The organism is Dictyobacter formicarum (assembly GCF_016587435.1).
Genome location: NZ_BNJJ01000001.1, coordinates 519,043 through 576,713 on the forward strand (window position 1 = coordinate 519,043; position 57,671 = coordinate 576,713).

Sequence of the window (57,671 nt, forward strand, 5' to 3'; positions counted from 1 at the left end):
AGGTACACATTCTCCTGCAGCCCTCCAATGGCCCGGCGCGCAGCGTGACCGTGCGCACCCTGGCCTCGGAGTTCGGCGCGCGCTATCGTGATTGGGTAGAGGTGAACCGCCGTCTGGTACATGAGCGGACGCATGGCCGCGTGGGCTATGTGCATATCCCCGATATGTGGGCGGATGGCTACGCGGAGTTCCACCGCTATTACCTGGCCGAGTATGACTACGAGGCGCTGATCATTGATGTACGCTGGAACGGCGGCGGCGCCGTTTCCGGTTTGGTGCTGGAGAAGCTGGCGCGACCCCGGCTGGGGTACGCGTTCCAGCGCTGGTCGCCACCCGATCCGTATCTCTATCATTCCCCGCGAGGCAAGCTAATAGCAATCACCGACGAGAACGCGGGCTCCGACGGAGACATCTTCTCCCATGCCTTCAAAATGATGGGACTAGGACCGCTGATCGGCAAGCGTACCTGGGGCGGCGTCATTGGCATCTCCCCCTATATGCCGCTGGCCGATGGGACCATCACGACCCAGCCAGAGTTTAGTTTTTGGTTCAAGGATGTGGGCTGGGGCGTGGAGAATTATGGCACCGATCCAACGATTGACGTCGACTACACGCCACAGGATTACGCGCGTGGCTTTGATCCACAGCTTGAGCGCGGCATCGCTGAGGCGCTGCGTCTGATAGAGGAGTATCCTGCCGCGACGCCGACGCCAGAACAGCACCCCTATCGAGGCTACCCCAAGTAGTCAGGAACCTCACGCCTGAAGGCGGAGGCTTACCAAAACAAGCCTGATCCTGACCAGTCTTAGTCTTGAAAAACAGGCTCCGTTCGGAAGGAAATAGGTACGGCGGGGTGCATGCCAACTCCGCCCTCTACGGTTCACCGTTAAACAGGCGTACGAGGTGAAGCCAGTGCGGTGAACGTCAAACCCCAGGGCTTTTTGAAAGTCGAGGGAGGTGAAAAAAAGATCGATCCTTGCTATACTGATTGAGCTTAAACATGACAGCCAGAAAGCGGGAACGATCATATGGACTATACCACATTGATGGCTCAGGTGGAATGTATGCCGGAGTTGAAAGACATCGATGCCCACAGTCTGTACGCGACCTTTGAACAGATCCAGGATGGACGAGGCAAACGAGGGATTCGCTATCCCCTCGCCCTCCTCTTGAGCTTGATTGTGCTGGCAAAACTGGCAGGCATGGATACTATGAATGGCGTGGTGGAATGGGTTCGTCATCGCGGGGCTTGGCTTGATACGCTCTTTGGTACCAGCTATCGGCGGTGGCCGTGCTTTTCCACCAATGTCTATGCGCTTGGCAAACTGGATCCCCAGGAGGCAAGCTTCTTGCTTTCCTCGGCCCTGCTGCGTCTGCAAGCCGAGTCGCATGCACAACAGGGCACCTACCAGCGGGGAAGGCAACGCGATGAACGGTTGCATGAACATGTTGCCTTTGATGGCAAAGCCTTGCGGGGAACCTATGGGCACCAGGATCCAGAGCAAGCAAGCGTTCACCTCTGTGCGTTCTATGAGGTGAAGACGGGGGTCGTGTTGGCCCAACGAAATGAGAGAGAGAAAGAAAACGAGATCAGTGCGCTCAAAGAGATGCTCACCCCGGACCTGATCAAAGGGCGGATTCTCAGTGCCGATGCGATGCATACCCAACGGTTTTTTTGTCAGCAGGTCACGCTGGGAGGAGGCCATTACGTGCTCATAGCCAAAGACAATCAGCCGACCTTGTGGGAAGATCTCAAGCTCTTCTTTGGGGATCATGCCCCCGATGTGCGATGGCAAAGCCACCGGGATGTGAGCAATGGGCATGGTCGTTTGGATATTCGTGTCACCACCTGCAGCCCTGATCTGCGTGACTATCTGGCCCAGGATTGGTGCGGTATTGAGCAGGTCTTTTGTCTTGAACGGACCAGTATCCAAAAAGGGAAACCGACAAGCAGAGAAGTGCACTATGGGATCACGAGTCTCTCCCCCATACGCATTAAGTTAAGCATAGTTCCCAATCGAGTCCCTCCAACAGAAGTTGGGCGGTGCTGGGATGGCTTCGGCGTCTTTGAATGCGACAGCCCGATTTCATCCCACGCACAATTGAATGCAAGGCCTGTTCTACCTTCCCTTCATATAAGGCAACCATGATACGGTTCGCTTCTCTACGAACGACCGCGGCTGCTTGAACCAAACTGCGCCAGGGATCATGCCAACAGCCTTCATGGATGAGCCATTGCTGGATCACCATAGCAGCCAGTTTCGCGTAGAGCTCGCAGAGAATGCGCCAGCGTTTCTTCGTGCGCCATTTGTCAATCTGACCATGTTTTTCCACAAACGGAAGAGCCGCTCGATTTGCCACCGCAGCCGAAGGAGCACCAAGGCTTCCGGCAAGCTGAGTCGAGCATGCGGCACATTGCTGACCACGATGGTCCAGCCTGCCAAATACAGCAGTTCCTCGGATGGCCTGGTGCTATGATCCTGGGCTCGCTCTCGAATGTGCTTGCGGCGCTGCTCAGCAACCTTCTCAGAAACCCGGATCATGATCAGTCGCACTGGGAGCCTTACCTGTTTGCCCAGGAGCACGCCCATCCCTTTGGCTTCTCCATCCCGCTGCGGTAACACTCCTCGCAGTTCGATCTGATGCCCAGATCTGGTAAAGAGGCCTGTCCCATATTGCCACCGCATCACAAAAAAGCGTTTGCTGCCCTCTGTGCGGTGAGCTAAGCCAGTTAAACGTCCCAAACTGAAAAAACCGAGGTCGGCTAGGTAGAGTCCACCATCAGGCAGCGTATCTGTGTTGAACGGACTCTTGGTATCAGTCTGTCGTCCATCCGTCAGCCGTGGCCCTTCCAACTTGCCACCCAGCACATCCCAACGCACGAACAACTTGACTGCAGCGGCATTGACCTGCTCCCCGTTTCCCCATCCTTGCCAGATTGAGGCTAACTCTGCGGGCAAGAGGATCGAAGAACTATCCTCGACGATGACGGCACGAAACCGGCGTAAGAGAGCCACATCGACTGCCTCTGCTTGTATCTGCACCTGCGTGAGCCGCTCGAGCACCTGTTGCAGAAAGGTGGCTGCCGCTTGAGTAAAGCGCTGGCTGAATCCCGAGGCCGTGACGTTGACCTCGCGGCGCGAGAGCAGTTGGACAAAACCTTCCACACGCTCATCAGGTCGCTGTAACCATCCTAGAATCAGTGCTTGCGCAAAATCGGCTCCGCTGATCACTCGCTCGCGTTCAATACATCCGGTCTCTCTCGCTAAACGCCCGGCTTCCTCTTCCAAGATCTGCTTTAACGCCTCAGCCTGCTGTGATACACTCATCGCTGTGAACTCCTTCTTCATCAGGAAAATCGGTTTGATGTTTGTTTTCATGATGTCAGATGGAGTCTTTTTTGGCCATCTTTCTTAACTTAATGCGTATGGGGATCACGAGTCTCTCCCCCACCCAAGCGGATGCTGCGCGCATTGGAGCCTTGCACAGAGCCCACTGGGCCATTGAGGCTCCATCGACGCCGAGATGTCACCTTGAAAGAAGATGCATCACAGATCCGAACCAAGCATGCTCCTGCAATGCTCGCGGTGCTTCACAACACCATGCTGGCGTGTATAGATTTTCTGGGAGTCAAAAATGTGGCTTCGCAACGGCGCTTTTACGACGCCCATCCATGGGAGGCTGCACGCTTGCTTTTTCAAGGGTTCTGACTTTCAAAAAGCCCTGACCTACATAGACTTAAAGGTGGACAGTCGCGCCTTTTGAAGCGTACAATAGGTGTAACGGTCTGTCCACTCGCTTTTGAGTGAGTGGCTCGGGTGTGTTATCTCTCCTGAAAGCAGCGGACAACAATGGACTCGTGAAGGGAAGGTTTGTTGCTCTGGATGGGAACGTCACATCCAACGTGTGATTGTGAAAATCAGGAAACACTTGAAATCCACTCTGATAAAATAGATATCTCTTCACCAGGGATGGTAGTAGAAAGCGAAACTGAATGCCAGATGGACGCACCCGCCAAGATATACGTTCGGGAATCGAAGTGTCAATCGTCCTCAAGCAAGACCAGCGAACGGGAAAACTGACCCGAGGAATCGTCAAGGATATTTTGACCAACTCCGCTTCTCACCCACATGGGATCAAGGTACGGCTTGTCGATGGACAGGTAGGGCGCGTCCAGAAAATCGAGGAGAATTAAACAGTAGAATGGCACACGAGGAAGAGAGACACATGAATGGAACGGGTCGCATCGCTCTCGTGACTGGTGCTGGAACTGGTATTGGCAAACGAACGGCATTACTGCTCTTAGAAGCTGGGTATTCCGTCGTGCTAGCAGGCCGCCGAGTCGAACCCTTGGAGCAGACGGTTCAGGAAGCTGGTGTGCCGAAGTCGCGCACGCTGGTGATGTCTATAAACGTGAGCGACCCTGAAGCTGTGTCGGCGTTATTCGCAGCAACGCAGGACACATTCGGACGGCTGGATGTTTTATTCAATAATGCAGGCGTGGGTGCGCCCTCCGTCCCGCTCGAAGATCTGAGGTATGAGCAGTGGCGTCGTGTGCTGGATACTTGCGTGACGGGAACATTTCTTTGCACGCAGCATGCCTTCAGGATGATGAAGCAGCAAAATCCGCACGGCGGACGTATCATCAATAATGGGTCGATTTCCGCGCATACCCCCCGACCCAATTCCGCCCCGTATACGGCGGCAAAACATGCGATCACCGGCCTCACCAAATCAACGGCGTTGGATGGTCGCCCATTTGACATCACCTGTGGGCAGATTGACATCGGGAACGCGGCAACTGAGATGACAGCCGGCATGGAAGATGGGGTGCTCCAAGCCAATGGCACAGTTGCTGTCGAACCAACGATGAATGCCGATCATGTTGCGCGGGCGGTGCTCTATATGGCGAGCCTGCCACTCGATGTCAATGTCCCGTTTGTCACCGTGATGGCAACCAGAATGCCTTTCATAGGTCGCGGGTAAGGCTATGTGGTTTTGTTGCAAGGAGGAGGGCGATCTGGTAGAGTGAGCGATGTGAAAACTTCATGAGCGAGGAAGGCACTGTAACTTAACCCATGGTGTTGCAGAGGGAAGCATAATATGAACTGAAAGTCACTAGTGCGCTTTTACACAGAGAGAGGCGAGAAAGCCCCGTCCATGAATGGCGGGGCTTTCTCGCCTCTTCTGTGATATGGGGGAAATGGCAGCAGGAACCATCGTTCTGGAACTTGCGTTCTTGCTCTCTTTCTGGTAGAATAGCGGTTAGTCCGTCGAGCGCAGGTGTGCAACCAGAGAAGGAGTGAGGATGCCGAAGAAACGCCAGGGATCACAAAAGCAGCACAAGGAGCAACGACGACGGCCGGCGACACCCACCTTCCTGCTCGAATTGCCACTGGTCGTCGATGCCGGGCAAGCCGCCCGCTTGCGTGCTCACCTGGAAGCGGCCCGGCAACTCTACAATGCCATCCTCTCCGAGGGACAGAAGCGTCTGCGACGCCTGAGGACAGACCCGGCGTGGCAGCAAGCTCGTGCCCTGCCTCGTTCCCACAAGAGCGAGCGAGCCGCCGCCTTCTTCGCCTTGCGCAAGGCGCATGGTTTCAGCGAGGCCGCCTTGCATGAAGCCGTCAAAGGGCTGCGCGTGGGCTGGATTGCCAAGCATATCGAGGCAGTGCTGGCCCAAACCCTGGCCACCCGCGCCTACCGCGCCCTCAATCGTGTCTGCCTGGGTCAGGCCAGGCGGGTGCGCTTCAAGAGCCGAGGTCGTGGTTTCTCCAGTATCGAGAACAAACGCAACGATACCGGTCTGCGCTTTGTCCTGCAGCCGCCCGATGAGGGCAACGCCGGCTCTCTGCTCTGGAACGGAGACCAACTTCCTGCCCGCATCGATTGGCAGGATGAGGTGGTGGTGGTAAATGACATCCGAAGTGAGCAGGTTTTGCCCTCCGACATTAGCACTTGCCCTCCCATATGAGCACTGGCACAAAACTACTTGGGCAAACCGCTCCCCATCAGGTATACTGTTTCTCAAACGGTGCGACACGAAAGCTGCTTGTGATGAGTGAAGTGTGAACTTTCAACTCAGTATCCAGAGTTGTCCCCAATTCCTCTCTGCGTTGTCAGTAATGATGAGGTGGAAAGCGAGGAATAATGTCTAAGGAAGCGTCTAGCCGAAAGAGGCAACCGGGCTAGGGGAAAACTGGAAGGATGAACGCAAGTGAACCTTTGATGAGGCTGCGTGATGAACAGGTCATTGGAACGGCTCTAACGATGATGAGTGGAAGGTATGTGATCAAAGTCCCGTTTAACCTTTGATGAGGATACCACCTTCCCGCAGTAAAGAAGGCATCCTCCCCAGTTGGATCTCATCCATGCAGAACGTGGAAACCCCAATGAGGTCTGATGGCCGATACCACCAGTAAGCCAACCGCAAGGAACGCCGAACTCCTTAGTGGGAACAAGAAGGATCAAAAAGCGAAGGCTATCAGCCGAAAGGCAACAGGAAGACATAACTGGATAGATAGGGCAATACCCACACCGAAAGGTGGCTGACGTGATCCTGGTGCATCACCCAAAGATCGATGTGAAAATTACTTGTCAAGGGAAAAGTTAGATGCAAGTACAACGCTTTGCAAACGGAACCGAGAAACAGACTGACTGGAACACCATTGATTGGAAGAAAGCCAACCGGACTGTTCGTAATCTGAGGCATCGCATCTTTCGGGCCGCACAAGAGGGCAACTTGAAAAAGGTACGCTCGCTCCAAAAACTCATGCTCAAAAGCTACTCAAACCGGGTCACAAGTGTTCGACGAGTAGCACAGATCAACGCTGGGAAGTACACGCCGGGAGTGGACAAATTGGTGATAAAAACACCGGATGCCAGAGGGAAAATGGTCGATGCACTCGCCCATTACTCGCTCTGGAAAGCCAAACCGGCACGCAGAGTCTACATTCCAAAGGCGAACAACAAACGCAGGCCGCTCGGAATCCCGATAGACGCTGTACACTACCCTTCTTTCCAAGCGATGTTCGGGATTCCATTTCTTCTCCTCCTGGTGGATCGGGAACTCTGATCCACCGCTACAGTCTTACGTTACCATACATTAGCAAGCAGGCCGAGTATGTCGGTGCTTCCACTGTCGCTTGACTGGCTTGCGCAGAGCCTCGATGATCTCGTGGGTAAGCGTAATCCAGCGTGGTCCCAGTGGAGTCGAGCGCACGCTCTCCAGCCGTCCCATTTTGCACCAGTCGGCGATCGTGGAGACATCGACGTTGAGCAGTTCGGCGGCAGCTTTCGTCGAATAGCGCCCATCTCCCCGCTGCCCAGTTGGCGCGGCTTTCGGACGCTCTGGGCATCCAGCAGGAATGTGGTAGGCGTAGCGAATCCATTCAATTTTACTGACCGTAAACGAGCCTCCCATGCCAGCTCGCTCTCCTTCTTCATTCAGGAGAGCAGCAATCTGCGCATTGGTCTGTGCCGGAGACAACTCCCGCACGCGCTCGACCACTTGCGGGCTCGTTTGGCGTTCTTCCCACGACATTTTGTGACGTGGGATGGCAAGACGCGTGAGGGCCTCAGTCTGCCAGCGAATGGCGACATCAATGACGTTGCCACGCTTCGAGAGCGTCACATCCTTCATCAACCAGCGCAACAATTGTTTGCGTTGAGCAAAGGTCGTCGTGGGAGCGTGCCAGATAGCTGGCAAATCGTGGGCCAGGCTGCGAATCTGCTCGCGTTGCGAAGGAGTGAGCAAGAGAGCCGCTGGCTTGGGCCCCAGCGCATATTCGCGCTCCAGCTTTTCGACCTCGGCCAGTTTCTCATTCCATTCGCGCTCCAGGCTCCGAGCCACCAAACGATTGTCTGGATCAACCGCCTTGTAGCGCCGCCGGGCCAGGTCTGCTTCATATTGCGCGCGCTCAATTTGCCGCTGCCATTGGCTCTCTACCTGTTTAGCGCGTGCTTCCAGCGAATCGAGGGCAGAGAGAGCGACCTCCAGATGTGCAGGCTGGATTGCCTCCAGAAAGCACTGCACCACGGCGCGATCGATCCGATCACCGCGCATGGTTTGGCAGGTTTTCGTCCCAAGCTGCCGATGGGCCTGGTTACACTCGTACATCAACAACGAGCCATCGCGTTGATAGCGAATGCTCATCCGACGGCCACAGGAGCCACACAGGACAATCCCCTGCAGCAGTGATGGACCCGAACGAATGGCCCCACGATGCTCTTCGGCGCGCCAGGTCCGGTTATCATCGAGTTGCCGTTGATTGGCCAGGAACTGGTTCCAAGAGATGTAGCCAGGATGCTGATCCAGGCGCACAATCGCCCAATCCTCTTGTGGAAGACGGCGCGTGCGCCCCTTGACACGGGGTTCTTCTCCAGGCAGCGTGCGGCTGCGGAACTGGGTGCGCCCGTAGGCATAGGCACCTGCATACAGTGGGCTATGCAGGATATTGAGAACCCGCCCGTGCGTGAGCCGTCCCCAAATCAATTCATCCGCCTGTTTGCCACCCCACCAGCGTGTTGGGAAGCGCAGATGCTGTTCGGCAAAGGAGGTCACGACCGCCAGGGCCGAGCCGAACTGCTCAAAGAGCGCAAAGACCAAGCGCACGGCTTCCTGCACGGCTTCATCAGGATCCAGCACGATCCGACCAGCTGGATCGTACACCAGGCCAATGGGCAAACGAAAGTGCAAGACCCCTTGCTCTGCTTTGGCCACCTTTCCTCCAAGCAACCGACTTTTCAGCCAGTGGAGCTCGGCTTCCGACATACTGCCCTTGAAACCCAGCAACAATCGATCGTTATGCAAGCCAGGATCGTAGACCCCTTCTTCGTCAATGACCAGCGTGTCAGTCAACGCGCAGATTTCCAACAGGCGATACCAGTCGCTACAGGAGCGAGCCAAACGCGAGACTTCCAGGCTGAGCACTGCTCCAACGTGCCCAAGGCCTACTTCTGCCACCAGCCACTGAAAGCCGTCTCGGCCAATGGCGGAAGATCCCGAATGCCCTTGATCCTGATCCACGACCTGGATACTGGGCGTTATCCATCCCAGATCTAGAGCTCGCTTCACCAGGTCATATTGTCGCATCGAGCTTCCGGTATTTTCTCGCACTTGGAACAGTGTCGATTGCCTGACGTAGATGACGGCAAGACGGTCAAGATGGTCAGGACGGATTTTGGTCGCGGGATATCGAGCAAGCACGGGACTTCTCCTCTTCGCTTTCCTCGTCAGACAGACGAGCGATTACGATACACAAGGCTAACTGAGCTAAGAGGGCAATTACACGAGTTCGGAGGTCACCCGAGAGGGCAGACCAGACTTGGGCAGGAGTCACCTGCGCTTGGGGTGAAGAGGGGCGTGCCAACATCCATACACCTCCTTGGAGAGCAGCCGCTACATGACAGGAAACTAGCTGTATCATATCTCAGGTTCTCCATTGAGGCGCTGCTGCTGTGCAATCCACTGGGCCATTTGCCACAAGCCTTCGAGCAAAAGCAAGGGCGGTTCCACTGCGTCGGGATCAACGAGGGGAGGGCCTGCGTAGTCTGTCAAGCTGGCAGCGATTGCCGCGTGATAGCCATCAGGCAGACGAATGATGAGGTCAGGATTTGGGCCTCGCCTGAGGCGGACAAACTGCACGCGCTGGCCATGCAATGGATGGTGGGGATGAGTCACCGTGACCCATTTCCCAGATGGGTTGTCAAAGGAGGTAGTGTGCTGTGAAGATGCCCGTCATTGCTGACCGCTGCCTTCAAGCGATGGTAAAAAATGCCCTTGAACCCTTCTGGGAAGCCAAGTTTGAAGGGACAAGTTATGGATTTCGTCCAGGTCGAAGCTGTCATGATGCCATCGCCAAAATCTATGTCTTGGCCCGTCCAAACAAAACCAAGAAATGGGTGCTGGATGCTGACATTAAATCAGCTTTTGATCAAATCTCACATGAAGCGCTCCTCCAGGTCATTGGGCCAGTTCCTGGAAGGGAACTGATTAAGCAATGGCTCAAAGCTGGATATGTCGAAGAAGAAGTCTTTCATGCAACAGAACAGGGAACGCCACAGGGTGGTGTAATCACGCCTCCTACAATGTTGCCAAAAAGGTTCTGAGTTTCGTGTATCAGAGAGCGATCCCACGAACTCAACTGTGTGCCGCCTACGGACAAGGCTTCCATGGTGCACCCCTTGATTGCAATGTGCATCAAGTGGAAGATACAGGGACGCGAGGTCAAGGAGATCATCATGACCAGACGCGCTCGCAAACATCCGATGACGTTGGAGGTGCACATCATGTTTGAACCCAACCGTGAAGAACATCAGGTGCTGCATCACGCCTACAGTTTCCTCCTTCCCCTGCCAAGGCGACGATTGTTGACACCCGTGGACACCACGCCGATCTCAGCTCAAATGCAGGACCCGCTGGGAGAAAGGAAACACTCATGAATGATCTGCAAGTGGCCATCTATGCTCGTGTTTCCTGCGAGCAGCAAAGCGAGGCCAGAACCATTGAGAGCCAGGTGAGCGAACTGCGTGCCTATGTCCATACCCAGGGTTTGTCGCTTCCCAAGGAGCATGAGTTTATCGATAACGGCTACAGTGGCGCTACCCTCATCCGTCCGGCTTTGGAGCGACTGCGCGATGTGGCGGCTGCGGGAGGTATTGATCGGCTCTATGTGCTCTGTCCCGATCGCTTCGCGCGCAACTATGCCCATCAGGTGCTCCTGCTGGAAGAGTTTCTCCGAGCGGGGGTTGAGGTCAATTTCCTCAATCGAGAAGTTGGACAGACCCCGGAAGATCACCTCTTGTTACAAGTGCAGGGCATGATCTCCGAATATGAGCGGGCCAAGATCATGGAGCGCAGTCGGCGTGGCAAGCGGCACGCTGCCCAGGTGGGCATGGTGAGCGTCTTAAGTGCCGCACCCTATGGCTATCGGTATATTGGCAAACATGAGGGAGCAGGTGAAGCACGCTTCGATATCCTCCTGGAGGAGGCGCGCGTCGTTCGTCAGATCTTCAGCTGGGTCGGGCACGATCGCTGTTCCATTGGTGAGGTGTGTCGTCGGTTAACGGTGGCCAAAGAACAAACGAGGACCGGCAAAACGGTCTGGGATCGTAAGACGGTCTGCGATATGCTCAAAAACCCGGCCTACAAGGGAATGGCCGCTTTCGGAAAAACGAGCGTGGAACCACTGCGACCACGTTTACGAGCACAGCGAGGGCGTCTCATGCAACCCAAACGAGCAGTGAGTACGCAAGAGGTTTCTCCTGAACAGTGGATGTCAATTCCCGTTCCAGCGCTGATCAGCGAGGATCTCTTTGAAAGCGTCCAAGAGCAACTGCAAGAGAATCGGCAACGTGCTCGCATTGGAAAGCGTGGAGCACGCTACTTGTTACAGGGCTTGCTGGTCTGTGGGTGTTGCGGATACGCTTATTACGGGAAAGCGATTAGCCCAGCTGCACGAAAAGGACATGAGCGGGCCTACGCCTATTATCGTTGCATTGGCTCGGATGCCTACCGCTTCGGAGGCGAACGCTTGTGCTGGAACAAGCAACTGCGCACCGATCTCGTTGATGAAGCCGTGTGGCTGGAAGTGTGCCGATTGCTGGTGGATCCGACACGATTAGCCCATGAATATCGGCAGCAAGTGCAAACAGCGCAGGTGGCACCAGAATTGAAAGGGCTCCAGACGAACCTGGGACGATTGCGACAGGGCATTGCGCGTCTGATCGATAGTTATGCCGAAGGAGTCATTGACAAAACAGAATTTGATCCCAGGATCACACGCATGCGTGAACGTGTCAGACAACTCGAAGAACAGGTACAACAAATTCAGGATCAGGAGAGTTTAGAGCAGGAGTTGCAGGTAATTATTGGACGTTTAGAAACATTTTCGACGAAGGTGAACCAGGGGCTTCACAACGCCGATTGGCTCACGCGTCGCGAGATGATCCGCACGCTGGTGAAACGCGTCGAAATTGATCAGGAGAAGGTGAACGTGGTCTTTCGTATTAGCCCCAACACGCCATCAAACCCATCAGATTCTCGTCCTCAAAATTTGCAACATTGTAGGAGGCGTGATCAGCCCACTATTGGCAAACATTGCGCTGCATGGGATGGAGGAAGCTATTGGGGTAAAATACAATAGCAAAGGAGAAATTGCCGGAAAGCGGGCTATCGTGAGATATGCGGACGACTTTGTTTGTTTTTGTGAAAGCAAAGAAGACGCCGAAAACGTACAAGAACTCCTCTCGGAATGGCTGACAAAACGAGGATTGTGGTAGAACAACACTAACTGGTGACTGAGCACAAAACCCCCTTTCGGAGAAAAACCCGAGGACGTTGAGGTGTCACCGGATTAGTCGGAGAACGTTTTCGCGGACGTCCTCGCCGTTTTGGTTCGATCCAAGCAGTCGGAGCCACTTTGTATGTTAACAATTCGGACACGCTCCAGATATGAGTGGTAAGCCCACTAGCCATCGCAGGTGTACACGCTGATCCCAGATGTGTTGGTTTGCTTAACTCATGATGCGGCCAACAAAAATTGTAGGTGCAGCCGATCAGATACATGCCACGTTCCAGACCATCCAAACGGCATGCTGCATGACGACATTTGCGTGTCAACGCCGCCAGTCGTTCCCGCATCGTTCCATTCAAGCGTTCAATAAAAGCCGTATTGAGCACCGTTCCTCCTCCTGAGACCTGCAGCAGCCGCTCGGCTTGCTCCAATGCTCCTCGCGTCATCGTGCGCGTCACTTCGACGACCCGTCTTTTCTCGGTTCGCTTGATCACCGTAGCAATACAAAGCTCCGACCACACCTGCAAACAAGCTCGTCCTCGTCCAGTCGTCTTCTTGACCTTCTCGCGAAAAGCTCTTTGAATACTTCCCGGGTATGCTGCCCAACCATCGGTACAGATCAAGATGGCCCTCATGGCTTGCGAGCAGGCTCGAACCTGTTGTAACAAACAATCTGCCAGGCTCCGGTCTCGTGTTGGACTCACCACGCCAGCCAGCCACAAACGCGATGAGACCATCATGGCGAGCCCCATCCAGGCAATTATGGATCGCCCTTTGACACGAATTTCATCAGCTTGCACGTGCGTAAGATCCAATGCTCCCGTTTCAACGATGGCATGATGAACGCGTTGGCAGTGAGCTCCAGCACGATCCCTCCAACTGGCGATCGTTCGTTCATCCAATCCATAGGCATGCACAATCGCCTGAATTGGACAACCATAGGCCAACAACGTGACGACAATCACAATGAGTTCTGTCGGTTTGCGAAGTCCTTCAAGCATCGTGCCTCGGCGTGCGCTAAAGGTTTGGCCACAGGCACGACAGCGATATCGTTCACGTTTACGGCAATGAATACGAATGTTGCCCTCACCCATTTTACCTCTTGCGGAACACGCCACATTCGGGCAAAATTGGTGAGACGCGTCCATCGGCTTTTTTGTCCTTGTTTGCATAAGCACATCATGCCGAGGTGCGTCGTTTTTTTCAACCCTTCCCCTCTATTTCACCAGTTAGTGGAGTCCTACCAGGATTGTCCCTCTCAAAGGAAAAAACTCGCGTTGCTCACCTCACGAAAGGATTCAACTTCTTGAGTTTTCACATTAAACACTACCCTGCGCCCCAAACGTCAAAAACGGGGTGGAAACTCTTAATCAAACCCAGCAAAGAAGCGGTAGCAGAGCTGCGACAGAAACTCTGCGCCCAATGGAAAAAGGCTCAAGGGACCAATGTGCAATCGGTGCTAGCAAAGCTCAATCCCATCATTCGTGGATGGGCCAATTACCACCGCATTGCAGTAGCAAAAGAGATCTTTAACAAGCTGGACCACTGGATGCTCCGAAAGGCAGAACATTACACCAAATGGATGCACCCCAACAAATCCGCAGAGTGGCGGCACCAGAAGTACTGGGGACGGTTGCACCTAGACCGGCTTGACTCCTGGGTGTTTGGCGACAAGCCAACTGGAGGGTATCTGCTCAAATTTAGCTGGTTCCCGATTGAACGGCATAAGCTCGTCAAAGGCAGGTCATCACCTGATGATCCAACACTCAAAGACTACTGGATGAAGCGGCAGGCGGCAAAGGCCCGCGATTTAACGTTTTCCAAACAGAAGTTAGCAAAGAGACAAAAAGGTCGATGCCTTGAATGTGGAGAATCCCTCTTCAATGAGGAAGAGATTCAGGTTCATCATCGTCTGGCAAAGTCTCTCGGGGGAAAAGATCTCTACAGCAATCTTGCGCTAGTTCATTTGCTTTGTCATCAACACATTCATGCGGTGACTGAGCGTAGCATGCGAGACTGCCAACAGTACAATGACCGAGAGCTACTGATGGAAGAAAAGCGCATGCACCACCAGTCACAACAGGAAGAAAACAAGGAGTTGTGTGGTTCGTGATGTGCTTGAGCCGTGTGCTCGGAGACGGGCAAGCACGGTTCTGAGGGGGCTGAGGGGCAGCAATGCCCCCTGGCTACCCGATTGTAAATGGCGTACCTCATCGAGAGATCGGCAGGGATGCTCATGGCCGCACACAGGTATTCAGACCTGAATCACCTCTACCATTTGCGTGCGCGAAAGGATTGATATGCTTCATCATTGTCAAAAGTGTCTGGCACTTTTCCGCCAGCGCTTTATTCTCATTAATCGCAGCTACACAGTATTGTGGTTAGGAAGCACTATCTCGTTCATCGGTGACATTCTTTTTATGACTGTCCTCACTTTATGGATTGGAATGCTCCTTCATAACCAGAGCTGTGCACCACTCGCCACTAGTGGTAACGGAGGGCAACGATGAAGACATCAGAAGTTCCGCGTGCGGTGGCGGCGGGTATGTCCACGGCATCAGCGCTTGGCCTGAGGGTCGATGACGCAGTTGTTGTTCACGACTCCAATCGCATCGCTGTGCGCCTACTGCCTTGTGACGTTCTTGCTCGGGTGGCCTATGTAGCGCATCAGGCGGGCGCCAAGTTCGAGGTTGAGGTCGCTCGGCGGCTCGCCCAAACCGATAGTCCAGTAGCTGAGCCTGAGCCTCGCGTGGAGCCGCGCGTCTACGTGCGTGGCGGCTTCGCGGTCACGCTGTGGAAATACTACGAGCCTGTGCCGTCTCGTGACATCGCACCATCCGAGTATGCGCAGGTTCTGGAGTGGCTGCATGCCGGCATGCGGCAGATCGATGTGACTGCGCCGCACTTCACGGATCGAATCGCCCAGGCGCAGTCGCTGGTTGGCAACCGCGCCCACACTCCGGAGCTTCCTGACACAGAGCGGGAGCTTCTCAGCAAGACTTTGCGAAACCTGAGGCGCGCCGTCGAAAGGCGTGGCGCCGGCGAGCAGTTGCTGCACGGCGAGCCGCATCCGGGCAACTTGCTCAGGACGAAGAGAGGGCTGCTCTTTGTAGACCTCGAGGCATGCTGCCGCGGGCCTGTCGAGTTCGACATCGCGCATGCGCCCCAAGAAGTCAGTGAGTCCTACCCGGCAGCCAATCAAGACCTGCTTCGCGATTGTCGGATCCTCGTGCTCGCGATGATCGCAACGTGGCGCTGGGATCGAGACGACCAATTCCCGAACGGGCGCCAACTGGGCGCAGAGTGGCTCAGCCAGATCCGAGCAGCGCTCGATCGCCACGAAGCTGGTGGCTCGGACGGCGCCCAATAACCCCACCGCTGGAGAAATGCGAATGGGCAATCCCCCAGTGGCGCCTGAAACCACAGCGCTGGAGCACCCCTAGTTCGGTGCAGGCCCAGGACTCCCGGACGTGCGACGAGCCCATCCCTTCCACACAGTCCGCGCCTGCGCCGCCAACCCCCTCCGCCGAGAAAGGCTCCTTCCGCTCAGGCCCCGGGCTCCCCAAGCCCGGCCCGCACCAGTTCCCACCTCGATCTTGGACGTTCGTCATCATCTCGAGCAGCTGCTGATCGCTCCATCGCGCACTCCCTACCCCCGCAAAGAAGCTGGCAAGTAACGGCCCTCGAGTATGAATGGACCGGATGACAACGCTAAGCGCTTAGCGTTGTCATCCGGTCCATTCATACTCGAGGGCCTATTTACACTCTTTTTGCTGATACCCTAGATGTGAAGCGGTTTGCCCAAGTAGTTTTGTGCCAGTGCTCATATGGGGGGGCAAGTGCTAACGTCGGAGGGCAAAACCTGCTCACTTCGGATGTCATTTACCAGGTGGCTCATGGCCTCAGGCACCGCATCAAGTACGCCCGTCTCGTCCAACGTGCCGCCAGCAGTCCCAGGGCAGCCGGAGCCGATGCGCAAGGGTATCGCTATGTGGTCCAACTGGCTCTGGAGGGGACGCCCCACCACAAGCCAAAGCACCCCATTGGGCAGGGCATCGTGGGTGGAGACCTGGGACCCTCGACCCTGGCGCTGGTTCCTCAGCAGGGAGAGGCGAGCCTGCAGGTCTTCTGTGCGGAACTGGCCCCCGATGTGCGTGGCATCCGTCGTTTGCAGCGGCAGATGGGCCGACAACGGCGTGCGGGCAATCCTGAACACTTTGACGAGCAGGGACGCATCACGAAGCAGGGCAGCAGGACGTTGCGGTGGAAGCAGAGCAAACGGTACCAGGCCACGCGGCGGCGCAAGGCGACCACAGAACGGAAGCTGACGGCCCACCGCAAGAGCCTGCACGGGCGCCTGGTGCATCAGGTGTGCGCGCTGGGCACCACCATCATCATCGAAAAGATTTCCTACAAAGCGTGGCAACGTCAGTATGGCAAGAGCGTGGGACTGCGAGCCCCGGGGATGTTTGTGGATCAGTTGAGACGCACCGTTGCAAGCACAGGCGGCATCCTCGTTGAGGTTCCCACACGCACAACCGCGCTGAGCCAATGGTGCCACGGCTGCGGCCGAAAGGTCAAGAAGCCGCTCTCGCAGCGCTGGCATCACTGTGCCTGCGGCGTGGGACCTGTCCAACGCGACCTGTATTCAGCCTTTCTGGCCGCCTATCTGGATCCAGCGGATCCCACTCCCTCGTGTGCCCAATACCAGCCGTATTGGGAGGGTGCGGAAGTGCGCCTGCGGGCAGCACACGAGTGTCTTATGCAACGTGCGAAAGAGGGGCAGGTTCTGCCCCGAAGCTTGGGCATCACCCGAGCCGGAGCGCGTCTGCCCGAAAGTCCCGAGGAACCCCTACAAGAGTCAGCCGTGCTGCTGCGGCATGCACGGCTGGAAGCGTGGGAAGAACCTCTGGAACCCCCGCCGCTTTAGCGCGGGGAGCTTCAGTCTATTCAAAATGTCTTAGATGATCAGCTATTTAGCAAGGGTAGTGCTTCCTGCATAATTCATCATGGAGACCAGGTGCTCAATTTGAGAACAAAATCGAAATCGTTCTACTAACACTTATACGACCTCCAAATTGCTTTTTCGGGCGTTTTCTCCATTTGCCGCAATATGGTAAATGTCTTTTCATAACAAAATCGCCAAAAAACGCCGTTTTCGGCGTCTCATAGCCTGGCTTATGTCTCCAATCGTACACAATCGCTTTTTCGCCCACTCAAATTTTAACTTTGACGCATGGGGCTTTAGCCCGCCGCAAGCCGCCGCCTTTTGAAGGCGTGCAGTGAGGTGTGCTCAGGCTTTCGTCCGTGGCCCCTTTGGACCTGGCTTGCGTGTTTTGGCAAGAAAAGCCTCAAGAGAATCGGTATAGATAAGCCAATCTCTGACCACTTGAAACCCTTCGAGCTTGCCTTGTCTGAGCAGAAGCGTCATATAACTGGTTGACAAGCCCGAGCGCTCAGCCGCTTGTGTTGTTGTGAGATACGGTCTCTGTTGTTCCATACCCACAATGTACCACGAATATTTCATTCTTGACAAATCACTCGTGCAGATAGTATAATTCGTCTAGAACGATTAATTTGAAAGGAGCTAAGAATGGCGAAGGCGATGACCACCATCAGGCATGTCATGAGCTATCAACCCCATCACGGTGACTGGTTCGCCTCCAACCAGGCTCTTTTCAATCAGGTTGCCGCCTTTTATTTTGATGTGATTCAAGCGCATAGTATGGTGCTCGATCATCCCAAGAAAGAAGCCCTGAGCATTCTTGAAACGCTTACCCATACCACACAACGCAACCCCAACCCCGTCATGCCTCTTTCAGACATTGCCGAAGACATTCCTGCCTATTTTCGCCGAGCGGCCATTCATGCATCATTAGGTTCTGCTCACTCCTTTCACACTCACCTTCAGAAATGGAAACAGCGAAAAGAGAAGGCCATCGTCAAAGGCAAGACGTTTCATGAGCGTCCACCCGTTCCCCCGCGCACATGGAACAAATCTGTGACGCTCTATCAAGGCATGTGGAAGGAACGGAACAACACGAGCATCATGATCAAGGTCTGGACCGGGGTATGTTGGAGTTGGATAAAAGTTCGCATTATCGGGCGTGAACTGCCCTCTGATGTGGAACCAGGAAGCCCTTCTCTGGTTCTTAAAGGCAATCAGTGGTGGTTACATACCCCGGTTGAAAAGCACTTTCACAGTCCTGAAAAAATCGCGACGCAAGTCACCACGAATACACAGACAAAACTGTGTGCTGTTGACCTCAACATCAATGAAAATCTGGCTGTGTGTACCGTCCGAACTGTCGAAGGTACGATCCTTGCCACGAAGTTCATCAAGGGTGGCAAAGAGATATCCGGCTTTAGGAAGAGGCAGTTGGGCCGTATTGCACGCAACCGATCTCGGACAGGCATCATGGCAGAAGGCCAACAAGACAATACAGACCTCTGGAAAAAGATTCGCCAGGTGGATGAACAATGCGCTCATCGTATCAGTGCACGCATTGTCCAGTTTGCCCAACAGCATCAAGCCACCATCCTGGTGTTTGAACACCTGGGCAATCTCAAGCCTGCGAAGGGCAAGTATAGCCGTAGAGACAATACCAAACGGGCCTACTGGATGAAAGGGCGTATCTTCACATACGCCAGATATAAGGCATACAATATGGGTATGCTTACCAGTCGAGTTAGCCCAAGGAATACGAGTCGGGAATGTGCCTGGTGCCACAACCTGATTATTCGTTACCATGCAGACCAACCAGCAGAAGGATACACGCTTGGTGCTCCCTTAGCCTTCTGCCCTTCCTGTGGGATGTATGGGAATGCAGATAGAAATGCCAGTCTGGTCATCGGTCAACGCGTCATAGAACGGTATTACCTACAGGAAAAGCCTCTCGCTCTTCGGAGGGTGTTGAAAAACACAGGTGTTGCTGTCTCCCAAGACGCCGGATGTGAAGAAGGACCATCTATCCTTGTCGCAGGGCATGGAGACACCAACGAGCATGGCACCGCTCAAGATGCGTTGTTCAGGATGGATGAACACCCATCGGATATTCCTCACCAACTACGGTTTCTCTTTTGAGACGTAGCTATACTACCTATTCTCTTGAAGCCGCGTACGTAGGAGTGTCAGAAGCTGCGGGGTTTTAACCCCTGCGGAGTGTCACTATTTGTGTCTGCGTATTGAATACTTCCCTCTATCCAGCTGTCAATGTATTCTTCAATCTCCCGCACAGTGTCAGTTTGCGTGAACCCATCAAGGTATGCGGTGAGATAGAAAAAGAAAAAATGATAGCAGTAATACGCCAGCCGTTCTAAACGCAGGGTGTGTCTAATGCCGTTCTGACACAGAGCATTATAAAAAGCGTCCCTTGCCCAATCCCGGCAGCACATGACCCATGCGTCACGTTCCGGCGGCGCGAGGATGGGGTTGTCCCAATCCACGATGAAGTACCTGTCACCGTTCACAATCAGATTTCCTCCGGCATCGCCGTGGGTGATGAAGAAGTCCGCCGTGTCACCTCGGCACAGCTCGGCAAAGTATTTCAACCTCTTGGCTCTATGCTCCAGCTTGGCGCGATTTTTCTCAAGCAGTGAGTGAATCTGTATGTTATCCAGCGCGTTCCATTGCTCGAAGAACTTATCGGCGCTTTTGCCCGAAAAATCTTCACGAAGAATGGGAACGCCACAAGACGGAACTGCGTATACCTTCGCCAGCATTTGATATTCCGGGATTTTTGTAGCGTCTGTTTCTCTGTTTTCACCGTCAATCCAGTTGAAAACGCCGAGTATTGCGCCGTCAAATCGTGTGGACAGGTCGTCGTCTTTTGTCTTTACGATTCGGCTGATGAAGTCAATGCCGTGGTCACATAGGTGCTGGATTATAGAAAAGCTGCGTTCATAGACGGCTTTATGCGCGGTGGGGTAAACCAGTTTTAGAAAATAGCTGCTATTCGTAGCGTCCAGCCGCCACGTTTCACCGTAATAGCCGCGTTTTGCGGGAGCTAGTACGGCGGCGCTTATTCCATATTCCTGCCTGATGAACTCAAGCAGACGATGTTGGTATTCCTCGGAACGGGGGATGTTGCTGTACAATGATTCCTCACTCCTTTTAAATAATAGCCCGCACTCCCTGACAAGAGCCAGTTTAGCATCCGATTGAACTTCATGAACTTTGCGTTGTCAAGAACTATGTTGTCAATGAATGTGTCAACATCCTCCAAACGGCGACGGAGTTGGAAGAAGCGCATGGCAGTTTCGTTAATTACACAATAAGCCGTCCTGAGTTTCTTCCCAATTGTCCAATAACTGTTTTTCTGTCGACTAAACCGTCTCCAAATGACTCAAATGATTGAAACTGGTGCTATTATAGCGCAAAATCAGGCCGACAGGCACACCGAATGTGCCCAAGAGCCACATGGTAGGTCATTTACCACCTTCGCCACGGCCCTGACGGGGTGGCAGCAGCTCCGGCTTTCAGAACTGCTGCCAACACCAGTTCCTCACTCCCAGCTTCGTCTTGTCAGAGGTCGAGAGCGTTTTCACACCCAGGCACAGATCGCTAGCGCACAAGCAAGAGGTGCCAAGCTGTATCAGGGTTGGAAGATGGCTATCAAGCGCTCTTCTAGCGTGGCAACCTGCTCGATCAAAGTGGCAACCTCGGGCCAGGAGCGCTGCACACCAATATACTGGGCCTGACCAAGCAGGCGAGCCTGCTCTTCGATCAGGTCTGCTGCCTCAGATTGGTTCGCCTCTCTCAGAAAGAGCTGGGCATCCACCTTGTGCCTGAGTCCAAGGGGCAGGGCAAAGTAGAAGAGATGCACAGCGAGCTTCTCAGGCACCTGGGTGCGAAAGGTTTGAGCGAGCATGCGCAAGACCGTAACCCCGCCGTACAGCCCTGGCTTCCAGAGTTCTTGTCGCAGATTGGCGCGAATATGTGGCAAGGTTCGCTCGATCATCTGCTTCCAGTTGCTTGCCTCTCTGGATCGAAAGGCCGTGCGCATGGTGTAGGGTTCATCCGTATATACGAGATCGACGCCCTCGGCTCGCCAGGCTTTGAGCAGGTTTTCCACCGGCAAGGCGATGCAAGGGAACCCTTTGGGATCGTGAACCAGAACGTGATCCTCCTCCATCGTGAGCACCACAATATAGTAATCCGCGCCGAGCAGATAGGGATGATTGGGATTGTAGGTCAGATAGCCCATATTCAGGGGACCAATCAGCACCGAACCGTGTTGGACGGCTGCACACAGACGCGCCAACGCCTCCCCCTCGTCGCCGCCGCGCTCCAACGTACACGTCCACCCGAGCGTCTCTATCGCACGCGTCAGTCCGAGATCGGGATTGGGGCCACTGAAAAAGAAGAGTTCAGCTTCCTTGAAGTACGTGTAGCCGAAAGGCAGTGTGGTAAGACATTCGAGAAAACCGGTTGGGGGCAGGCTCTCGGGGGGTGCTCCGCTTCCGAGTAGACTCATATGCAAGCTGTTGGCAAAACAATAATCGCCGCTTCCAATATATGGCAGCATGGAAATTCCTCCTCATCTAAAACGTCACGCGCGTCTGGCAGTTCAAACTGCCCAACCGTCAGGATAGCCCGCTTGCAGGTGTGTCGTGCAAAGATGGAGGAGTGAGCCATTCCATTCAACGTCGATACTCAATAAGGTTTTATGCATGGTAAATTCCGTCAGCGGGCCTTTATGAAGTATAGGAAGCTGATAATTGCAAACACACGAGACGGGCAAGCGACTGAGCCAGGCCACATGGAATGTGTTGTTGGACTCGCCAAAAATCAATTCCATATTCAGCGCGCCTGCTAATTTCTCGACATTGCTTCGGTCATTGGCTTCTTGAAGGGCTACCATATCAGGATTCTGCTCACGTAAGATCTGCGCAATCAATGGAATCCTTCCCTGCCCTCCATAAAAGATGTTATAGGTGACAATTCTCATTCCATCCACATTCCTTTGAAGTTAGCCCCGAAGTTGAGCGGCCAGAAAACCCGCAACACTTTTCACCACCCCTGGCTGTAAGGGGAAATCCGCGCCTGCTGCCTGGAACAGATCCGACAATTGCCGTGTTCCTCCCAGCGTGAGCGCCTCGCGATAGACCCGCCAGGTAGTACGGTGATCGAGACTGGCTTGCTGATAGAGTTGCAGTGCTCCCATATGAGCCAGAGCATACTCAAGCATATAGAATGGTTGTCCAAAAATGCGTCCATCCTGCTGCCAACCATGAGCACATTCGTGTTCATACCTGCTCCAGTTCACATCTGGCTCAAATTGGTGTAACAACTCCATCCATTTGGCGTCCAGTTGCGACACTTCGACCTCTTCCGGTGCTTCGGTATATAACCAGTGCTGGAACACATCGAAGCAGGCAATATAGGGGAGCCAGCGTAGTGGCTCATACAAGAGAAATGCCTGGAACCGCGCACGCTTTGAGACAGGATAGAAGCCACCTTGATCCTGGAAAAGAAAAGGGGTGGCCAGATACGTCATACTGATCGCTGCAAACTCGGCAAACTCATCAGGGTAGTAGCATTGCCAGACGAGATCTTGATGCGTGTAGGCCAAAAAGTCATGCCATGCATGCCCGCACTCATGCATGAGTAACTGAACGTCCTCGTCAGTGCCATTGGAAAAGACACGGACACATGGGAGCTCGAAGATCGGGAAGAACCACTCTTCGCTGCCGTGCAGCATTCCAGGGCAAGCATCCACATCTAAAAAGCCTGCACGCATTCGCTCAAACATTCCACCCATTTCTGCATCCAGGCGCGAGAAGACCTTTGCCATGGCAGCTTCAAGATCTGCCGCCCTCTGAAAGGGTAAAGGACGGATGAGCTCCAATGGGGCCTGCTCAACTTCCCAGGGCTGGCGAAGACGACCCGGCCTGTGTGCCTGCTGCCAGGCTGTTTTCACTGGCAAGATCGAGGCTGCGAGCGTCTGGTGGAAAGCCAGAGCCTCATCAGGAGTGTACTCGGAACGGTTCAATTGCTTCCAGCGATAGAGCGTATACGTGGGAAAACCTGCCTGGCTCGCAAGCTGTCGGCGTTTAGAAAGCATGGCGAGAAAGATCTCATCGATCTGACCGCGAGCCTTCCGCCAGCAACCCTGCCGGATGCGCCAGCGCTCTTCTGGGGAACACTGCGGCGGCGTGGCTTCGTCGCACTGGTGGTCGATAGCGTTCGTCACCAGGAAATAGCGGTCCATCAACTCCGCGATCTCTCGCTCCAGCAGCACATTTTCCACCTGGTAGGCAGCAGCCTCCTGCTGAAAACGGCGGATCATCTCAGCGTGTTCCGGGACTGGCTCCCAGGTCATCTCGCGTAGCAGCTTCGCTTGGAGGGCGTGGTTGATTTCCTGAAACGGAGCAAAAATCTCATCTGTAAATCGTTGATAGGCTTGCCGAGCGCTCTCATCCTCAATATTCCGCGAGCGGGCACGCTTGTATCCCGCCTGCATTTCCCAGACATATTTCTCAAGCTCGCTTCCTCGCTGGAGCCATTTGGAGAGATGTGCGCGTGTGAGCGTTTCATGCAAGAGTGCCTGGTAATATGGCTCAAAATCTTGCCAGTTCTTTGGTGCAAAGTTCACTGGTATATGCATACATATGTTTCCTACTCTCTTGCCGTGGTACTACTGCCTTTCCCATACATCTGCAATTGTGAATACTTCATGTAGATTAAACAAACATACCATGAGGGCTGCTCGAAAGGCAAGGAAATTATCATTTGACTAATTTGTTGGCACTATTTCGTGGTCATCAACCCAATATGCTTCAAATTTCAGGTTGCATTCATCCAGCAGCCAGCACCAAGGCCACACCTTCGGTCAGAAGAACCGCTGCTTTGAACGAAGGGATGTTGACGTCCTGGTCGGCTAGCCCGGTGAGACGACATCGACGCATCAGGAGCTTTGACGCTTCTGCTGAATATGCTGAACTGCTATTTCAACCAGTTCATGAACGGGCCTTGTGCCATCGAGAATGAGGTCATTGTGCTTGAAGATACGCTCATTTAAAGCAAGGTAAAGTTCCCTATATCCGCCAGAGAGATAGGTTCGCAACCATTCAGTAAGGAGGTTATATCGATCATCTGGCTGTTGCATGACATAAGGAGGGTCGGTGAGACCTAAGAGACGACGCGCTAACGCAATATCGAGAGGGATATCTAATGCGATCACAAAATCGATGAGAGATCTCATGCTCTCTCTTTCGCGACCAAAGGGCTCCTCAATCACAATAAATGTCGCAGGCTCCAGTCGCTCTCCGCTCCAATGGATCGTGATCGCTTCTCTCCTACGGAGGGCTTCCAGATCCAGAACGAGTTGCGGTGTTTCCCACAGATCAGGATCCGCCCCATCTCTCGCCCACTGGATAAGATTATCGGGGTAGCGTGTGGACGAGACCTCGCCAACGGAGAGGTAACGCTATTGGTCAGTGAGAATGGAAGATAATGTTCGACCGTTAGCTTGATCAGCCTGCTCACTATCTTCTGTACTCACAGCACATTTTTCATGACAAATAGCAGAATTTTGTTTGGACCTTACACAGTTACGCTGATCAAAACGAATCTTTAGAACGTACAAGAACGTACATCGCTTGTGTCAAGGATAAAAGTCAGGTAAGCTACAAATACATGCACATCGTTTCTTATCTGTAGAGATGTTTTTGAAAGGAAGAATACCTCTTCATGCCGACGTTGACAGATTTGCTTTTCCTCTTGATGGCCGCTTTCCTGTTCAGTATTGTTCCAGGGCCAGACATGTTGTACATTATTGCGCGAAGCACCGGACAGGGACGCTCGGCAGGAATGATCTCTTGTTTGGGAACTGCCACAGGCGGACTGATTCAAACCATCATGGTCGCTTTAGGACTCTCCAGTCTCTTTCTTCTGGTGCCAGTTGCCTACGAAATATTGAAGGATATTGGCGCCATATATCTCGTCTATTTAGGCATACGTACCCTGCTGAGCCATCAAGGGGAACCTTCAATACTCACTCCCAAGAAGACCGCATTGGCCACAGTGTACGTTCAGGGGATGTTGAATACCCTCCTCAATCCCAAATCCGCTCTTTTCTACCTTGCTCTCCTTCCTCAATTCGTCGATCCAACCCAACACGATGTTACCTTCCAAATTCTCCTGCTTGGCCTTGTAACCAACCTCGTCGGGCTGACGGTCGAGATAAGCATAGCCACGCTCTCAAGCTTTCTTGGAGCATGGCTCAAAAAACGGTTGGGAGCAGCAAAGCTGCTTCGTTGGTTCACTGGATGTATCTTGATTGGACTCGGCGTCCGCCTTGCGCTCTCGAAACGACAATGATGAAACAGAAGGAAACATCTCTTCAACACTGAGTAGATGGCCTGTTTCGTCAAGAAGATTGTGTAGAGGTCACAAGCTCACTGCTAGTCGTCACGAGCTTCAAACGTGTTTTTCAAGTCTCTCAATGCATAACTATCGTCTCTCTCACAAAAGAGCGGTGAAAGATCGAGAAATGGGTTTGAGATCAAGGTAGAATGTGGTTAAAGGCTCTTTGTCCTCGGATGAGTCAGTGTGAGCAAGGTTGGCCGTTGATGGTTTCTCATCACGGCCAACCTTTCCGGCAATGCATATCTCATGCTGTTTTTGTATACAGGGTGTGCGACAGCACATGGAAAGAAGGCAGGAGAGTGGTGACCATGACACGAGCTAGACGAGAACGGCGAGAACGCACCGACAACTGGGAACTGATCCAACAGTGGTGCCGCACGCCAGAGCAACGGCTCTACGAAAGCATCAGACCCGTCACGTTATTTGGCATACCGCCTGCCGAACGAGCTCAAGAGACCGGGTTAGCCGAAAACACCTTGCGGCGGGCTGCTGACACCTTCAATTCACTCGGCATGGCAAGTTTGTTCCGTCCAACGAAGCAACAGCGAGAGGACCACCATCGCTCGCTGCCGGTTCCGATGCGCCAATTGATCGTGGATTTGAAGGCTGAGTATCCTGACTTCAGTCTGCGTGAGATCGCGGATATTTGCTCTGTCCGATTTGATCGTCGCCCCAGCCACAACACGGTCAAGCAGGTGCTTGTCGATGGCCCCACACCTTCACGCACCACGCGGCAGTATCCGCACTATGCCGATATCCCTGATCCCGCCGAACGCCGACTCGCGGTGCTTCGCTTGCACGCTCAAGGCTGGAGTGTGACGAGCATTGCCGCATACTTAGGCGTGGCACGCAAAACCATTTATCAGATTCTCAAACGCTGGGTTGAAGAAGGCGTACGCGGGCTGGAGGATAAATCCCATGCGAACACGAATCGGCAGTCCACCGTAGATATACGCACTCGCAACACGATTCGCAAACTGCAAGTCAATTCGCTCCTGGGCGAATACAGAATGCATGGTGCATTACTCCAACTCGGAATCCGGTTAAGTCCACGAACCTGCGGTCGGATTATGGCTGAAAATCGACAGTTGTATGGACTGGCCAAGCCCCACGCTGAGCAGAAAGAACCTCAACCTCATCCCTTTACCGCACGGTTTAGACACGAAATTTGGAGCCTGGATATTCGCTATATCGAGAAGCATCAGATTCCAGAGGTTCAAGGCCCTTTTTATGTCATTTCCGTGATGGATAACTTTTCACGGGCGATCCTGGCCAGTGACATCTATCAAGCCCAGGATCTGGCCTCAGTCCTCATCGTGCTCTACGCGGCTATTGAACAGCATGGATGTCCCCAACGCCTGGTCACAGACAACGGGAGTGTGTTTCGCGCCAAACAAGCAATGGCCATCTATGAAGCACTCGATATTCAGAAAAAATGGATTCACAAAAAGCAGAGCTGGGAAAATCTCATCGAGAGCCACTTCTCGATTATGAGACGGATGAGTAATTATCACTTCGAACAGGTTACCAACTGGGGAGGCGCGAAGCAGGTGCATCGGCGGTTTGTTGAGGATTACAACCAGCAACCGCATTGGGGACATCGCCGCCGTGATGACCACCATCACACACCAGCAGAAGTATTGGGATGGGTGAGAGGAAAAATGCGCACCTCAGAGCAATTGCATCGTATCTTTTACGCCACACGGTTTCTGCGTTCTCTCGACCGCTGTGGCTATGCCCGCTTTCGCCGTTGGAAGCTCTATGCAGAAGAAGGGCTGGCTCGGCGACAAGCGGTCCTCTGGCTCTATGGAGATACCTTAACCCTGGAATATGAGAATACTCCTTTGAGCCAATACACGGTGGATTACCAACCGGACAAGAAACACTTTCGCCGTGTCAAAGAGCCACGCCACTTTGAAACACCCTATCGCTCCCTGCAACAGTCGCTGTGGGAACGAGAGATCATCGAATGGCATTCCGCACAACGTCTCCCAGATTATGCTCCGCGCCGCTTGCACAAGCATCACACACATTATGTGCAGCCTCCCCTACTGAGTGATGAGTAGACTGATCATGGCTAATGATTGAGTCTTATCTTCCATTCTCACTGACCAATAGCGTTACCTCTCCACATGAAGTTTGGGTCGCGAAACCGATCGGGTGTTTTTCGTCACATGGCCTGCTGCCAAGATATCCTTCAAAGAGGGTATTTGCGTCAGAGGCTCATAGCGAGGGCTAGGCGATCAACGAACATCTGGCCACCTGGCTAGTGCGCAAAGAGGCCGAAAGCCGTTTTGGAGACGAACCGAGCCTTTTGAGAAACCCTGGCTTTATCACTTCTCATAGTTGACCGGACACTTCCCATATGCTATTATCACTCCTGCACTTGATTGTCTTTGACGTGTCTCTGCACGTTGCCAGTTCAGAAAGGAGGTGTAGTGATGCTTAGAAGCGCATACCGCGCAACATCGATGCCTAGCATGAAGGGGTGGAGATCCATCGGGGATGTTCTGAGAGTGTAGATATTGAGATAGTATTTTGCTCTAGACCATACTTGTTCGCAAAAAACGCATCCTCTTTGCAATCTCCACGCGCCATATCTCCGCGTCTCCCGGTCTGGCCTTCCACGTTATCCCTTCTCGTGCTGGTATTCCTGTCGCGCATCCTCACGCCTCTCTCCGCTCGTCTGTTTTGAGCTGGAGCAGGTTTCTTTGTGCCTTTTGCGCTTACTTACATACTACCATGAGGAGCATCTCTTTGCCATCAACCAATTCGATCACGAAAAAAACGTCGGCCTCGACGAAGAGTTCACCCATATCTAAAGCTGGCTCCCAATCCGACGCGGCCAGGCCAGCTCATACACGCGGCAAAAAGTTTTTGTCGTATTACAAACCGTACATGGGCCTGTTTTTCGCAGATATAGCCTGCGCGCTCATCGTCTCCGCGATCACCCTGCTCCTTCCGCTTTGCGCGCAATACATCACCAAAAACATCCTGGAAGGCCATGATCCGCATGAGCTACGCGACATTGCTTTGCTGGGCGCGTTCATGCTGACGCTGGTTGTGATCCAGAGCCTATGTACGATGTTCATTGACTTTCAGGGGCATATGATGGGAGCCAGGATGCAGAGTGATATGCGCACTGAACTCTTCGAGCAGTATCAAAAGCTCTCGTTTGGCTTTTATGATGAACAAAAAGTGGGCCAGCTCATGACCAGGCTTACTGATGATACCTTCTGGCTGAGCGAACTCTATCATCATGGCCCTGAGGATATCGTCGTGACCTTCTTGACAGTCACTGGCGCGTTGATCATTCTCGCGAAGATCAATCTTGCGCTGACCCTGCTGCTTTTTCTTTTCCTGCCTCTGATGACCGTGTACGCGTGGTACTTCAATAAGAAGATGAATAAAGCGTTACGCAGCAGCAAGGATCGCATCGGGGATATCAATGCGCAGGTTGAGGATACGCTCGCGGGTATCAGGGTGGTCAAATCCTTTACCAATGAAGAGGTCGAAAAGCACAAATTTGCCTACGTCACTCGTCGTTTTCTCGCCAGCCGCAGCGATGGCTATAGAAGTGAGGCGTACTTTTTCGGCGGGTTGGGAGCGTTTGCCCAGCTCATGACCATTGCTGTCATAGTTCTGGGCGGTATTGCGATTGTTCACGCTGCCCTGGATCTGGCGGATATGCTGACCTATTTGCTCTGCGTCGGCATTCTCGTTGATCCCATTAAAAAACTGATCAACTTCGGCCAACTCTATCAGGAGGGTATCACTGGCTTCCAGCGCTTTATGGAGATTCTGGAGATAGAACCCGATTTGCAAGACACACCAAACGCGAGTGATCTCACACGGGTTCGAGGAGATATCGAGTTTCAGGATGTCAGCTTCAGATACAAAGAAAACCAGAAGGATGTCATGAAGAACCTCTCATTGAGAATAGATGCTGGAGAATATGTAGCCCTGGTCGGGCCTTCTGGCATTGGCAAAACCACGCTCTGCTCGTTGATTCCTCGTTTCTACGATGTCAGCATGGGAAGGATTCTGCTGGATGGACATGATATCCGCGATGTGACCTTGCGCTCATTGCGCAGAAATATTGGCATTGTCCAGCAGGATGTCTATTTGTTTGCCGGGACCATCGCGGAGAATATCCGTTACGGCAAGCTCGATGCAAGTCCACAAGAAATCATTGAGGCGGCCAAAAAGGCCCACGCGCATGATTTTATCATGGCGCTACCGGACGGCTATGATACGGATATCGGTCAACGTGGTGTCAAACTCTCAGGCGGGCAGAAGCAGCGCTTGAGCATCGCGCGCGTCTTCATCAAAAATCCCCCTGTGATCATTTTTGATGAAGCGACGAGTGCACTGGACAATGAGAGCGAGAAGGCTGTGCAGGACTCATTGGAGAAGTTAGCCGACAATCGCACAACGCTTGTCATCGCTCATCGTTTGTCAACGATCCGCAATGCTCAAAGGATCGTGGTATTATCCGAGAGCGGGATCAGCGAACAGGGAACGCACGAGGAGCTTATCGCGCTGAATAGTGCCTATGCGAATCTGTACAACATGCAAGCAAAAATATGAGACTAGCTCCATTTTCACTGCCCTGATTACTTTTACAGAGTTTCTCAAAACTCATCATTAAAAACCAAAGGCGACCTGTGGTCGCCAGCCTGAGTGTAAGCCTGGTGACTTTTGAGAAACCCTGGTTTCTTCCATGCCATTTCTTGACAACGTTTGTGGCTAGAAAGTATAATCTTGCCGAAATATCCACTACTACTTTTATGAAAAGGGAGGCCACATGTCTATCAAATTTGCTGCTGCTCTCCCTAAAGCCCTCTTCTAGTTGCTTTTCGCTGCTTTTTTCAATCGGGCTTTAGGGTACATTTCTTTGCTCAGGGGATCCTTTGTGTCTTTTTTGCTACACGGGCCCTCTCCCTACAACCTCTCTCCCTCCAATCGAGTGAAAGAGACCATCGTGTGTACACACAGTGCCACTTGTTCTCTCTTATGAGCAAGGGCACAGGGTGTGTGTTCTCTGGTGGCGTGTACCCATAGGAGCAGATTCACCAACGAAGTGAGGGTCGGCACGTGTTACCGTGCGCCCTATTGTCGGGGACATCATTGTGCCTTCTTGGTGTCACCTTTCACTCTAGCTCGAATGAAAAGAGAATAGATGGATGGCAACACATCCCAAAGAAACGGCGAGCGCCACGGGTCCACAACAGCCCGTTTCCCTTTGGCGCAATCGTGACTATCTTTTGCTTTGGCTCGGCCAGGCCGCCTCCTCGCTCGGCACCAGTTGCACGCAGTTCGCGTTTCCGCTGCTCATTGTGGGACTGACGCGTTCGATCGCTGCTGCCGGGCTGGCGTATAGCCTGGGACAGCTTCCCTACGTTCTCCTGAGCCTCCCCGCCGGGGCACTGGTGGATCGCTGGCCGCGCAAACGCGTGATGATCATCTGTACCTTCTGCTTGATGGTGTGCGTGGCGAGCATTCCCCTGGCGCTGTTCCTGACCAGCGGACCACTGCGGCTGCTTCTCCTCTACGCCATCGCCTTTGGCCTGGGAGCCATTTCGCTGTTCGACGAGCTGGTCGAATTGGCAGCACGGGCATGGGTCGTGCCAAAGAGCCAGCTCCCCACAGCAGTCGCACAGAACGAGCTGATCGTTGGCTCCTGCGCGCTTGTCGGACCTGCGCTGGGCAGCTTGCTCTTTAGCATCAGCAGGCTGCTCCCGTTCGTCACAGACGCGCTTTCCTCTCTGATCTTGCTCGGCTCATTGTTCTTCATACGCTCGCCCATGCAAGACGAACGGAGGAGGGAGCGTCACCACCTGCTCTTAGAAGTGCGCGAGGGACTCACCTGGCTGTGGGAGCATCAGGTCGTGTGCTCGCTTCTCCTGATTTCCAGCTATATCAACCTCACCATAACAGCCAGTGTGCTTCTCGTCCTGGACATTGTGCAACAGCAGCATATCCCGTCGGTGCTCTACGGCCTGATCGTCGCAGTTGGCGGCGTCGGGAACCTGCTTGGCGCGGCGCTCTGCCCGCCGATGCTTCGGCGCATACGCTTTGGCCTCACGCTTCGCTGTGCTCTGATCGTGTTCGTGTTCGTCTTTCCTCTCTATGGCTTCATCACGACGCCACTGCTGTTGGGAGCCGTCTTCGCGGGCATCGCTCTCGCCGACTCGGTCCGTGCTGTCTTCATGGACAGTTATCGCTTCGCTGTCGTACCAGATGCTCTGCAAGGCCGTGTCAGTGGCCTCTATCGCCTGATCTTGTTCAGCGTCCTCACCATTGGCTCCTCCGCACTCGGGCTGAGCCTGGAACATCTGGGCGTGTTGCCGACCGTGGGCATCGTGTGGAGTGGCCTGCTTCTGATAACCGGATTTCTGTTTCTCTCTCGGCACATGCGGCAAGCGACATTCCCACAAGACTGAAGCTCCCCGCGCTTTAGTTATCTGAAGTTCAGCGCAAAAACGAGCAGAGGTGACATTGGAGATATATCTTCAATGTCACTCTAAGTTTTGCTCAAATGGGATGCTTTCCTTGCCAGAGAATGCGGTCGTGAGCGTCTTTTGCAAGCTGGATAGCAATGTCATCAAGCTTCATGTATACTTCCCAGAGTTCTTGCCGATACTGCCTCGCAATATGTACAGCAATCTCTCGTTCCAATATGTCATCACGCTTGCCTTTCCAGATCGTGTCGGCAAATGCAACCAACGCATCTTCCATTGGAACCGAGGCTTCCTGACTCCATCGAGCATGGGTCCGAGCAAAACGTGCATAGGTCTCTGGAAAACCACTTTCCAGGAGGAGCTGAGGCCCAATCTCCTCGTGTTGGGTTCCGGGGCCGGTGAGTTCGTTGAGATACACTGTTTTCCCCACATCATGTGTTGCAGCCCCAAAGAGGACGCGTTGTTTATCATATTCCAATAAGGGCCAAGTAGCATCCAACCGTGTGATAAGCCGAACAGCAACATCGTGAACAACCGTAAGGTGAGCAACTAATCTTGGTGATGCAGCATAATTCGCCAGGACATCCAGAACCTCTGGTGGCAGCTCGTGAAATGGCATCGGCAACCTCCTGACCAAAAAGAGGGTAATGGAACTATCAGTTCCACTTGCTCGTAATAACGTTCGTTATCGCTATCACAAGCTCAGAAAATCCTTACTGTATATTTTCGCTGCTATCCTGGAGATACCTCTATCTATTCTCCTTTCGCTTCCATAGGCCCTGAGAGGGAATGCGTAGTGCCCGGTTAAATTTGCTTGAAGCGTTTTCCCAGGCAATAATCTCCGTTAACTCGACCAATTCATCCTCGTTATAGAATGGGCGCAGGCGGGCGAAGAGTTCATCGCTCACCTCTCGCTCTGTAATCGTCATACTCTCGGCGTATTCCAGCGTGACCCGCTCCATCTCATTATAGAGCGGACTGGTCGCATAGTCCGCTAGCGCGAGGATTTTCTCATCAGAGATCCCCAGATTGCTACCCACGGCAGCATTAATATCTTGTCAGAACTCGCACCCGTTCAACGCCGCCACGCGCCGGTTGACCAGGGCTTGTAACTTCTCATCGATCAGGCCGGAAGTGCTAATGCCCGTCCACATCGCGCGTGCCCCTCGAAAGATCGAGGGGCGCCGCGCGTAGACCAGATGGTTAAGTAGCGGCGCCCCCCAGGTTTTTGCCTGTGCCTCCAGGACCTTTTTGATGTAGCTTTCTACCTCTTCCGGGTTCACCCCATCGATTCGTGCCATGATTTGGTTCTACCTCTTTTCTTATCTTTGCCTCTGTTTCGTATCGTTACAAAACAATATTATAAGATGAAAAATCAGTTTACCGCCAGGCGTGGACGTATCTATTCTTTCACTGAAGCTCCCCGCGCTAAAGCGGCGGGGGTTCCAGAGGTTCTTCCCACGCTTCCAGCTATGCATGCCGCAGCAGCACGGCTGACTCTTGTAGGGGTTCCTCGGGACTTTCGGGCAGACGCGCTCCGGCTCGGGTGATGCCCAAGCTTCGGGGCAGAACCTGCCCCTCTTTCGCACGTTGCATAAGACACTCGTGTGCTGCCCGCAGGCGCACTTCCGCACCCTCCCAATACGGCTGGTATTGGGCACACGAGGGAGTGGGATCTGCTGGATCCAGATAGGCGGCCAGAAAGGCTGAATACAGGTCGCGTTGGACAGGTCCCACGCCGCAGGCACAGTGATGCCAGCGCTGCGAGAGCGGCTTCTTGACCTTTCGGCCGCAGCCGTGGCACCATTGGCTCAGCGCGGTTGTGCGTGTGGGAACCTCAACGAGGATGCCGCCCGTGCTTGCAACGGTGCGTCTCAACTGATCCACAAACATCCCTGGGGCTCGCAGTCCCACGCTCTTGCCATACTGACGTTGCCACGCTTTGTAGGAAATCTTTTCGATGATGATGGTGGTGCCCAGCGCGCACACCTGATGCACCAGGCACCCGTGCAGGCTCTTGCGGTGGGCCGTCAGCTTCCGTTCTGTGGTCGCCTTGCGCCGCCGCGTGGCCTGGTACCGTTTGCTCTGCTTCCACCGCAACGTCCTGCTGCCCTGCTTCGTGATGCGTCCCTGCTCGTCAAAGTGTTCAGGATTGCCCGCACGCCGTTGTCGGTCCATCTGCCGCTGCAAACGACGGATGCCACGCACATCGGGGGCCAGTTCCGCACAGAAGACCTGCAGGCTCGCCTCTCCCTGCTGAGGAACCAGCGCCAGGGTCGAGGGTCCCAGGTCTCCACCCACGATGCCCTGCCCAATGGGGTGCTTTGGCTTGTGGTGGGGCGTCCCCTCCAGAGCCAGTTGGACCACATAGCGATACCCTTGCGCATCGGCTCCGGCTGCCCTGGGACTGCTGGCGGCACGTTGGACGAGACGGGCGTACTTGATGCGGTGCCTGAGGCCATGAGCCACCACCTCATCCTGCCAATCGATGCGGGCAGGAAGTTGGTCTCCGTTCCAGAGCAGAGAGCCGGCGTTGCCCTCATCGGGCGGCTGCAGGACAAAGCGCAGACCGGTATCGTTGCGTTTGTTCTCGATACTGGAGAAACCACGTCCTCGGCTCTTGAAGCGCACCCGCCTGGCCTGACCCAGGCAGACACGATTGAGGGCGCGGTAGGCGCGGGTGGCCAGGGTTTGGGCCAGCACTGCCTCGATATGCTCGGCAATCCAGCCCACGCGCAGCCCTTTGACGGCTTCATGCAAGGCGGCCTCGCTGAAACCATGCGCCTTGCGCAAGGCGAAGAAGGCGGCTGCTCGCTCGCTCTTGTGGGAACGAGGCAGGGCACGAGCTTGCTGCCACGCCGGGTCTGTCCTCAGGCGTCGCAGACGCTTCTGTCCCTCGGAGAGGATGGCATTGTAGAGCTGACGGCCTGCTTCCAGGTGAGCACGCAAGCGGGCGGCTTGCCCGGCATCGACGACCAGTGGCAATTCGAGCAGGAAGGTGGGTGTCGCCGGCCGTCGTCGTTGCTCCTTGTGCTGCTTTTGTGATCCCTGGCGTTTCTTCGGCATCCTCACTCCTTCTCTGGTTGCACACCTGCGCTCGACGGACTGACCGCTATTCTACCAGAAAGAGAGCAAGAACGCAAGTTCCAGAACGATGGTTCCTGCTGTCGTTTCCCCCTATCACAGAAGAGGCGATTCATCCCCGCCATGAATGGACGGGGCTTTCTCGCCTCTCTCTCTGTAAGACCGTGTTTTGTTAATCGCAGAAGTGACCTCACATGATAGACTAGAAGGATAAGTACCAGTTATCCCAGCAATCTTTCTGATGCGGAGTGGGCGTGTCTGCAACGCCATCTTCCCCCCGTGCCCAGACGTGGCAGGCCGTCAATTCACTCGCAACGAGCCATGTTCGATGCGATCTTCTACGTGCTGCGCACTGGCTGTCCATGGCGCTACCTCCCAGCCACCTTTCCACCGTGGCAGACGGTCTTCTACCATTTCCGGCGTTTGCGCCTCAAGGGCATCTGGACGCTCTTATTGCGAGCATTGCACCAGGCTGAACGAGAACGACAAGGAAGGCACCCTGACCCGAGTGCCGCCAGCATGGATTCTCAAAGCGTGAAAACGGTTGAGGAGTCGTCTGGGATCTGTGGCTACGATGCACACAAGCACATCAAAGGGCGGAAACGGCATATCCTCGCTCGTTTGGGGCGCAAGAACGAACCCGTTCCCAAACACCCCATCTTTAGATTCGCGTGATCGGGGACCCCTCGGTTGACCCATGGGGAGGAGCATCACGCATTCCTTTCATAGTGATACGCATAACCGTCTATCCGATGCAGACGGCGCATGTATTTCGGATGAATATCGACCTTACCCAGGCGGAATGACGGACGGGAGCGAATCGCGATACGCCCTTGAAACGTTCCTTTCGGCGTGATCGCCTTGACAATATCACCTGTCCGATACCCGAGATAGGTCCCTCTACGATCTTTGTGCTGCTTGGGAAAACCGTAAGCATCGGTGACACACATCTGTCGTCTCCCATGCCCTGTTGCCCTCATCAACAAGGGTTGTATCTGGTTCGTTTTTACAACCTCCGGGGTGCTCTTGCCGACACAGACTGCATCACTCCAGTGCGTCTTGGGGAGGTTCCGGGTGGTGCGGTTAAACTTGGTCAAGCCGCCAGAACCACATTCAATGGGAAGCCCTGTGCCCTTCAACCGTTCAAAAAGGGCCCAGCGTGTCGCATTGACGGCAGCAGCATCCTTGAGCGGCTGGCATGCCTGCGCCAGAACCCGGTCCAGGACTGAGGGTTTCTTTTTCAGGAAGACCTTGATATCCTGGGTCCCTTTAGCCTGATTACACCGCTCACAGGCCAGGGTTAAGTTGCTGATGCGGTTGGTGCCACCGTTGGCACGCGGGTGAATATGTTCGACCTGTAAGGGGTGATCGCTCACTCCGCAGTAGGCACATTTGCGACCCCACTTCTCCAGGAGGTATTCTCGTACCTCGAAACCCATGAGAGTGCCCTGCTGGTACTCAATGCCTGTGATCTCCGGGTTCTCCATGAGTTGCATATCGAAGCGTACGAACTCCATGCTGATTGCGGTGATGGCGCAGAGTCGAGAGAGACGCTTCACCCAAGTCAGCACATTGGCAATGCGGCTGAGCAGGGATGGTGGCAACCATCCGTTCTTTCGTCTACGATTGTGCCAGCGGGCCTTGCGATAGCGGGTCTTGCGCTGCCGTCGTGAGCGTCGGACGGCTCTGCGATCATCAAGGCTGGCCTTGATCGCCTGTCCACGATGCGAGAGTTCAGCGGCAAAGACCACCTCGCCTGAAGCATCGTTGACAATGGCAATGCCCGTCGTGCGGCTCCCAGGATCGAGCTTGATGCGTAGTGGCTGAACAACTGGCTTCGTTATCTCTGCTTTCAAAATGATCGTAAAGGGAAACCTGCGATACACTGCGGCCTTCCCTTCAGAAAGCAACTTCCTGGCTCGCCCTGGATGAACCGGGTCAAGTGGCTGCTTTTGCTGGTCAATGACAAACACTTTTGACACATCTTGCCTCCTTGCCTTTTTCAAGGCCTCTGATTACTCAGGTAAAGTGTGCCTCGATAATGTTCAGGAAAGGTTTAACGCTGAAAGCACTGGTTTCACCCTGTACACCTGTTTAACTTTCAACCGTAGAGCTACAGGCTGGCAATGCACCCGTAGGTACCTAATTTCTTTCCGAACGTAGGTTCTGTTTCAAACCTGAATCTGGTCAGGTGAGCTTGCCAAAGCAAGCCCTCGTCTTTAGACGTAGGGTTCCTGACTAGGGCGTCGACTGCTTCCAATGACCCTCAGAGATGACGTTGACGACGCCATCAACCACTTGTATGGCGGTTTGATCGTCAATCAAGTATGTCGGCACCGGCATGCTGGCGGCCCATTTTTCAGCGTTGGCCATGGAATTGTCTGGCATAGAAGGGTAATCCAGATGCGGAAAGATCGCAAAATCAACCAGTCCCAGCGTTCTATCGCCACCGATGGGCGGCTTCCAGCGGACGAAGTCCTCCCCGATGCTGGGGGCCATCACCATGCTCCCGGCGCTCAGTCCCACATAGACCATCTCGCGCGGCAGCTCCGGCAAGAGATCGGCCAGTCTGGATTGCCGCATCCAGTAGCACAGATACATGGGATCGCCGCCTTCCACCAGCAGGACATCCGTCTCCTGGACCAGCGGAAGCCAACGCTCTTCACCGATACTGGGCAACGCGGTGAGCTCCAGCAAGCCCAACGACTTCCACCCCAATTCGCACATGGAGGTGTATCCGTCAGGGAATGGAGCGGTGTTGGTCTCTCCGCGGATCAGGCGGGCGACCATGGACGAACCATTGGTGTTGGCGTGCAGCGCGGTAGGAATGTACAGGGCGCTGGACTCAGCGATCGGTTTGCCCAGGAGCGCTACCAGCGCGTCATGGATACTGGTGTTGGTGATGCCACCCGAGGTGAGAAGAAATTTCATAAATGGTTCCCCTTGCCAATTCATGGGAGCCGACAGGCTCCTCCAGTCCCTCTCTTTGAGACTGAAGCAGAACTCCCCCAGAACGGAACGACTGTGTTTCTGCCAACATGGGTCGTCTGCTCTCGCTATCAGTCTTGCACACAAAGGTCTTCCGCTCCCCAATTGCATGCAAGATATTCTACCATCTTACAAAGCAAAAACTTCTCCTATCTTGCTCTTTTGGCCATGCAGAATTACCGCCGCGCATTCCAAAACACGGTCTCAATTCGTCGCGCTCTGCGTGGGAAGAGCGCAAGATTGGAGAAGTTTTTCCTGATGATTGGGAGTATCCTATTGTTACTTATACAATGCAAGCAACAATAGGATACTCCCAATCAAAAGAGCTAGAGAAACGCTGTCCAAGCATGAAAGGAGACCATAATGCCAAGTAAACAAGGAGCTGTTGGCCTGCTGCAAGAGCCGGTTGCCCAGCAATTGTTGCAATCGAAGAGTCTTGCCCATCTGGCCTACAACTGGCACGACGGCACGCCCCGTGTTGTGCCAATCGGTTTCTACTGGAACGGGCGGGAAATCGTGATGGCGACAGCTACAGACGCCCCCAAGACGAAGGTACTCAAGAATGGCGCAAAAGTGGCGGTAAGCATCGAGCATGACTCCTCGCCTCCTAAGATCCTCCAAATTCGTGGGACGGTGCATACTGACACCGTTGAGGGTCTTGCCCCGGAGTACGTCGCCAATGCCCGCCGGACACTGAGCGAGGAAGACGCACAGGCATTCCTCGCTGAATCGGCCGCCTCTATCCTCGTATGACGCGCATCTTCATCCGTCCAGACTGGGTTGGACTCCTGGACTTTGAGACTCGCCTGCCCAGCGCAGTTGAGCGTGCCATCGAACGAGGCTAGAGCTTTAGCACGAGAGGCGCGGCAGCATCCCGATCTTCCCATGGGATGCGCAACGAGATCACCATATTTCAGGAGAATAGAGAGAGAAGAATGAATGGGAAAGGAGAAACGAACATGAGAAAGCTCTGGGTGAAGGCGTGGATGACCCTGGATGGGGTCTTTGACGCGGACACGATGGATCATTGGTGGCCTCCTGCCGATGAGGCTGCTGCGGATGAAGCGAGGAGGCTAGAGTACGTTGTGGAGGAGTACTCAAAAGGTGATGTGTACCTGCTGGGACGGACCACCTATGAAATGCTTTGGCCGGGCTGGTCCACACAGACGACCGGCGATGGTCCCGGGCCGATCCTCAACCGCATGAAAAAATATGTGGTCTCGACTACGCTCGAAACCGCTCCCTGGAAAGAATCTACCATCATCAGAGGAAATGTGGTGGAAGAAATCACCAAACTGAAACAGCAGCCGGGCAAAGACATTATTATCGATGGCAGTGCCACGCTGGTCCACTCGCTGATGGGAACGGATCTGATCGATGAGTATCGGTTCTTAGTCTTGCCCTACATCATGGGAAGGGGAAGGCGGTTCTTCCCAGAGGGGACGCAAGAGACGAAGCTACGGCTTGTTGAAAGCAAGAGGCTCAGTTTCGAGACCCTGGCTCTTGTCTACCAGCCGGACAAAAACTAACCACCTGGTTTTGCGGAACAGGCTCTGGTATTCTCATGCCCATTTGGGAATGATCTGGAGAGATTCTCCAATGGACATTCATGTTAATAATTGGTAAATTCACCGAAGGGCGGCTGTTGTCCAATTTTGCACTGAAGGATAGAAATCTTGGTAGAGCCACACTAACCGGTGAAATGCAGGGTTTTCCAATTCTGACCAACAAGGAACCCAAGCTCACTTTCATCCAGGCTAAGGGTGTATTTTCTCGTGCTTTAAGAGCATTTCGATAAACTTTTGAATACGAGCAGAACGGGTTTCGGCTCGCTTCGCTGTCTGGATTCTGAACAGAATGGCGTAGCGATTTGCGCTATCCAGAGTGCTAAAAAATGCCTGCGCCTCCGGATTTTTGTCCAACTCGCTCTGAAAATCGGCGGGAATGGTGATTCTGCTCTGCGATTCGTAAGCCTGGTCCCAACGCCCGTCAGCTTTTGCCACCTCTACCTGCTGCAGTCCCGCCGACTGCATCCTGCCTGCGGCAATCAGCGCTGTGGCCTTCTCGCAATTCACTTTTGACCAGATGCTTTTGGGACGGCGTGGGGTGAATTTTTGCAGCCAGTACTGATGATCAAAAGAGGCTTTTTGCCCATCAATCCAGCCATAGCAGAGAGCGCTTTCCAGGGCCTCAGCATACGTGAGAGAAGCAATACCTGCATCTTTTTTAGCAAGCTTGAGCCAGATGCCTGCTGCCTCACTGTGATGCTCTTTCAGCCACGCCTCCCAGTCTTGTTGGGTTTCAAATAAGAGTATTGGAAGACTATCTGTGTTTTTCATACATGCTCCGGCTGTTTGTGAATGAGCAGATAAAATGGCGGATTTGTGCCAGTAGTGAATGGCGCAAACCTATGCGAATCAGCTTGAGATCGAAAAGGATGCAAAGAGCTTCGTGCCACCATAAATTGGCAGTACTTTTTTTCACTTCCTTCTCGCTTCCAGTGAGATTACATCGAGAGCGATCCAGCGCCTGCAAATGCGTCAAAGTTGCCAGATAAAATGGTATATTATTTTCATAAAGCCGCTTCTGAAGCGCTTTCGACTTTTTGCCAGATAAAATGGCGCACACGTGAAAAACGAGAGAAAAGAGGCCGCATCTCCGGGCAGATTTGCTGTTGCAAGAAGTCTCGCCATTTTATCTGACAAGTCAATTTTTGCGTAAGCTCGAAGATCGCGCCAATAATCATGGCAACCCCGGCAATTTATGGCTCTTGTCCACTCTTGGGGTTTTCTGTTTGCTTGCTCGCTCTTCTCCCCATGCCATGAACTTGACACAAAGAAGCATTTTCAGGTGTTTGAAACACCTGAAAATGCTTTTCAATACAGTACGGCGAGAGGCGAGAATCAGGTGCGTGGACAGTAGGTAGCCCAGAAGCCGAACCAGGGTGGAGCATAGGCAACAAAATGATCCCAGGTTCCCGGCTCTGCTTCTCCGTTTGGAAACAGGTGCAGATCCTCGCTCAGATGCTGAAGAACAAAGCCCTCATCGCTCAGGCCATTGATCAGCGAACTCAGCGTATGGCGGTACTCGCGCAAGATGGGAATGGGCTCGCCATGATAGTTCTCACGCGCGTAGGCCCAAGGTTGATCCTCGCTTTCCAGAAGCATTCCCTCGATGTAGGGATACTTCAGGCTGTAGCTATTGCCATTCCAATCCTTGGGCGTCAGGCCACAGGTGAAAGGATTGGCACACTGCATATGGTAGATCCCACCAACATGCAAGACCCGTGCAACTTCGTGAAAAACGGCGCGTGCATCAGGGACGAAGTTCAGCGAGTAGGGGTGCCAGACGATATCGAAGGATGTCGAGGCTATGGCCGAGAGGTCCCGCATGTCACCTTGCACCGTCTTGATGGCGACATGATAGTGTTCTGCCACCTGTTGATCACGTGCAAGTTGGCCCTCGGCGATATCCAGCACCGTCACCTCAGCGCCGAGCAGCGCGAAAGCGGCTGATTGCTGACCGCCGCCGCTCGCCAGGCAAAGAACTTGTTTCCCCCGTATACTCCCCAATCGCCCCTCTGGATCAATGTTGCCCTGCGCACTCTTCGCATCGAGCTCTAACGCTGGTCTGCTAAAGAGTGCATTCGCTCCTGCCAGTGCATTCCAACGCTTCTGATTATGTTGGGAGATGTTGTCCACGAGAAAATCCTCCTTGTTGTTTTCACACGTCCCATTGCCTCTGACTCAAGAAGAGAGATCGCGAAGATGTTGAGGAGACGCTGGTATTTCATACAATCTCTCATCTGCCCCTCTCTCAGGCGTCTCCTACACTGCATGAAGCACCCGTTGGCGGAGCAAGGCAAAACCAGCTCTGCCATACATCGTTCGCTTGATCAGCTTCAATTTTGTCACATGGCCCTCAACCATGCCATTGTTAATCGCCCAGGTTAAACCAGCTTGCACCGCATCTTTGTCCTTTTCTACCCCAGCAGCAAATGACTGAAGTTCTGGCAGCTCGCTCTCTGCAACCCTGACCAGCCAGGCATCTAACCGCTGCCCTTCTCGTTTGTGGACCATGGATAAAAAATCTTGCAGGAGGTCATACGCCTTTTTCAAGGGGGCACTTGCCTCACAGAAAGCAGCCAGATCCTCGCGCTCGATCTCATCGAGCTTTTCTGGATCACGTACAAACAGCCAGATGGCGGTATTGGCGGTCCATTTTTGCAGACGATGCACGTCGATTGAAGCCCTCACCTCAGCCTGTTTGAGTGGTTCCAGATAGCGGTAGACGGTGCGCTCCGAGCCATCGTAGCCTTGCTCCTTGATCTCGCGATAAATCGCCAGGCCGTTTCGCTCACCGGCTTGCCAGCGCGAGAGGACATAAGACGCGTAGATCTCGAAAGAACCAGGTCGCCGCCGCCGCCGCTTGGCGTCAGGGAAGGTGTCGGCTTTCAGCCAACGCTGAATGGTTCGTCCTGTTACACCGAGAATCCTGGCAATCTCTTGGGGTGGTTTTCCGAGACGGTTGAGTTCGACTGCCTGTTCATAGCGTGCCGAGCGCTCAGATCGTCTGGCTCGTTGCACGCGCTCTATATGAGCTGGGATTTTCGGACGCCATTCTTCGATGGAAATGAAGGGTTTGTTTTGTTCATCCTGGCTTGGCTCGTCCGGTTTCTTTTCTGTCAGGATTTCGGCCTGACAGCGCGCCAGAAGCACCTGAACAGCTTCGGTCAGGTTTTTCACCACGTGGAACCTGTCTGCGCACTGGATAGCCTGGGGAGCGCCTTCTCGCGCAGCGGAGGCATATTCGCCTCCTCGATCACGACTGATCACCGCCAGATCTGGCTGTTGGTACATCCACCGGGCTGCGGTTTCCGCCCGGCGGTCGGGTAAGAGATCCACTACGCGGTGGCTTTCCAGGTTGACCAGGATGGTGCCGAACCGATACCCACGTCGAAGACTAAAATCATCGATGCCCAGGTACACAACGGAACTCCCAGAAATATCTGGCAAAGCCATGATGCGGCGCAGGATCGTCGGACGCGTGGTTGGTATCCCCAGGCGAGCGGCGAGTCTGGCTCCCCCTTTGCCGCAGGTCGCTAACCCGATCGACGTAATGTGTTGGCAGCAACGGATCGTCATCCTGGCCCACGGCTCGACAAAGGAAGGAAGCCGCTCGGTAAACACTTTCTGGGAGCAGTATGGATTACGGCAGTAGAATTTGCGCACAGTCAGGATCAGTTGAACCTGGCGACCCACACAGGGAGCATCTCGTAACGTGCGGCGATAGTGCGTCTTGATGGAATCTGAGGATTGAGTACACAGTGGACAACACGATGTGGGATGCGAAGCCTCGACTGCAATCACCAAACCATGTTCAGTGATTTGGATCTGCTCGACACGCATCCCTTCTGGTAAAGAAAGTAGAGATGCCTCTTCCATCATGGACTCCCTCTTGCGAGAAAAACACATGTTTAGATGAGACTATATCACCATTTCCCGATATATAGCAAAGCAAGCGAGCAGAAAACCCCAAGAGTGATACTGGTGGCGAAGTCGATATTCACGCTCAATCGCCAATGAGGTTCAACTCAAATTGAGCACGATTTTTGACTTCGCCACCAGTATCAAGAGTGAACAAGAGCCAATTTATAAGTCAAATGACACTGTTTCTAGAATACGCGTAATAATAGCACATACGTTCGATTCCGTCAATGGAAGAATTGGAAAGCTCCAGGTGAAATGGGGGAACTTGAAAAATCAGGACCCATTGGCATAATGTGGATATGCAAAACGCCACAAGAGAGCCAATGGAGCCGTCGAAACAATTTTGCCCGAATATGATGTGTTCCGCAAGAGGCCAAATCGGAGCGGGCAACATCACGATTCATGATCTCCAGCGCCAACGCTATCGGTGTAAGAGGTGCAAACAGACGTTCAGCGCCCGACGAGGAACCATGTTCGAGGGGCTGCGCAAGCCGATGGATCTCATCGTGATTGTGGTGACACTGCTGTCATATGGCTGCCCAGTGCAAGCGATCGTGCATGCCTTTGGGTTAGATGAACGAACGGTGGCTACGTGGCGGGATCGAGCTGGTCAGCACTGCCAACGGGTCCATGAGGCGATCGTAGAACAGGGCAAGCTTGATCTAGTGCATGTGCAGGCCGATGAGATCCGAGTCAAGGGCCGCAAGATGGTTGCGTGGATGGGGTTAGCCATGATGGTTTCCACCCGGCTGTGGATAGCGGGAACGGTCAGCCGGAGCAGAGAAAAGGAGCTGGCCAACGCATTGTTGCAACAAGTTCGCGAGCCGCTTTGCGCCTTTGCCCCTTGCTCGTCTTGACAGACGGCTGGAGCGCGTATCCCGGCAGCATTCGGCGGGCCTTTCGCGAAAAAGTCAAAGCCACGGCAGGCAGGGGCAGAGCCTGTTTACAGGTCTGGCCAGACCTGCATATTGGCACCGTCATCAAGCGGACGGAGAAAAAACGCGTGGTCGAAATTACTCGCCGGATGGCTCATGGGCTCCTGGAGCAGGCGGAACAGTTGCTGCGGCTGTCTGGAGGAGGCAACGTGCTCAATACCGCCTTTATTGAGCGCTTGAATGCGACGTTTCGGGAGCGGCTGGCCAGCCTGACGCGCAAAACCCGGCATGCGGCTTCCCGCTTGCACGCTTTGCACACCGGGATGTACCTGATTGGTTGTACCTATAATTTCTGTGTCGTGCATCAGGAACTCTCGAAGGCGAAACAGTGGGGCAAGGCTTGCACGCCTGCGATGGCCAGTGGGCTGACGGATCACGTCTGGAGCTTCGGTGAGTTCCTCAGTTACAAAGTGGCTCCCGCACCTTGGATTGCTCCCAAACGATGCGGACGGCCACCCAAGCAGACAGAGCCACACGCCCCTCTCCCCAAAGCGCAGAGTCGTCCCGCCTGCTCTCGACCTTTGGTTCGCCTGCACAGGGGGGTCTTATGCTCAACCACCGGTTAGCGTGGCTCTACCGAAATCTTCACTGAAGGGTGAAATTGGACGCTTCGATGCCTGGAAAAAAAACCGCTCTAAATCCAGGGTAGAAGTCAGAAATGTTGGAAATACATTTCTTGTGCGCCTCTGTAGCGTACATCCTGAAACACATCGGGAGATCAGTGACTGAGTGGTGTGAGCTGTATCTGCGTCGCAAGCCCATAGGCGATCGGGAGATCATTGTCGCTCTCGACAAAGACACGACCCATAACGAGCACCGCATTGTTCGGCGAAGAAATCTGTGTCATTCCCTGCGACACGCTTCCTTTCCATCTCGGCCCGCTAATGAGGTAATCGCCAGCCTTGGTTCCCGTGGTGCGTTTGCCGACGTAGGCAAAATTAGTGCCGTCCGACGGATCAGTGAACTGCACGCTGTAGTAGCGGTCCTCCATGTCCGGCACGTGCAACACGTGCGGCCCTTTGGAGAGGTCGAGCCAGCCGCCGACGTAGAGCACGTCGTCGGTCCCTGTAGCTAATAAGCTGGAGTTTGACGCCGAGGGCGAAGCGAGAGTGGGCATCGCGTACAGCGTATTGACGGGGATGGGGCCGCCGAGCCCATGCTGAACGATCGCTCTTTTGTAGGCACTGTAGGTGATCGGCGGCCAAAAATAAATGAAAACGCACGTGCCGAGTCCCCAGACGAGGACTGCCACGACGACGAACGTAATAAGCTGGCTCCCCCCCATCGAGAAATACCTGTAGACGACCCATGCGAGGACTGCCAGGATGGCGAATGTAATGGGATATTTGTATTTCAGAATAAGCCTGTTCATGATCTGTTGCGGTAGGATACCCACGACTTTAGGCGTGGGAGGAATACCGCTCCCCATTCTCATAACTATATCCATCGGCGTGATGAATGATACGGCAGTATTGATACCCAATACCTTGAATCGTCCCTGTGGTTGTCGTGATGTTGAACGATCCACTTCCCCGAATTGCGACCCGCCCGATATACGTCCCTCTTTTTTTGCCTTTGGTCACAATGGCCTTGACCATATCTCCTGTTTGAAAGCCTTTGACCTTTTTGGCTCCTTTGGCAGAGGTACGCGGAAAGCCATACTTATCAGGCAAGCACATTTGTCTATTCCCATGTCCGGTTGCTTTGATCACTAATGGCCTGACTTCCTGGATAACTAACGTATCAGGCGTACTCTTGCCCACACAGGCCGCATCAAGCCAGTGTGTCTTCGGAAGCTCCCTGCTTGTCCGATTAAACCTGGTCAATCCACCAGTGCCTACTTCAACAGGCAAGCCTGTTTGTTGCAATCTCTCAAAGAGGGCCCACCGTGTCGCATTCACCGCCGCTGCGTCCTTGAGCGGTGCTTTTGCCTGAGCCTGAATACGTTTCAACACCTCTGGTTTCTTCTTGAGGAACACGGCAATATCTTGCGTTCCCTTTGCCGTGTTGCACTGCTCACACGCCAGACAGAGATTGCTGATGCGATTGGTGCCACCGTTGGCACGTGGATGAATATGCTCGATTTGTAATGGTACATCTGTTTTTCCACAATAGGCGCATTGACGGTTCCACTTCGCAAGCACATATTCTCTGACTTCATATCCTGCTAATGTGCCGTGCTGATACTCAACTCCTTTCACTTCGGGATTCTCCATCAACTGCATGTCAAATCTCACGACCTCCTGACTGAGAGCTTGCAGAGGCGCATAGCGAGAAAGACGGCGAACCCAGGTCAACACGTTGGCAATCCGGCTTTCTAAGGAAGGAGGGAGCCACCCCTTCTTTTTGTTTTTTCGATTGGCCCAACGCCTCTTCCGGTAGCGGGTCTTTCGTTGCCTGCGACTGTGACGAATGGCGCGACGAGCATCAAGGGATGCTTTCACAGCATGCCCACGATGAGAGAGTTCGGCCGCGAAGACAACCTCCCCACTGGCATCATCCACCATGGCAATACCTGTTGTTTTACTGCCAGGGTCAAGTTTGATCCTGAGTGATTGCACGTGTGGATGCTCCACCACGTTTTTGAGCCGGATCGTAAATGGATATCTCCTGTAGACTGATGCTTTCCCTTGCTTGAGCAAGAGGCGTGCATAGCCCGGATGCGCCGGGGTGACTGGTTTACCAGAACGATCGACGACAAAGACTTTGCTCAAGATGAGCCTCCTATTGCTAGGGTAAGGTTTGCCTTGACAATGTTATGAGAAGGTTTGACGTACAGAGCACTGATTTTTACCCTACAATCTGTTTAACCCTGCACCGTAGTGGTTAAGACTGGCAACGCATCCTAACGTACCTAATTTCTTCTCTAACGGAGCTTTTACAAGCTGAGTCTGGTCAATACAGGCTTTTTCAAGCCTCCTCCTTCAGGAGGGGGTTATTGACCTCATGGCACTTTCATGACGGGCGGCACGTGGTACTCGCCGTCCAGGACAGCACGGCCGGGCAGATAGGCGCGCAGCATCAGCTTGAAGTAGCCTGCCGGGGCAGGCAGCCAGTTGGACTCGTGCCCGGAGGGAGCCGTGCGCTGCAGATAAATGTCGATGGAGCCATCGGCGCCCTGCACGAGGCCGGAGCGAGAGCCGACGCTGGAGCGATCGATGGGGTTGCTCACCATGTAGCCGACCACATCGGTCATGGTCAGCGACCAGAAGGCCTCGTTGGGCGGGAGCTGTCCGGCAGGAAAATGCAGGACGTAATCACGCTGACCGGAGAGCCGCCGCCCCGCGCTATCGACGGTCGTCGTCCAGTACGCAGCCTCTTGCGCCACATTGACGGCGGGCAGCACTTTGGCACAAGCGGCCCGTAGGAGGATGCCATTGCCGGGCTGGCCGCATTTCAAGGTGGTGCTCCACCCGTTGACGGTCGTTGTCATGGCTTTCACCACCGCGTTCATAATGATATTGGCCGTGAGAAACGCCAGCACGGCGCCGACGATGATTCCTTGCACGACGTGTGAGCCTGCGAGCATGGTGAGAATATTTGTCATATCTCGAGTATACCTGAGGGGAAGCGGTTTTTCCAGGCATCGAAGCGTCCAATTTCACCCTTCAGTGAAGATTTCTATCCTTCAGTGCAAAATTGGTCAGGATGCCATCCCACTTTCTGTGTAATCGAACGCTGCCAGGCCGATTAACAACATTCGGGATGGCGTCGACACGGTTTGCCTGCACCTTATTTGATAGTGTCTCTGATAACCAGTGCAGCATGTTTGGCGTCGGCAACACTTGGAATTTTATAGGTAGAGGTGTCCAATAAAAGTAATGCATCAATTATTCTCGCCAGTTGCGTGCGTTCTTCAAAGCCTTTACTGTTAACGAGGAATTGACCGTAGGTGGAGGCGAGCCAATCTATTGAGAATTCATAGTTGTCCCAATACTTCCAGCGGACGAGATCTCGTACTGGATCGCCACTGTGAACCGCTCCCCAGTCAATAACACCGGTAATTCTATCATCGCTATCAACAAAGATATGGTCTGGCGTTAGGTCGTAATGCAATAAAACGGGGTTGCGGACTGCAAATGATTCAAGATAAAGCAATTCTTGCCACACTTCTTCAAATCGAGGCACTCCAAGAGCGTTGAACTGAGCGAGGGCTCTGTCGAACTTCTCCGAGCCTTCTTGAAGGGCGAGCATCCACGTTTCAAAAGACCGATATGTCCCGTGATTGGGTTGAGTGATTCTTCCCCATCCAAACGTCGACACTGAATGAATAGCGGCAAGTAGCTCGCCGGCCTGCTCAGTAAATCTTTCAGATCGATCGCGTCCAACCTTCCCTTGTGCCAGCAGGCTATCCATCGGTTCGCCTGTCAATTTCTCTTGAATCTGGTAGTAAATCGCTTCATCCCTATCAACCATCGAGCCCTGTACCAAAATAGCAGCAACAGGAACCCCACGGCGGCTCACTTCCTGCATTGCCCATCGTTCAATGGCAAATATATCGTAGTCAAATCCTTTCGCAATTCGAAGGACAAATGATCTATCCTTTAGGTCTATGAAATAAACTTCGTTAGACTGTCCCTTGTTGATACGAGTAACCTGTTCGAGGTTCGTACCCATTGCTTTTTGCACGATCTCATTGAGGGTGTTTGGATTCGTTATATGAGTACGCTGAAACTGTTTCTGTTGATTATTCATAATATATCCAATCTGTTAGATATATTATCATAGAGGTAACCAAAAAGTGTTCGATTGAGTGAGAGATTGTCCCTATCCTATATACTCACTATTATAAGCGGGCTGGGGCAGATGATGCTGGCTCATTTAGAAACGCGCGCCGCTGCGCTGGGCTATCAGACACTTCAGCTAGATACCACAACGCTTCAGGTAGCAGCACAACAGCTCTATCGCAAAAATGGCTTCACGCAACGTGAGAAAACTGAGACCATCCAGGGGCTCACAGTCCTTTTCTTTGAGAAAAATCTTCTACCAAATTACCAATTTGCATCGTATAGCTCAAGCTAGTCTATTTGCAAATGAATAACGCTATTCGTTTATTTTAGGAAGTCCTATGCAAATTTTCTATCTTTCGTAGGACCACGCCGGTCTCCATCTCAGCACTGTATAGTTTCCGCTGTTTTTCACCTGTTATTCCTCTTCAACTTCATCAATACAGTCTACTCTATTTTCTTGAATATATCTTATCATCTTGCCCATCTTTTTGATGAGATTATAGTCGAATATCCTATCATAATGAATTACTCTTGCTTTTCTCCTAATTTACCTTTATTATTATCTAGTATGGTAGCTATTCTCTAAGGAGGGTCGAGAAGCAGATCTTGCAAACCCCACACATACAGGTACACAAAACACACGGTCAAAACACAAAGCTCGGTGCCACTATATCGACAAAAATCAATCCAAACCAATGTAGTCCATAGTTCTGAAAGGGGCCATAACGTGGGGTAAACGGTGCCTCCTCATTGATGCGCAAAACTACCTACTGGCTCGCCGCGAGTCGGCACATGCAGTCGCTTCTGAATGCCGTCTTTTCGTAAACGATGAAACCTACACATGCTACGAGTAGCAAAGATCATTGGATCCTCTCAAACTCAAAAGATGCGCTTTTGACCATTGAGCAGCTTTATTGAAAGTGAGGTTCTACATGTTTCTCTTTTTCCGCTCAAGGATGAGCTTATTTCTCTCATGCATCGCTATCATCGTCATTCTCGGCACATTCGCGCTGAATTTCACGTTTCAGCATCCTGCCGCTCATGCCGCCGGTGGCGACGTACCCGTCAGCAACGGCAGTCCCGCCACCCCCTTCTCACAGAACAAGCAGAACGAGCCTGCGATCGCCGTTGATGCCAATCACCCGAATGTATTAGTCTCCGCTTCCAATGACGAGATCGACATGGAGGGATGCAACGCCGGCGATCCCACCACCTGTCCTTTCACACAGGGAGTGGGCGTCTCAGGCGTCTACTTCTCGTTCGATAGCGGTGCCACCTGGAAACAGCCAACCTACACTGGCTGGACAGCTCGACAGTGCGTTGGGACCCCTGGCATTCCCTGTACACCTCAGGTGGGCCCCATCGGGACACTACCCTACTATTATGAGAATGGTTTAGTTTCCGACGGTGATCCTGCCCTCGCCTTCGGCCCGATCCGGAGTTCTAACGGCACGTTCTCGTGGAGCAACGGTTCGCGCCTGTACTATGCCAATCTGACCTCAAACTTTAGTGCGACCCGCTCTGAGGAGGCATTCAATGGCTTCGAGGCAATCGCTGTTTCGCGGACCGATAATGTGGCTGCAGCAGCCAATAACGTCCAGAGCGCCTGGAAGCCACCAGTTGTCATCTCGAAGCAGTCGTCAACAACGTTCAGCGACAAGGAGCAGATCTGGGCGGACAACGCAGCCAGCAGTCCGTTCTTTGGCCATGTGTATGTCTGCTGGGCCTCGTTTCGCGGCCAGGAGAAGGGACACGGGACTCCGGCGCCGCTGATGGTTGCCACCTCCACCGATGGCGGCGATACCTGGACACAGAAGCAGGTGACAGCAGCTGCTGCCAACGGGCAGATCCAGCCGCTTGATGGCTGCACGATCCGCACTGACAGCCATGGTAATGTCTACGTCTTCGGCATCGGGACAGATCCAACCACCAAGCAGAACTTCGAGTACCTGGTCCCTTCCACCGATGGTGGGCAAACCTGGGGACGGCCCATTCAGATTCCCGGTGCTGTTACCCATCCTGGAGTGTTCGATCCAGTCCAAGGACGGTACGTTGAGGATGGCGTCGCAGGCGCGCGCAACGACTTGACGTGGGCCCCCTCGGTGGATATTGCGAACGGTTCCCCCACGGGCTCGGATGCGACCAACCGGATGGTCCTGACCTATGTAAGCGGCACAACTGAGGCACCACACGTGGTATTCCGCGAGTCCACGGATGGTGGTAACACCTGGTCGACACCAAGAAACATCGAGGCACCAGGCGATCGCGGCTACTACACGGCTCCGGCGATCTCCCCGAACGGTCAAGATGTTTATGTGGTGTACAACGCCTTCATAACACCATACCGTAACGACACGACAGAACCACGGAGCATGGTGGGAGTCGTCCTGCATGCCGACACCTCGGCTAATCCCACCATGCCAACGGGTGCTTTCACGGAACTCCATCGAGGAGCAACAGGGGATCCCCGCGGTTCGAGCGCGAACAGTTTGATCTCTGAATTCCTGGGCGACTACGTCTATGCCGTTGCCACGCGGACGTATGGATCGGCGGTCTGGAACGACGCGCGCAACGCAGCAGACTGTCCCGCCGTCGATGCCTGGCGCATGTCTCTGCAAACTGGCGGCTCGGTACCACGCCCTGCGCCCAGTATCGGCTGTCCAGCAACGTTTGGCAACTCGGACATCTATGGAGGATCCTACTCCGATCCGACACCATAAGCAGTTTAGATAGCAGTTCAGCAACATTTTGCCAGGGATGTCCTTGTGGACATCCCTGGTATGTGAATATCACTGTCTAACTCGCCACTCCTCTCCATGTGGTTACCCTGGAACTTACAATTCTTTCCCCCGCCACCGCAGGTACCAAGCGCGTCGGGAAATTGGTGCGGTCCGTCAAGTGGACGGTGGGGCTCATCGACCACTACCTGCTGGAAAAAGCCGATGAAGAGGTGCGCAGGCTCCATGCCCAGGGGCAACGGATTCTCTGCCTGTGGGACGGAAGTGTGCTGGAGAAAGCCGAAAGCGCCAAACTGGAAGGCTTGTGTCCCGTGCTCTCCAGTAAAGCAAAGCGGCGTCAGCGCACCAAACGTGGACTCGTGTTCAATTGGCCTGCCCCTCGCCCGGTGCGGGTGATGGGGATGCAGTGGAATGCTGGACTCATTGTCGGCATGCACGGGCGCCCGCATCTGGCGGTCACCCGGTGGTGGTCAACGAAAGGGATCTTTGCTAGCAAGCTCCGAGACATGGAAGAAGAAGGATTACGCATCTGTGTCAGGAAATGGGGCCCCTTGCTGGTCCACGTGTTTGATCGCGGCTATGCCTCGGGAGCGTGGCTGCAGGTGCTCGCCACCTATCGGACGCGTTTTGTCATTCGCTGGGTCAAGCATCACCTGTTTCTGACCACGTGGGGTGAGGAGAAGAAGCTGTGGCAAATTGGCCAGGGAAAGAAGTATCGTGCCCACCAAGAGATCTGGGACAGCAGCACCGGAGAGAAAATGGCGTGCGATCTCTGGTGGACGGCACTGCGCCATCCGCAGTCGCACGAACCGCTGTTTCTGGTGAAAGCACGGGTCAAACAAGGCGTGATGTATCTGATCACCAATGAGCCGGTTCACCTGGAGGCGCAAGCGTGGGACGTGTTCTTCAGTTATCGTCGGAGGTGGCAAATCGAGATCAGCTTTCGCTACGCGAAATGCGAACTGGCGTTAGAATGTCCGCGGTTGTGGTCGTTGGAGGCTCGTCTCAAACTGCTTGGCATGGTGATGCTCGTCTATGCCTTCCTGCTTTCCTTGCTGGATCCGCGGCATCACGAACTGGTGCGCGCCCTCTTGCGCTTCAAATGCCACCGAACCGGCAAGCGGTGCCAGCAAGTGCAGGCACCACTTTATCGGCTTCGATGGGCACTCAGTCGGCTGTGGGACGATTATCGACCCCGTTTTACCTGGTTCCTTCCGCCTCCTGATGATCCCCGTACCGTCTGCTCACTCATTCGAGATATCGAACGGTTTCACAAAAATTGGGGATGACTCATATATATATCGAGAATATCAGAAGCATCTTGCGCAAAATTCTGGCTACTATGCCATCTTCCAGGGGTCACTCATAGCGCAGTACCTCGAGAGGGCGTACTTGTACACTCTTCCAGGAAGAGAACAAAGACACAAACAACGTTAGCAATGCGCTGCCCACGATTAACCCAACAAGCAAGGTGCCACGAGTATCAAAGGCCAGATTGATTGACCCATTGCTGACACCGAGATGCACCATGGTAACACGTAAAAACAGATTCCCAAAGAAAGTTACCAATGGTATCGTCACCAGGGCGGCAAGAAATGCACTAACACTTCCCAGAACGCCATACTCAACCAGGACTGCTCCTAGCACGGCGGTACGCGTATACCCCACAGCCTTCAAAATGCCCATCTCACGTCGTCGCTCTAGCAGATCCATCACCACGGCGTTCGCGATGATAACAATACCCGCTAAGAGCGCCTGCGAGGCAATCGCGGTAAATGACCATACAATATTGGTAAGATCATACAGGAAATCATCGACCCTGCTAGCCGGAGTCTGTAAAAAAGCAACATTCGCTACGGCGCTCCCTAGTCTGGCCTCTGCCTGCGCTACACTGGTGGAAGAAACCTTCAGATAAAAGAGCTCCTGCGCGTCAAGAGGGCTCAAGGCTGTGACAATGGACTGAGGCGCCAACACAGGATTTATATAAGAGATAGTAATACCGGAAGTAGTATAGATGCCAACGATTGTTACCGTTTTGCTCAGTTTTCCATCGGTACTGACAAACGTCAGCGTACTTCCAAGATCCAGGTGGAACGCTTTGGTCAGAGAAGGAACTTGAGGGATCAACACATTGCTCGTCCCAGTATCACTGGCGTTCAGGTTTCTTCCAGCGACAATGTGAATTAGGCTCGGGTCTGGAGCTGACTGATTATTCAGCTCGTAGCCTTCAAGCCCATTCAGGGAATGAAGCACGTTATAACGCGCCGTGCCGGGTCTGAGCGGCAGTTTTTTTTCTTGCTGAGGAATGAAACTCTGCCAGGGTTGGCCGTTGACGGCGTTGAGGGATGCGGAGGAAAGGGTCGAATCCCGATATGTAGAAAGGCCTGGTAAAGTTGCTAACAGTGCCTGCACTGACTGGGACTGATTTAGCGGGACCTTTGCCAGCACATTATAAGCCAGATTCGTATTAATCTGGGCATAGAGTTGATCCTGCAGATCCTGCCCAATCATTTGAATGCATCCTATGACAAAGACTCCGATAAACAAAATGAGCATCAGCATAGTCGTTCGCGCCGGCCTCCGGCTAAGATTGCTCAGGCCGATGCGTATATTGATTTTCCAGGTGCGGGGAAACCATCTTACCAGCAGCGCAAGTAAGACGATTGCGAGCAACATTCCTCCCAATGGCGGCAAGAAGAAAAACACGGCCACTGCAATCACTACGCCAGCCAGCACCACGAGCAGATACCTTTGATCGTAGCGCTCAGGAACAGGAAAGGCACTGACAAGCATGAGCAGCGGACGGAAGCAAAGGTACAGGAGCACAATGACCGCAATAGTACCGCCAACCGCGGCAAATCCCAGGACAACATTCTTTAGTACGATACTCGCCACGATACAATACAGCAGACCTAACAATGCCAGCAGAGGAAGAGCCAATACGTTATTGAATACCCTATCACCAGACTGCTGTCGCAACACCTGGATGGGACGAAGATTGGCGGATTGGACAATAGGTAGCAGACCATAGATAATAGCCGTCACGATGCCCAGGACAATACCGGAGACAATAATCAACGGGTCAAGCATAAAGTTGACATGGAGCAACCAGGTCGCGATGCCAAAGCTTACCCCGATAGCCGCGACGATCGCGATGAGGGAACCGATCAAACCGAGCAGACCTGCTTCAACTCCAAACAAGACGATCAGCTTACGACGAGAGTATCCCATCGCCTTCAGCATAGCGATCTCCATACCGCGTCGGGAGAATAAAGCGAGCAAGGTATTCATGATCCCCATGCCAGCCAGCAAGAGAGCCAGTAATCCCCCTAATTCCTGCAATTGCGTTGTCTGACCCGCATCCAGCTGAACCGATTGCTGGATATTCGCCGTCGTTTTGATCTGGACCAGAGAAAAACTGTTCTGCTGTATCTGTTGCCGAATAGTAACCAGGGCTTGCTGAGTATGGTTCTTGTCCGAGGTCGTAATGTTCACGCCACTGTATGTAACTGGCACGGTGGGGTCAGCCGCTTGATAGGCAGCAAACGAGACAATTAAGTAGTCGGCGCCACTATATATCCCGCCATCTTCAATCACACCGGCAAGTCGGGCATGCAATGTTCGAGCCACTCTAGATCCCTCAACCGGCTGGACCACGATATCAAAGCGATCTCCAATATGCTTATGATAATGCTCCTGAAATGACTGCGTTACAACAACCTGATTTCCTGTCAGGAGCGTCGCGAAATTACCATGAGCCGGAGTGAGAAACGTCGTAGAGGATGGCACGAGAGGAAAGGTATTTGGATCAACCACCTGCACATCGACAACGTTCAGCGCTGAGTCGGCATGATTTATCGATCCCTGTTCCAGATTGACCGGGGTATAATTGAGGATGGTTCCCGCGCTTTTCAGCTGTTCCAGGAACGATAAATCCTTCTGGGTAATAGTAACACCGGAGCCTCCTTGCGTGAGCGCAATATCTCCCCCGAGTACGCCGCGAGGATCTTGAGAATATGTATGCAACGCCATCGATCCTACAAATTGGATGGCGACGACCGTCATTACCCCAACAGCAATACAAAAAGCCGCGAGCAGAGGATAACTCCCTCCTCGCAGCAAAGAGCGCACAGGATAGCTCAGATAGATAGGGGCCTTCATTCGTTGCTATCTCCTTCTTTATGATTATCAACCACCAGGCCATCCACCACACGAATGAGACGATCAGCACGAGAGGCTACCGTAGGATCATGGGTAGCAATGATAAACGTTTTACCAGTCTGGGAGCGTAGATCAGCAAGCAAGCGCAGAATGTTCTGCCCATTCTTCGCATCCAGATTTCCCGTCGGCTCATCCGCGATGACCAGCGTTGGATCTGCCGCTAAAGAACGCGCAATCGCTACTCTTTGCTGCTCACCACCCGAGAGTTGATTAGGGCGATGCTTCAGACGGTGAGACAACCCCACTAGATCCAGGAGCTCTTTGGCGCGGGCCTGGGGCGAAACCGAGTGTTTCCCTACATAGAGGGGAACTTCAACATTTTCCTGTGCGGTCAGCGTGGGAATGAGATTATAGGATTGAAACACCATGCCTATTTTGCTATTGCGCACCGCCGCCAGGCGTGCCTCGGACATATGCGTAATATCTACGCCATCAATAATCACCTGCCCATCAGTTGGGTTATCCAAACCGGCCACGATACCAAGCAACGTACTTTTACCAGAACCAGAAGGTCCGACAATGGAAATAAATTCCCCTTGCATTACTGTAAAATCTATACCCTTCAAAATGTTAATCCGTTCGCGCCCAAGCGGAAGTTCCTTGGTAACGCTGCGTACCTCTACGACAGCTCTGGTTCTAGCAGTGGACAGGGTTGAAATCTGCTCTTGCTTCTGTTTCTGCATCATATGTATATCTTTCTTTAAATACAAAAATTGACAGCATTTGCAACATAATCAGGATGCCAGGAGAATTGTAACTAGTTATGCTGACAGGAAGTTGACAGGTTGCGCTTTATTTAACGCGCTGGAATGAGATGGCTCAGATCGATATCCGTTACGCCGAAGTGGGAAATGAACTCGGCAAGGTTGAGCTCACGAGGAGTGGAAGTAGGTGAAAAAAGTTTGTCTGCTTTCCAGCGCCGAGGGTCCAACCTGATGCCCCAGGCGTTGAGCCAGAGTGGAGAGGGCAACTGCTGCAACGTTTCGGGCATAGTATCAGCGAGGGCTATCACAAATATTTTTTGTGCCAGCTCTTCAAAATACTCTAACGCGGCCTGATAATGCTGAAGCAGATCATCTAGCATTTCATATTTCTGAAAGCTTTGCTCATATAGGGCTTCTACTCCGGGCATCGTACGATAGCTTAGATATTGATAGGTATATTTCTTCTGGGTCAAGCTTGACCAGTCCTTAAATAGTCTCTCAAGACGTGCCGCCAGTAGGAAATGGCGTGAGAGCACAGGCTGTAGCGCTTTACTCTTCTGTTCATCCAGGTAAATTTTATTCACACGCTGGGGGCCATTCAAAGCCCAGCCGCGCACAATATCCCACAAAAGCTTGGCACCAACAACCAG

The 57,671-nt window shown here is 53.4% G+C and carries 47 protein-coding genes and 4 pseudogenes (2 of these 51 only partly in view); 26 read left to right on the forward strand and 25 right to left on the reverse strand.

Annotation, left to right across the window (positions count from 1 at the left end):
• Positions 1 to 746, forward strand: partial view of a S41 family peptidase gene (locus JMI88_RS02010; RefSeq protein WP_201360076.1) — the 3' end only. It extends 2,503 nt beyond the left edge of the window; the window shows 746 of its 3,249 coding nt (coding positions 2,504-3,249); the start codon falls outside the window, past its left edge; it ends in the stop codon at positions 744 to 746.
• 282 nt (positions 747 to 1,028) lie between these two features.
• Positions 1,029 to 2,150 carry an ISAs1 family transposase gene (locus JMI88_RS02015; protein WP_201360077.1) on the forward strand — a complete coding sequence of 374 codons (1,122 nt, stop codon included), beginning with the start codon at positions 1,029 to 1,031 and terminating at the stop codon, positions 2,148 to 2,150.
• 93 nt (positions 2,151 to 2,243) lie between these two features.
• On the opposite strand, the gene JMI88_RS02020 is transcribed toward JMI88_RS02015, so the two are convergent.
• Complete coding sequence (locus JMI88_RS02020) at positions 2,244 to 3,329, reverse strand: IS4 family transposase (protein ID WP_201360078.1); 1,086 nt, start codon at positions 3,327 to 3,329, stop codon at positions 2,244 to 2,246.
• Positions 3,330 to 3,994: 665 nt separating this feature from the next.
• On the opposite strand from JMI88_RS02020, the gene JMI88_RS02025 reads away from it, so the two are divergent.
• The 4 genes from JMI88_RS02025 (at position 3,995) to JMI88_RS02040 (ending at position 7,075) form a co-directional block, all read left to right on the forward strand.
• Entirely contained in the window at positions 3,995 to 4,195 is a 201-nt protein-coding gene (locus tag JMI88_RS02025; protein WP_201360079.1) for a YwbE family protein, read from the forward strand.
• 32 nt (positions 4,196 to 4,227) lie between these two features.
• The gene (locus JMI88_RS02030) at positions 4,228 to 4,986 is read left to right on the forward strand and encodes an SDR family oxidoreductase (protein ID WP_201360080.1); all 759 of its coding nucleotides are present in this window, start codon (positions 4,228 to 4,230) and stop codon (positions 4,984 to 4,986) included.
• A gap of 322 nt (positions 4,987 to 5,308) precedes the next feature.
• Positions 5,309 to 5,974 carry a hypothetical protein gene (locus tag JMI88_RS02035; protein WP_236022770.1) on the forward strand — a complete coding sequence of 222 codons (666 nt, stop codon included), beginning with the start codon at positions 5,309 to 5,311 and terminating at the stop codon, positions 5,972 to 5,974.
• Between the two features lie 639 nt (positions 5,975 to 6,613).
• Positions 6,614 to 7,075, forward strand: a complete 462-nt coding sequence (locus JMI88_RS02040) for a reverse transcriptase N-terminal domain-containing protein (protein ID WP_236022771.1) — start codon at positions 6,614 to 6,616, stop codon at positions 7,073 to 7,075.
• A gap of 30 nt (positions 7,076 to 7,105) precedes the next feature.
• Here JMI88_RS02040 and JMI88_RS02045 read toward each other — a convergent pair whose 3' ends face one another.
• Together JMI88_RS02045 and JMI88_RS02050 are read right to left on the reverse strand one after the other, a co-directional pair.
• Complete coding sequence (locus JMI88_RS02045) at positions 7,106 to 9,208, reverse strand: recombinase family protein (protein WP_201360081.1); 2,103 nt, start codon at positions 9,206 to 9,208, stop codon at positions 7,106 to 7,108.
• Between the two features lie 216 nt (positions 9,209 to 9,424).
• Positions 9,425 to 9,682 (reverse strand): DUF5372 family protein, encoded by a 258-nt coding sequence (locus tag JMI88_RS02050; protein WP_201360082.1) that lies wholly within the window; start codon positions 9,680 to 9,682, stop codon positions 9,425 to 9,427.
• 50 nt (positions 9,683 to 9,732) lie between these two features.
• Here JMI88_RS02050 and JMI88_RS02055 point away from each other — a divergent pair.
• From JMI88_RS02055 to JMI88_RS02070, 4 genes and pseudogenes are all read left to right on the forward strand, one after another.
• Positions 9,733 to 10,083 (forward strand): annotated as a pseudogene (locus JMI88_RS02055) (reverse transcriptase domain-containing protein); the annotation flags it as partial.
• A 159-nt stretch (positions 10,084 to 10,242) separates the two neighbouring features.
• Complete coding sequence (locus JMI88_RS02060) at positions 10,243 to 10,443, forward strand: hypothetical protein (protein WP_201360083.1); 201 nt, start codon at positions 10,243 to 10,245, stop codon at positions 10,441 to 10,443.
• Positions 10,440 to 12,146: a recombinase family protein gene (locus JMI88_RS02065; RefSeq protein WP_201360084.1), complete on the forward strand. Its 1,707-nt coding sequence runs from the start codon at positions 10,440 to 10,442 to the stop codon at positions 12,144 to 12,146. Before JMI88_RS02060 ends, JMI88_RS02065 begins: the two co-directional genes overlap by 4 nt.
• A complete protein-coding gene (locus JMI88_RS02070; RefSeq protein ID WP_236022772.1) occupies positions 12,115 to 12,282 on the forward strand; it encodes a hypothetical protein in 168 nt (55 codons plus the stop codon). Before JMI88_RS02065 ends, JMI88_RS02070 begins: the two co-directional genes overlap by 32 nt.
• A 7-nt stretch (positions 12,283 to 12,289) precedes the next feature.
• Here the strand turns inward: JMI88_RS02070 and JMI88_RS02075 are convergent, their stop codons facing one another.
• Positions 12,290 to 13,390 (reverse strand): hypothetical protein, encoded by a 1,101-nt coding sequence (locus JMI88_RS02075; RefSeq protein ID WP_236022773.1) that lies wholly within the window; start codon positions 13,388 to 13,390, stop codon positions 12,290 to 12,292.
• 212 nt (positions 13,391 to 13,602) lie between these two features.
• On the opposite strand from JMI88_RS02075, the gene JMI88_RS02080 reads away from it, so the two are divergent.
• The 3 genes and pseudogenes from JMI88_RS02080 to JMI88_RS02090 all read left to right on the forward strand — a co-directional run.
• Complete coding sequence (locus tag JMI88_RS02080; protein WP_236022774.1) at positions 13,603 to 14,409, forward strand: group II intron reverse transcriptase; 807 nt, start codon at positions 13,603 to 13,605, stop codon at positions 14,407 to 14,409.
• A gap of 393 nt (positions 14,410 to 14,802) precedes the next feature.
• Positions 14,803 to 15,666: a phosphotransferase family protein gene (locus tag JMI88_RS02085; protein ID WP_201360087.1), complete on the forward strand. Its 864-nt coding sequence runs from the start codon at positions 14,803 to 14,805 to the stop codon at positions 15,664 to 15,666.
• A 519-nt stretch (positions 15,667 to 16,185) separates the two neighbouring features.
• A pseudogene (locus JMI88_RS02090) lies at positions 16,186 to 17,226 on the forward strand (nuclease/transposase family protein); the annotation flags it as partial.
• Between the two features lie 363 nt (positions 17,227 to 17,589).
• Here JMI88_RS02090 and JMI88_RS40485 read toward each other — a convergent pair.
• On the reverse strand, positions 17,590 to 17,823 hold the full coding sequence (locus tag JMI88_RS40485; protein WP_373323722.1) for a helix-turn-helix domain-containing protein: 234 nt from the start codon (positions 17,821 to 17,823) through the stop codon (positions 17,590 to 17,592).
• A gap of 66 nt (positions 17,824 to 17,889) precedes the next feature.
• Between JMI88_RS40485 and JMI88_RS02095 the strand changes: the two genes are divergently transcribed.
• Entirely contained in the window at positions 17,890 to 19,380 is a 1,491-nt protein-coding gene (locus tag JMI88_RS02095; protein WP_201360088.1) for an RNA-guided endonuclease TnpB family protein, read from the forward strand.
• A 47-nt stretch (positions 19,381 to 19,427) separates the two neighbouring features.
• Here JMI88_RS02095 and JMI88_RS02100 read toward each other — a convergent pair whose 3' ends face one another.
• The 5 genes from JMI88_RS02100 to JMI88_RS02120 all read right to left on the reverse strand — a co-directional run bounded on the left by JMI88_RS02100 (position 19,428) and on the right by JMI88_RS02120 (position 24,502).
• Positions 19,428 to 20,393 (reverse strand): aminoglycoside phosphotransferase family protein, encoded by a 966-nt coding sequence (locus JMI88_RS02100; protein WP_201360089.1) that lies wholly within the window; start codon positions 20,391 to 20,393, stop codon positions 19,428 to 19,430.
• Positions 20,394 to 20,890: 497 nt separating this feature from the next.
• Entirely contained in the window at positions 20,891 to 21,823 is a 933-nt protein-coding gene (locus JMI88_RS02105; protein ID WP_201360090.1) for a YobF C-terminal domain-containing protein, read from the reverse strand.
• Positions 21,824 to 21,865: 42 nt separating this feature from the next.
• Positions 21,866 to 22,246 (reverse strand): endonuclease/exonuclease/phosphatase family protein, encoded by a 381-nt coding sequence (locus JMI88_RS02110; RefSeq protein WP_201360091.1) that lies wholly within the window; start codon positions 22,244 to 22,246, stop codon positions 21,866 to 21,868.
• A 21-nt stretch (positions 22,247 to 22,267) separates the two neighbouring features.
• Positions 22,268 to 23,905 carry a M3 family metallopeptidase gene (locus JMI88_RS02115; RefSeq protein WP_201360092.1) on the reverse strand — a complete coding sequence of 546 codons (1,638 nt, stop codon included), beginning with the start codon at positions 23,903 to 23,905 and terminating at the stop codon, positions 22,268 to 22,270.
• Positions 23,906 to 24,205: 300 nt separating this feature from the next.
• The gene (locus JMI88_RS02120; protein WP_201360093.1) at positions 24,206 to 24,502 is read right to left on the reverse strand and encodes a nucleoside/nucleotide kinase family protein; all 297 of its coding nucleotides are present in this window, start codon (positions 24,500 to 24,502) and stop codon (positions 24,206 to 24,208) included.
• A gap of 488 nt (positions 24,503 to 24,990) precedes the next feature.
• On the opposite strand from JMI88_RS02120, the gene JMI88_RS02125 reads away from it, so the two are divergent.
• The 4 genes from JMI88_RS02125 (at position 24,991) to JMI88_RS02140 (ending at position 32,114) form a co-directional block, all read left to right on the forward strand.
• Positions 24,991 to 25,620, forward strand: coding sequence for a LysE family translocator (locus tag JMI88_RS02125; protein WP_201360094.1), 630 nt, complete (start codon positions 24,991 to 24,993; stop codon positions 25,618 to 25,620).
• Positions 25,621 to 25,976: 356 nt separating this feature from the next.
• Positions 25,977 to 27,734 carry a helix-turn-helix domain-containing protein gene (locus tag JMI88_RS02130; protein WP_201360095.1) on the forward strand — a complete coding sequence of 586 codons (1,758 nt, stop codon included), beginning with the start codon at positions 25,977 to 25,979 and terminating at the stop codon, positions 27,732 to 27,734.
• A gap of 832 nt (positions 27,735 to 28,566) precedes the next feature.
• Positions 28,567 to 30,258 carry an ABC transporter ATP-binding protein gene (locus tag JMI88_RS02135; protein WP_373323729.1) on the forward strand — a complete coding sequence of 564 codons (1,692 nt, stop codon included), beginning with the start codon at positions 28,567 to 28,569 and terminating at the stop codon, positions 30,256 to 30,258.
• A 596-nt stretch (positions 30,259 to 30,854) separates the two neighbouring features.
• The gene (locus tag JMI88_RS02140; protein ID WP_201360096.1) at positions 30,855 to 32,114 is read left to right on the forward strand and encodes an MFS transporter; all 1,260 of its coding nucleotides are present in this window, start codon (positions 30,855 to 30,857) and stop codon (positions 32,112 to 32,114) included.
• Positions 32,115 to 32,205: 91 nt separating this feature from the next.
• Here JMI88_RS02140 and JMI88_RS02145 read toward each other — a convergent pair whose 3' ends face one another.
• The 3 genes from JMI88_RS02145 to JMI88_RS02160 form a co-directional block, all read right to left on the reverse strand.
• Complete coding sequence (locus tag JMI88_RS02145) at positions 32,206 to 32,751, reverse strand: HD domain-containing protein (RefSeq protein ID WP_201360097.1); 546 nt, start codon at positions 32,749 to 32,751, stop codon at positions 32,206 to 32,208.
• Positions 32,752 to 32,881: 130 nt separating this feature from the next.
• Positions 32,882 to 33,433 carry a YciW-related (seleno)protein gene (locus JMI88_RS41200; RefSeq protein ID WP_505712007.1) on the reverse strand — a complete coding sequence of 184 codons (552 nt, stop codon included), beginning with the start codon at positions 33,431 to 33,433 and terminating at the stop codon, positions 32,882 to 32,884.
• Between the two features lie 169 nt (positions 33,434 to 33,602).
• Positions 33,603 to 35,198, reverse strand: a complete 1,596-nt coding sequence (locus JMI88_RS02160; RefSeq protein ID WP_201360100.1) for an AAA family ATPase — start codon at positions 35,196 to 35,198, stop codon at positions 33,603 to 33,605.
• A 228-nt stretch (positions 35,199 to 35,426) separates the two neighbouring features.
• Between JMI88_RS02160 and JMI88_RS02165 the strand changes: the two are divergent.
• Positions 35,427 to 35,831: pseudogene (locus tag JMI88_RS02165) on the forward strand (transposase); the annotation flags it as partial.
• A 46-nt stretch (positions 35,832 to 35,877) separates the two neighbouring features.
• Here JMI88_RS02165 and iscB (JMI88_RS02170) read toward each other — a convergent pair.
• Positions 35,878 to 37,198, reverse strand: a pseudogene (iscB, locus tag JMI88_RS02170) (RNA-guided endonuclease IscB).
• A gap of 256 nt (positions 37,199 to 37,454) precedes the next feature.
• Positions 37,455 to 38,147: a Type 1 glutamine amidotransferase-like domain-containing protein gene (locus tag JMI88_RS02175; protein WP_201360152.1), complete on the reverse strand. Its 693-nt coding sequence runs from the start codon at positions 38,145 to 38,147 to the stop codon at positions 37,455 to 37,457.
• Between the two features lie 420 nt (positions 38,148 to 38,567).
• Here JMI88_RS02175 and JMI88_RS02180 point away from each other — a divergent pair, with 420 nt between their 5' ends.
• On the forward strand, positions 38,568 to 38,957 hold the full coding sequence (locus tag JMI88_RS02180) for a pyridoxamine 5'-phosphate oxidase family protein (RefSeq protein WP_201360101.1): 390 nt from the start codon (positions 38,568 to 38,570) through the stop codon (positions 38,955 to 38,957).
• 206 nt (positions 38,958 to 39,163) lie between these two features.
• Complete coding sequence (locus JMI88_RS02185; RefSeq protein ID WP_201360102.1) at positions 39,164 to 39,733, forward strand: dihydrofolate reductase family protein; 570 nt, start codon at positions 39,164 to 39,166, stop codon at positions 39,731 to 39,733.
• A gap of 228 nt (positions 39,734 to 39,961) precedes the next feature.
• Here the strand turns inward: JMI88_RS02185 and JMI88_RS02190 are convergent, their stop codons facing one another.
• From JMI88_RS02190 to JMI88_RS02200, 3 genes are all read right to left on the reverse strand, one after another.
• A complete protein-coding gene (locus JMI88_RS02190) occupies positions 39,962 to 40,543 on the reverse strand; it encodes a YdeI/OmpD-associated family protein (RefSeq protein WP_201360103.1) in 582 nt (193 codons plus the stop codon).
• A gap of 564 nt (positions 40,544 to 41,107) precedes the next feature.
• Positions 41,108 to 41,905, reverse strand: a complete 798-nt coding sequence (locus tag JMI88_RS02195) for a class I SAM-dependent methyltransferase (RefSeq protein WP_201360104.1) — start codon at positions 41,903 to 41,905, stop codon at positions 41,108 to 41,110.
• 126 nt (positions 41,906 to 42,031) lie between these two features.
• Positions 42,032 to 43,648: an ISL3 family transposase gene (locus tag JMI88_RS02200; RefSeq protein ID WP_201360153.1), complete on the reverse strand. Its 1,617-nt coding sequence runs from the start codon at positions 43,646 to 43,648 to the stop codon at positions 42,032 to 42,034.
• A gap of 368 nt (positions 43,649 to 44,016) precedes the next feature.
• Between JMI88_RS02200 and JMI88_RS39210 the strand changes: the two genes are divergently transcribed.
• Both JMI88_RS39210 and JMI88_RS39215 read left to right on the forward strand, forming a co-directional pair.
• Positions 44,017 to 44,550: a hypothetical protein gene (locus tag JMI88_RS39210; protein WP_236022776.1), complete on the forward strand. Its 534-nt coding sequence runs from the start codon at positions 44,017 to 44,019 to the stop codon at positions 44,548 to 44,550.
• Complete coding sequence (locus tag JMI88_RS39215) at positions 44,445 to 45,194, forward strand: hypothetical protein (RefSeq protein ID WP_236022777.1); 750 nt, start codon at positions 44,445 to 44,447, stop codon at positions 45,192 to 45,194. Before JMI88_RS39210 ends, JMI88_RS39215 begins: the two co-directional genes overlap by 106 nt.
• Before the next feature lie 152 nt (positions 45,195 to 45,346).
• Here JMI88_RS39215 and JMI88_RS02210 read toward each other — a convergent pair whose 3' ends face one another.
• The 4 genes from JMI88_RS02210 to JMI88_RS02225 form a co-directional block, all read right to left on the reverse strand.
• Positions 45,347 to 46,063 carry a DUF1254 domain-containing protein gene (locus JMI88_RS02210; protein WP_201360105.1) on the reverse strand — a complete coding sequence of 239 codons (717 nt, stop codon included), beginning with the start codon at positions 46,061 to 46,063 and terminating at the stop codon, positions 45,347 to 45,349.
• Complete coding sequence (gene iscB, locus JMI88_RS02215; RefSeq protein WP_201360106.1) at positions 46,029 to 47,342, reverse strand: RNA-guided endonuclease IscB; 1,314 nt, start codon at positions 47,340 to 47,342, stop codon at positions 46,029 to 46,031. Before iscB (JMI88_RS02215) ends, JMI88_RS02210 begins: the two co-directional genes overlap by 35 nt.
• A gap of 230 nt (positions 47,343 to 47,572) precedes the next feature.
• A complete protein-coding gene (locus JMI88_RS02220) occupies positions 47,573 to 48,175 on the reverse strand; it encodes a DUF1214 domain-containing protein (protein WP_201360107.1) in 603 nt (200 codons plus the stop codon).
• A 185-nt stretch (positions 48,176 to 48,360) separates the two neighbouring features.
• A complete protein-coding gene (locus tag JMI88_RS02225) occupies positions 48,361 to 49,323 on the reverse strand; it encodes a phosphotransferase family protein (protein ID WP_201360108.1) in 963 nt (320 codons plus the stop codon).
• A gap of 111 nt (positions 49,324 to 49,434) precedes the next feature.
• Here JMI88_RS02225 and JMI88_RS02230 point away from each other — a divergent pair, with 111 nt between their 5' ends.
• The 3 genes from JMI88_RS02230 (at position 49,435) to JMI88_RS02240 (ending at position 53,385) form a co-directional block, all read left to right on the forward strand.
• Entirely contained in the window at positions 49,435 to 49,650 is a 216-nt protein-coding gene (locus JMI88_RS02230) for a GNAT family N-acetyltransferase (protein ID WP_201360109.1), read from the forward strand.
• Between the two features lie 640 nt (positions 49,651 to 50,290).
• Positions 50,291 to 52,078 carry a sialidase family protein gene (locus JMI88_RS02235; protein WP_201360110.1) on the forward strand — a complete coding sequence of 596 codons (1,788 nt, stop codon included), beginning with the start codon at positions 50,291 to 50,293 and terminating at the stop codon, positions 52,076 to 52,078.
• 164 nt (positions 52,079 to 52,242) lie between these two features.
• Positions 52,243 to 53,385 carry a hypothetical protein gene (locus tag JMI88_RS02240; protein ID WP_201360111.1) on the forward strand — a complete coding sequence of 381 codons (1,143 nt, stop codon included), beginning with the start codon at positions 52,243 to 52,245 and terminating at the stop codon, positions 53,383 to 53,385.
• A 70-nt stretch (positions 53,386 to 53,455) separates the two neighbouring features.
• On the opposite strand, the gene JMI88_RS02245 is transcribed toward JMI88_RS02240, so the two are convergent.
• The 3 genes from JMI88_RS02245 to JMI88_RS02255 all read right to left on the reverse strand — a co-directional run.
• Entirely contained in the window at positions 53,456 to 56,257 is a 2,802-nt protein-coding gene (locus JMI88_RS02245; RefSeq protein WP_201360112.1) for an ABC transporter permease, read from the reverse strand.
• On the reverse strand, positions 56,254 to 57,000 hold the full coding sequence (locus tag JMI88_RS02250) for an ABC transporter ATP-binding protein (RefSeq protein WP_201360154.1): 747 nt from the start codon (positions 56,998 to 57,000) through the stop codon (positions 56,254 to 56,256). Before JMI88_RS02250 ends, JMI88_RS02245 begins: the two co-directional genes overlap by 4 nt.
• Before the next feature lie 113 nt (positions 57,001 to 57,113).
• Positions 57,114 to 57,671: the 3' end of an NAD(P)/FAD-dependent oxidoreductase gene (locus JMI88_RS02255; RefSeq protein WP_201360113.1), read on the reverse strand. It continues 1,164 nt past the right edge of the window; 558 of the gene's 1,722 nt are visible here — the last part of the coding sequence; the start codon falls outside the window, past its right edge; it ends in the stop codon at positions 57,114 to 57,116.

What these genes read in the sequence shown, in the direction of transcription:
- JMI88_RS02200 (WP_201360153.1), bottom strand. Translation starts at nt 43,648, where the DNA reads ATGGAAGAGGCATCTCTACTTTCTTTACCAGAAGGGATGCGTGTCGAG.
- JMI88_RS02120 (WP_201360093.1), bottom strand. Translation starts at nt 24,502, where the DNA reads ATGAGATCTCTCATCGATTTTGTGATCGCATTAGATATCCCTCTCGAT.
- JMI88_RS02105 (WP_201360090.1), bottom strand. Translation starts at nt 21,823, where the DNA reads ATGCTGCCATATATTGGAAGCGGCGATTATTGTTTTGCCAACAGCTTG.
- JMI88_RS02060 (WP_201360083.1), top strand. Translation starts at nt 10,243, where the DNA reads ATGACCAGACGCGCTCGCAAACATCCGATGACGTTGGAGGTGCACATC.
- JMI88_RS02070 (WP_236022772.1), top strand. Translation starts at nt 12,115, where the DNA reads ATGGAGGAAGCTATTGGGGTAAAATACAATAGCAAAGGAGAAATTGCC.
- JMI88_RS02025 (WP_201360079.1), top strand. Translation starts at nt 3,995, where the DNA reads ATGCCAGATGGACGCACCCGCCAAGATATACGTTCGGGAATCGAAGTG.
- JMI88_RS02235 (WP_201360110.1), top strand. Translation starts at nt 50,291, where the DNA reads ATGTTTCTCTTTTTCCGCTCAAGGATGAGCTTATTTCTCTCATGCATC.
- JMI88_RS02180 (WP_201360101.1), top strand. Translation starts at nt 38,568, where the DNA reads ATGCCAAGTAAACAAGGAGCTGTTGGCCTGCTGCAAGAGCCGGTTGCC.
- JMI88_RS02140 (WP_201360096.1), top strand. Translation starts at nt 30,855, where the DNA reads ATGGCAACACATCCCAAAGAAACGGCGAGCGCCACGGGTCCACAACAG.
- JMI88_RS02250 (WP_201360154.1), bottom strand. Translation starts at nt 57,000, where the DNA reads ATGCAGAAACAGAAGCAAGAGCAGATTTCAACCCTGTCCACTGCTAGA.
- JMI88_RS02125 (WP_201360094.1), top strand. Translation starts at nt 24,991, where the DNA reads ATGCCGACGTTGACAGATTTGCTTTTCCTCTTGATGGCCGCTTTCCTG.
- JMI88_RS02040 (WP_236022771.1), top strand. Translation starts at nt 6,614, where the DNA reads ATGCAAGTACAACGCTTTGCAAACGGAACCGAGAAACAGACTGACTGG.
- JMI88_RS02130 (WP_201360095.1), top strand. Translation starts at nt 25,977, where the DNA reads ATGACACGAGCTAGACGAGAACGGCGAGAACGCACCGACAACTGGGAA.
- JMI88_RS02095 (WP_201360088.1), top strand. Translation starts at nt 17,890, where the DNA reads ATGGCGAAGGCGATGACCACCATCAGGCATGTCATGAGCTATCAACCC.
- JMI88_RS02185 (WP_201360102.1), top strand. Translation starts at nt 39,164, where the DNA reads ATGAGAAAGCTCTGGGTGAAGGCGTGGATGACCCTGGATGGGGTCTTT.
- JMI88_RS02220 (WP_201360107.1), bottom strand. Translation starts at nt 48,175, where the DNA reads ATGACAAATATTCTCACCATGCTCGCAGGCTCACACGTCGTGCAAGGA.
- JMI88_RS02190 (WP_201360103.1), bottom strand. Translation starts at nt 40,543, where the DNA reads ATGAAAAACACAGATAGTCTTCCAATACTCTTATTTGAAACCCAACAA.
- JMI88_RS02085 (WP_201360087.1), top strand. Translation starts at nt 14,803, where the DNA reads ATGAAGACATCAGAAGTTCCGCGTGCGGTGGCGGCGGGTATGTCCACG.
- JMI88_RS39210 (WP_236022776.1), top strand. Translation starts at nt 44,017, where the DNA reads ATGGAGCCGTCGAAACAATTTTGCCCGAATATGATGTGTTCCGCAAGA.
- JMI88_RS02065 (WP_201360084.1), top strand. Translation starts at nt 10,440, where the DNA reads ATGAATGATCTGCAAGTGGCCATCTATGCTCGTGTTTCCTGCGAGCAG.
- JMI88_RS02145 (WP_201360097.1), bottom strand. Translation starts at nt 32,751, where the DNA reads ATGCCATTTCACGAGCTGCCACCAGAGGTTCTGGATGTCCTGGCGAAT.
- JMI88_RS02175 (WP_201360152.1), bottom strand. Translation starts at nt 38,147, where the DNA reads ATGAAATTTCTTCTCACCTCGGGTGGCATCACCAACACCAGTATCCAT.
- JMI88_RS02115 (WP_201360092.1), bottom strand. Translation starts at nt 23,905, where the DNA reads ATGCATATACCAGTGAACTTTGCACCAAAGAACTGGCAAGATTTTGAG.
- JMI88_RS02160 (WP_201360100.1), bottom strand. Translation starts at nt 35,198, where the DNA reads ATGCCGAAGAAACGCCAGGGATCACAAAAGCAGCACAAGGAGCAACGA.
- JMI88_RS02030 (WP_201360080.1), top strand. Translation starts at nt 4,228, where the DNA reads ATGAATGGAACGGGTCGCATCGCTCTCGTGACTGGTGCTGGAACTGGT.
- JMI88_RS02135 (WP_373323729.1), top strand. Translation starts at nt 28,567, where the DNA reads ATGGGCCTGTTTTTCGCAGATATAGCCTGCGCGCTCATCGTCTCCGCG.
- JMI88_RS02020 (WP_201360078.1), bottom strand. Translation starts at nt 3,329, where the DNA reads ATGAGTGTATCACAGCAGGCTGAGGCGTTAAAGCAGATCTTGGAAGAG.
- JMI88_RS02230 (WP_201360109.1), top strand. Translation starts at nt 49,435, where the DNA reads ATGATGCTGGCTCATTTAGAAACGCGCGCCGCTGCGCTGGGCTATCAG.
- JMI88_RS02015 (WP_201360077.1), top strand. Translation starts at nt 1,029, where the DNA reads ATGGACTATACCACATTGATGGCTCAGGTGGAATGTATGCCGGAGTTG.
- JMI88_RS02035 (WP_236022770.1), top strand. Translation starts at nt 5,309, where the DNA reads ATGCCGAAGAAACGCCAGGGATCACAAAAGCAGCACAAGGAGCAACGA.
- JMI88_RS02110 (WP_201360091.1), bottom strand. Translation starts at nt 22,246, where the DNA reads ATGAGAATTGTCACCTATAACATCTTTTATGGAGGGCAGGGAAGGATT.
- JMI88_RS02075 (WP_236022773.1), bottom strand. Translation starts at nt 13,390, where the DNA reads ATGGGTGAGGGCAACATTCGTATTCATTGCCGTAAACGTGAACGATAT.
- JMI88_RS02210 (WP_201360105.1), bottom strand. Translation starts at nt 46,063, where the DNA reads ATGAGAATGGGGAGCGGTATTCCTCCCACGCCTAAAGTCGTGGGTATC.
- JMI88_RS02225 (WP_201360108.1), bottom strand. Translation starts at nt 49,323, where the DNA reads ATGAATAATCAACAGAAACAGTTTCAGCGTACTCATATAACGAATCCA.
- JMI88_RS02245 (WP_201360112.1), bottom strand. Translation starts at nt 56,257, where the DNA reads ATGAAGGCCCCTATCTATCTGAGCTATCCTGTGCGCTCTTTGCTGCGA.
- JMI88_RS40485 (WP_373323722.1), bottom strand. Translation starts at nt 17,823, where the DNA reads ATGAAATATTCGTGGTACATTGTGGGTATGGAACAACAGAGACCGTAT.